Origin of the sequence: Pseudomonas sp. 2835, assembly GCF_050435905.1 — a bacterium.
GTDB lineage: Bacteria > Pseudomonadota > Gammaproteobacteria > Pseudomonadales > Pseudomonadaceae > Aquipseudomonas.
In genome coordinates this window covers 1-55,999 of the sequence record NZ_JBNDLE010000011.1, presented here as the reverse complement: position 1 = coordinate 55,999, position 55,999 = coordinate 1, and the positions used below count along the sequence as shown (strand labels likewise).

Here is a 55,999-nt window from a genome sequence, read left to right as displayed (position 1 = left end):
CCAGGCCCCGGACTTCTGCTGCAACGGCGTCGGCTTCGCTGCGCCCGCTTCGGCAATGCAGGACCAGGTCGAAACCGGCGTGCGCCAGGCGCAGGGCGATGGCCCGGCCAATGCCACGGCTGGAACCGGTGACCAGGATGGTGTCAGTCATGGGGGGACTCCTCTGGGCCCGCTTCGGCCAGGTAGCTGGCCACCTGCGGCGGGCGAAAAACGTTCAAACGGGCCATGGCATGGATGCCCGGGCCGCGCAGGTGACACTCGAACACGCCCATGCCGTTGTCGTCTTCGAGCGAACGCAGGGCATGGATGTGCAAATGGGTACCGGCAGGGAAATGTTCGACATTGCATTCGAATTTACGCGTGCCGAGCAAAAAGCCCAGCTCCACCGGCTGGCCTTGCTGGCGCGCGCGGCAACCGGCATAGGCAGCCACGCTCTGGGCCATCAGCTCGATGCCGACCCAGGCCGGCAGGCTGCCGTCGGCGCGGTTGAACAGGCCGCCGGGGCGCACGGTCAGGTGGGTATGGATCTGCTCTTCATCGAACGACTCGACCTGATCGATAAGGATCATGTCGCCGGCGTGCGGCAGCAGTTCGGCCAGTGGCCAGGTGATCATGGGGTGTCTCCGAGAATAAGGCTGACGTTGTTGCCACCGAAGGCGAACGAATTGCTCATCAGGCGTCGCGGGCCGCTGGCCGGCAGGCGCTGGCTGGCATCGGCCAGGTTAAGGGCTGGCAACTGCGGGTCATCGACGCCATCCCAGACGTGCGGCGGCAGGCGCCCTTCGGTATTGCCGGCGGCCAGGCTAAGCCAGCAGAACGCTGCTTCAAGTGCGCCGGCCGCACCCAGGGTATGGCCGGTCATCGGCTTGCTCGACGAGCAGGCCAGCTGGCTGCCGAACAGTTCATGCACGGCCAGGCTTTCCATGGCGTCGTTGTGCCGGGTGGCGGTGCCGTGCAGGTTCAGGTAGTCGATGTCTTGCGGTTGCAGGCGGGCATTGTCCAGTGCCTTGCGCATGGCCTGCAAGGCGCCCTTGCCGCCGGGCTCAGGCGCCGAGATATGGTGCGCATCGGAGCTGGCGCCGGCACCGAGCAGGGCAATGCCGGGGCCTTCGTGGTTGGCATCACGGGTCATCAGGAACAGCACTGCGGCTTCGCCGATGTTGATGCCGTTGCGGTTGACCGAGAACGGGTTGCAGCGCTCGGCGCTCACCGCCTCGAGGGCGCTGAAGCCGTTGAGGGTGAGCTTGCACAGGCTGTCGACACCGCCGCAGATCACCGCATCGCATAGCCCCAGGTCGAGCAGGCGCCGCGCGCTCATCAAGGCCCTGGCACTGGAGGTGCAGGCGGTGGAAATCACATAGGCCGGGCCGCTCAGTTGCAGCCAGTCGGCCAGGAAGTTGGCCGGGGCGCTGAGCTCCTGCTGGGCATAGTCGTAGCTGGCTGGAAACTGTTGCTCACGCAGGTAGTGGGCGATGCCGTCGCTGGCTTCCTTGATCCCTGAGGTGCTGGTGCCCAGGACGATGCCGATACGCTGGCGGCCAAAGCGGGCAATGGCCGCTTCGATCGCTGCATTGATCTGCAGGCAAGCCTCCAGCAGCAGCTGGTTATTGCGGCTGTGGTGGGCCTGCATGCCGACGGGCAGCTCGGGCAGCTCGCCGTGTACGCTCGCCACCGGCAGGCTGCGCTCCGGCACCCAGCCCTCCTCCGCGCGCATGCCAGAGCAGTCGCCGGCAAACAGCTTGCGGGCGACTTCGGCCTGGCCGCGCCCCAGGGCACAGACCAGGCCCAGGGCATTGAGGTAAGCGGTCATGGCGTGTTCTCGCTGGGCAGTGGGCTGACTAGATAACGCAGGCCCTGGCCCAGGTTCAAGGTGAAGTCGTCGGCTTGTCGGTAGTCGACTCGCCAGCGCTCACCCAGCCAGCGCTGCTGGCCTTGCTGGCGGGCGCCGGGGTAGAGCGTTTGCACCTGCTCGGCCGGGGTCATGGCGAACAGCAGGGCGGCAAACAGTTCACGGGCGCCCGGGTTGGGTGGCAGCAGGCCATCGGCGTGCCACTGGCCGTCGTTGAGCAACTGCCGTGCTTGCGGAATACCCAGCAAGTCCAGTAACGACCAGCGCAGGCTGGCGTCCTCGCGCTGGATCACCAGCAGCCAGTCCTGGCTTTGCCCTGCCTGTTGGCGCTGAATATGCAGCTGCATCGGCAGCGTCAGCGCCGGCATTTGCGCGGGCAGCGGCGCCCGACTGGCGCAGGCGCTCAGCAGGGCGAAGGCGAGGATCAGCAACAGGCGTTTCATGCACTCGGCTCGGCTGGTTTCAAGGGTTTGCGGGCAACCACGTTGACCAGGGTTTCTTCGCGCTGGCCGACCGGTGGCGGCTTGCGCAGGCCAAAGCGTTCGAGCAGGCCGAAGTCGCTGGAACGGCTCCACCACAGGTACGGGTACGAGACATTCTGCGCGCCGAATTCGAAGCCCTGGTCGCGGAGCATCTGCAGGTACTCTTCGGCGCTTTTCTGCACATGCATGGGATGACGGAACAGCCAGCGGATCACCCAGGTGTCGATGTAGGCTTCGGTGGACTCGGCAAACAGCAGGTAGCCACCGGGCTTGAGCACCCGGTAGAACTCGGCCAGGGCCTTTTCCTGTTCGACCAGGTGGTGGAAGGTCTGGTGGCAAAACAGGATGTCGACGCTGTTGTCGGCAAACTGCAAGGCCGCGCAGTCACTGCCACGCAGCTCGACCTTCAGGCCCAGGCGCCGGGCCTCGGCCTGGCTCAGCTCGAGGCTGTGCGGGTCGGCGTCGGTGCCCAGCAACTGGCCGGGGGCGAACACCTGCTGCAGGTACTGGAACGACTTGCCCTGGCCGCAGCCGGCATCAAGCAGCACCGGTGCCTGCGGTAGCGGCGCGTCGAACAGCCGGCGCAGGTCGTTGATCGCCACCCGCAGCACATGGTGCTGCCAGGTGTGGCTGCGCAGGAACCAGAAGCCGAAGCGGGTTTCCTCGACGTAGCTGTCGCTGAGGAAGGGTTGCTGGCTCATGCCGCCGTCCTTGCACAGACTTCGGCGAGCATGCGCAGGCGCCGCTTGGGTTCGCTGACGAACGGGTTGCGCAGGTCCCAGGCGTAGCCGGCAAGAATCGAGCTGATCATCGCGCGGATTTCCGGCGAGCTGGCCGGGTGGTAGATGACGTCCTGGAAGCTGCCGTTGTACCAGCCTTCGACATAGGCGCGGAAGGTATCGACGCCGCGCTTGAGCGGCTCGGCGAACTCGCTCTGCCAGTCGACGCTTTCACCTTGCAGCTGGCGGTGCAGCACGCCGGCTGCCATGCTCGCCGAGCGCATGGCGATGGTCACCCCGGAGGAGAACACCGGGTCGAGGAATTCGGCGGCGTTGCCGAGCAGGGCAAAGCCCGGGCCGTGCAGGGTCTTGACGTTGGCCGAGTAGCCGCCGATGGTCCGCGCCGGAGTGTCCCACACGGCGTTGGCCAGCACCTTGGCCAGGCTTGGGGTCTGGGCGACGAAGTCCTTCAGGCAGGCATCCAGGTCGGCCGGCGCGGCAGCAAAGTGCTCGGCGCCGGCGACCACGCCCAGGGAGCATCGGCCATTGCTGAACGGAATGGTCCAGAACCAGATATCGCGGTGCTGCGGGTGGGTGGTGATGAGGATCTTTTCGCGGTCGAACGCCGGGTGGTCGATACGGTCTTCGATGTGGGTGAACACCGCCTGGCGCACCGGGAAGTTCGACGGTGCTTCGAGGTCCAGCAGGCGCGGCAGCACGCGGCCATAACCGCTGGCATCGAGGACGAACTCAGCTTCGACGCGGTACTCGCTGCCATCCTGGCGGCGCACGCGCACTTGCGGGTGCGCTCGCTCGAAGTCGGCGGCGATGATCTCTTCTTCGTAGCGGATTTCCACGCCCTGGGCCGCAGCCTGGTCGGCCAGCAACTGGTCGAACTGGGCGCGCTGGACCTGGAAGGTGCTCGGCTTGCCGTTGCTGAAGGTGTCGCCAAAATCAAACGCGCTGTACTCATCACCCCAGGCGAAGGCCGCGCCGTTCTTGCGCTGGAAGCCCGCTGCTTCGAGGGCCGGGAGCATGCCGGCTTCCTCGACGAAGTCGATGCAGTGCGACAGCAGGCTCTCGCCAATGGAAAAGCGCGGGAAGCGCTGGCGCTCGATGACCAGCACGTCGTGGCCGTTGCGCTTGAGCAGGGCACCGGCGATGGCGCCGGACGGTCCGGCGCCGATGATCAGCACCTGCCGTTGTTGCAGTTCAGTGTTCGGCATAAGGCCTCCTTGCCGGGTGGGCAGTCTTCAATGGAATCCGGTGCAGGCCGGCCAGCGCGGGCATCAGCGTGGCGACCAGGCTCATCAGCATCAGCGCGAAGTACAGCGCCGGGCTGATCAGCTGTTGTTGCAGCAGCAGGTTGAGAAAGACGATCTCGCTCAAACCGCGAATATTGAGCAGCAGGCTCTCCCGCCATTTGCTCGCGCCGGCGAACGACGGCGTTGCCCAGCACAGGCCCAGCCAGTTGCCGAGCAGCTTGCTGACGATCGGTAACAGCAGCAAGGCACTCAACTGGATGGCATCGAAGCCCTGCAGCACGTTGTGAATATCGATCTGGATGATGCCGAAGGTCAGGATCAGCGGGATGGCGATGCCGTTCTGTAGGCGTTTTATCCACCGCGCCGACAGCGGCATGTGCAGTGGCAGCTTGAGCCAGGCCAGGCAGCACAGGTAGCCGATACCGAAGATCAAGGCGTTGAGGCGGTAGTGCTCGGCAACGAACAGCAGGGCGAAAAAGCCCAGGCTGTAGACCCACGGCCGGCGCAGGCCAAGGGCGTAGAGCGGCAATGGCAGGCAGGCGCCCAGCACGGGCAGCAGCAGGCTCATGGGGTCGAGGCTGCCCTTGCCCAGGCCGAACAGCAACCAGCAGGTCAGGTCGATGAGGATCGCCGACTGCATCAGGCGCCGGGTTGCCGCAGGCGGATAGTCGATGTTGCGCAGGTACAGGTAGAGCACCGGAATGGCGGTGATGGCGAACACCAGCCCGAGCGCCAGGGTGGTCAGCCAGGGCTGCTGCGGCAGCAACAAGGCGCCGCAGGCCAGGCCACAGGCAAAGGGCACAAAGAAGCTTGGCAGGGCGATCTTCAGGCTCTGGCGGTCGAACTTCAGCTCCACAACGTCAGCCAGAATATGCCCCAGCAGCAGGGCGAAACTCAGGCCATACAGGGTTTTCAGCCAGGACGGCGCCACCAGCGCAGCGCCACTGAGCTGCCAGTGCGGCTCGACCCAGAACAGCATCAGCAGCGGCAGGCCGAGGGTCGCCAGCAGCAACTGGCTGACAATCGGGATCAGCCCCAGGCGCCGGCCCAGCTCGCTGGCGATCCAGAACAGCGCCAGGGCCAGGGCCCAGAACAGCAGGATACTCATGCCGACACTTCCTTGTGGCCGCCGGCAGCCCAGGGCGCCAGGACGAAGCTGAAGGCCAGGCCGAGGCTTACTGCCAGGCCAAAGTTGCTCACCGCCGGGGTGCTCGACACTGCCAGCAGGCCGAACGACAGCCAGGTGGTGGTCGCCGCCAGCAGGGTACCGAGCAAGCTGACGGCGGCGCCGCCGATCTGCTCATGCATGAGGATCGCGTAATCGACGCTGATGGCGGTGACCAACAGCAGGCCGAACAGGCTGAACAGGGTCAGCGGCTGGCCCAGCCAGCCCAGGCAAGCCAGGCTGCACAACGCCGCGAGCAGCGGCAGGGCGACGATGCGCAGGGCACCACCGAGGCCGAACGGCAGGATCAGCAACACCACGATAAGCGCGCACGACAACAGCTTGAGCTCGGCGGCGCTGACCTGGGTCGCGGCGAACACCCGGTTGAGGTCGCCGAGGCGATCGACCAGTTGCACGCCGTCGAGGTCGTCGGCTTGCAAGCGCAGCAACGCCGGATCGTTCAACCCTTGCAGGCTGACGATGGCGGCGACGCCCTGATCGTCGGCACCCAGCCACAGGGTGCGCCAGGGCTCGCCCAGCGGCCCGCTGAGGGCGTGATCGATGCCGAGGGTAGGCAGTGCCTGCACGTGCGCCAGTTCCGCCTGTAGCGCGCTTGGCGGCACGCCCAGGGCCAGCAGCGGTTGCAGCGGCAGGGTACTCAGTGCATCGCGTACCTGTTGCTGCTCGGCAGGGCTGGCGACCAGTTGGCTGAGAGCCATGTAGCCCTTGAGCTTGTCGGTTTCGACCAGCGCATCAAGGCGCGTGCTCAGCGTTTGCAGACGCGCCAGCAACTGGCTCTGGTCGGCGCCGCGTACCAGATAGAACTGGCTGGTGGGCTGGTAACCGGTAATGCGCGCCACGGCCTGGGCTTCTTCGAGCAGTTGCGGCGGGCTGCCGACCCACTGGCGGATGTCATTGCGGCTGTCCAGCTGCCACAGGCCCGCCGCGCAAAACAGGATCAGCAGGCCGAGCAGGACCTGGCTGGGAACCTTGTTCAGCAGCTTTTCACGCAGGTCCACCAGCCATTGGGCAATGCGCAGCGGCCATTGCGCCGGCTGCAGGTCGATGCCCTTGAGCAGTGCCGGCAGCAGGCACACGGCGCTGAGGTAGGCGCCGATCAGGCCGGCTGCGGAGAACACCGCAATCTGCGTCAGGGCCGGGAACGGGGTGAAGGCCAGGGCCAGGTAGCCGATGCAACTGGTGGCCAGGCTCAGGCTCAGCCCCGGCAAGGTCAGCCGCAAGGCCGGCCAGGCCTGCCAGGGGCGCAGGCTCCAGCTCTTGGACAGGTAGTGCAGGGGGTAGTCGACGGCGACACCGATCAGGCTCGAGCCGAGCACCAGGGTCATCACGTGCATCTGGCCGAACAGCGCCACGCAGGCCACCGCGCCAAACAGCATGCCGACCAGCACCGGCACGAACGCCAGCAACACCCGCAGGCGCCGGAACGCCAGCAGCAACAGCAAGAGGATGCCGACCGTGGCGCCGCCGCCGACCCAGGTGATTTCCTGGCTGGCCTGGCGCTGGCCGTTGGCGGCATACAGCAAACCGCTGGCAGCCAGCAGGCGGGCGCCGCTCTGCCCGGCTTCAGCCCGGCTGACGGCGAGCAGGTCGGCGACTTGCAGGGGCAGTTGCATGTCGAACGCGTTGCCCAAGGTACGCGCGCGCAGCAGCACCCAGTGCTGCCCGTCGGCTTCGGCTACCAGCGCGCCGCTGGCGGTATCCAGTTGCACCGCAGCAGGGCGTGGCTGGCTGTTCTGGATGCGCCCGGTCAGGCCCAGCCAGTCGTCCTGGCTGGGCACCAGGCTGAAGCCGGCAAAGGGGTCGTAGAGGCTTTGCACGCGCTGCTCGATAAAGCCTTGCGGGTTGTCGACCAGGCTGCTGCGGTCGGCACGCGAGAGCATCGCCACGCGCCCTTGCAGCAACTGTTCGCGCAGTGCCTGCAGATCGGTCTGCAGGCTCCACTGGACCTTCTCGAACAGGCCGCTGGCCTGCCATTGCTCGCCCAGGCGCTGGGCCAAGGCGATGGCCTGGTCACGCTGGGGGTGGCCGACCAGTACCAGCATCTCGCGGTTCAGTGGCTCCTGCATGCGCTGCTCGGCGCGCTGCACCAGCGGGTCCTGGGTGGCGCCGGGCACCAGCGTCATCAGATCGGCAGACAACGGCGCAGCGCGGTGCCACTGCCAGCCGGCCAGGGCCAGCACAGCGATCAGCAGCAGCAAGAACAGCCGTGGCAACAGGCGCTCACTCGGCAAAATCGCGGCGCTCCGTGTCGGTCAGGCTGGCGCTGCTGCTCGATGGCATGCGCAGCACGGTGCTGTCGCCCTGGGTTTCCAGCAACTGGATGCGTTCGACGTATTGCCCGCCATCAATATCGATCTGGCTGAACACCTGCTGGAGCAGCAGCGAACGTGGGGTCAGGCGCAATTGCCAGTGCTTGGCATCGCCTTGCAGGCTTAGTTCGAAGTCACGCTGCAGGCCGCTGCTGTCGCCTTGCAGTACGGCGAAGAACAGGCGGTTCTGCTCGGCGCCGGCGCTCTTGCCCGGCAGCATCTGCCAACCGGACGGGTCGCGGCGGGCGATGCCCTGGGCGTTGAGTCGGTAGTCCTGCTTGAGGGGCGTTTGCAGCAGCCAGAGCAGGCCATGGTCACGGGCGAGCACGAACTGGCCTTTGCTGACCAGTGGCTGCGGCAGGGCGCGCAGGTGTTTTTCCTGGATGAACGAACCCTTGATGACCGCAGGTTCGCCCAGTTGCTTGCTCAGGTCATCAAGGCCAAAGGCCTGGGCCAGCGTGCAACTGGCCAGCAGGCCAAGGCACAGCAGGCCACGCAGCAACGTCTTCATGGCAGCACCTTGTTCACGGCGTCGATCATCACCTGCGGCGAGGCCAGTTGCATTTCGCCGCTGGCGATCTCGACCGCGACCTGCACGGAGCTGGCGCGGGTCATGCGCTCGCCGGTGGCGGCATCGCTGATCAGGTAGTTGATCTTCAAGCGGTTCTCCCACTCCACCAGGCTGGCGCGCACGTTCAGGCGCTGACCGAAGGTGGCGCCACGCACATAGCGCAGTTGCAGGTCGATCACCGGCCAGGCAAAGCCCGAGGCCTGCATCTGCAGGTAGTTGTGTTCGAGGCGGTCGAGCAACGCACAGCGCGCCACCTCGAGGTATTTCACGTAGTGGCCGTGCCAGACCACCAGCATGCTGTCGACATCGAAGAACGGCACCAGCACTTCGGTATCGACGTGCAGCACTCCCTGACTACGCATGCAGCCTCCAGTGTTGTTCGGCAATTCGGCTCAGGCACAGGCGCAGGTCGCCTTCCAGGGCACGGTCTTCGATGACCGGGGCGAAGTCTTCGAGCAGCGCGGCGTGCATCTCGGCCAACGCCGGCGGCAGGTCGCGGGCGTCGGCTTCGCGGCCGCGCAGCCAGACACCCTGGTTGGCCGCCAGCAAGGTCGCGGCGGCAACTTGCTCGGTGAGCTCCAGGGTGCGCAGGGCATCGCGGGCGGCGATGGTGCCCATGCTCACCTTGTCCTGGTTGTGGCACTCGGTGGAGCGCGAGAACACGCTGGCCGGCATGGTGTTTTTCAACGCTTCGGCAGTCCAGGCGCTGGCGCCGATCTGCACCGCCTTGAAACCGTGGTTGAGCATTGCCCGCTCGGCGCTGGCGCCCGACAGGTTGCTGGGCAGGCCATGGTTGTAGCGGGTGTCGACCAGCAGCGCGAGCTGGCGGTCGAGCAGATCGGCGACGTTGGCCACCAGGTTCTTCAGGCTGTCCATGGCGAAGGCGATATGGCCGCCGTAGAAATGCCCGCCGTGCAGCACGCGTTCGGCTTCGGCGTCGATGATCGGGTTGTCGTTGGCGCTGTTCAGTTCGGTTTCGATAAAGCCGCGCAGCCAGCCCAGGCTGTCGGCCAGCACACCGAGCACATGCGGCGCGCAGCGTAGCGAGTAGCGGTCCTGCAGGCGGTGCAGCGGCGCGGTCGGCGCATCGATGGCCAGATCCTGGCGCAACCAGGCCGCCACCTGCATTTGCCCCGGGTGCGGCTTGGCGGCGAACAGGCGCTCGTCGAAGTGCTCCGGGTTGCCTTGCAGGGCGACCACGTTCAGCGCGGTGATGCGCGTGGCCAGCTTGAGCAGGTAATCGGCGCGGGCGAAGGCCAGGCAGGCCAGACCGGTCATCACTGCGGTACCGTTCATCAGCGCCAGGGCTTCCTTGGGCCGCAGCACCAGCGGCTGCCAGCCCAGTTGACGATGGACCTCGGCGGCGCTGCGGCGCTCGCCGCGGTACAGGACTTCGCGCTCGCCCGACAGGGTGGCGGCTACGTAGGACAGCGGCGTCAGGTCGCCGCTGGCGCCCACCGAGCCTTCCTGGGGAATCAGCGGCAGGATGTCGTGGGCAAGAAACGCCTGCAGGCGTTCCAGCAACTCGACGCGTACCCCGGACACACCGTGGCACAGCGACTGCAAGCGCGCGGCCAGCACCGCGCGGGTGGCCGGTGCATCGAGCAATTGGCCGAGGCCACAGCCGTGGAAGGTGTACAGGTGCTTGGGCAGCGCTTCGACATGCTCCAGCGGCACCGCCACCACGCACGAGTCGCCGTAGCCGGTGGTCACGCCGTAGATCACCCCTTCCTTGTCCAGCAGCGAGTCGAGGAACTGCGCGCCACGGGCAATCCGCGCGCGGTACTCGGCGTCGTCCTGCAGGCGGGTTTCGGCCTGGCGATTGGCCAGGGCGAGGACGTCTTCGATTGCCAGCGGCAACGCGCCGAAGGTCACGGGCTTATGCGGATGCATCGTCATCGGTCTTCCAGAAAGGGTAGAAATTGAACCATTGCTGCGGCGCTTGCAGGCAATAGTGGCCCAGGCGCTCGGCATAGCGCCCGGCCCAGTCGGCGATCACCTGATCGCGCTGGCCACGGCGCCATTCGATGGTCTCGGCGAAGGGTTCGAGGATCACCTGGTAGCGGCCATGCTGCTTGAGGCAGAAGAACAGGTTGAGCCGGCACTTGAGCAGCCCGGCCAGTAGCCACGGGCCTTGCGGGAAGGCAGCGCGGTGGCCGAGGAAATCCGCCTCGACCGTGCGCGCACCATGCAACGGCACGCGGTCGCCGGCAATCGCCAGCCATTCGCCACGATCCAGGCGCTGGCTCAGTTGCAGCATGATTGCCGGGTCCAGCTCGCTGACCTGGATCAGGCGCAGGTTGCTCGCCCCCGATTCACCAAGCAGGCGATTGAAACGTTCTGCGTGCTTGGTGTGCACCAGCACGTTCATGGTCACTTGCTCACCGAGCTCGGCCAGGGCACGGCAGACCTCGAGGTTGCCCAGGTGCGCGCCCACCAGCATCTGCCCGCGCTCGGCGCGCAATTGAGTGCGCAGTTGCGCCGGGTCGACGATTTCGATCTGCTCCAGGCGCAGCTTGCCGTTCCACACGTCGAGTTTGTCCAGCAGGGCATCGGCGAAGGCCATGAACTGGCCGAACACCCTGCGCTGGCTGGGGCGCAGGCTGGCTTGCCCGCTCCAGTCGGCCAGGTGCTGCTGGTATTGCCAGATGCTCTGCCGGGCGCGGCGGCCAAACACGAAGAAGTACAGGACGATGCCATACAGCACCGGGCTGAGCAGGCGTCGGCCGAGCAGCTTGATGCCGAAGGCGGTCAGCTTCATCAGCCAGAAGCTGCCACGCTCCTGGTGTTCGGCCCAGTGTTGTTCGCCGTTGCTCATGCCTGCCACCGTCGCCAGAGGATCGCCGGGGCACGCAGCAACATGCCGAAGAACAGCTTGGTGTGCATCTTCGAGATCAGTGCGTTGTCGTGGAACAGGCGAAAGTGCGAGAGGCCATCGGCCGGGTAGTGCACCTTGGTCGGCAGCCAGCGCATCGGCTGGTTGCGCCAGGCCAGGCGCACGAGGATCTCCGGGTCGAAGTCCATGCGCTTGCCGAGCTTCACCGCATCGATCAGCGCCAGGGTCGGCGGCAGCGGGTAGACGCGAAAGCCGCACATCGAATCGGGAATCTGCAGCGACAGGCTGTTGATCCACACCCACACGTGAGTCAGGTAACGCGCATACAGGCGGCCCTTGGGCACACTGGCGTCGTACTGTGGGTAACCGCAAATCAGCGCCTGTGGATAAGTCTGCGACTGTTCGAGAAAGCGGCTGACATCGGCCAGGTCGTGCTGGCCGTCGGCATCCACCTGCAGGGCATGGCTGAAGCCAAGGCGCGCAGCTTCGCGCAGGCCGGCCATGACCGCGCCGCCCTTGCCCTGGTTGACTTGCAATGTCACCAGATGCACCTGCTGCTGTTCGGCCAGCTGGCCCAGCACGGCGGCACAGGCCGGGCTGCTGGCGTCATCGACCAGTACGCAAGGCAGGCCGGCAGTTAGCAGGTCGGCAACCACCGCCGGCACCGCCAGTTCGTGGTTGTACACCGGGATCACCGCACAGGGCTTATTCACCGATGGCCTCCAGCACGATACGGCCGCTGGAGCAGGCTGCCCCGGCATTGCTGTAGGCAAAGTAGAGCTTGCCGCGCTCGGCATCGAAGCGCAGGGTCAGTTGCAACGGGTCGCCGGGGCGCACCAGTTGCTGGAACTTCAGCACTTCCATGCCGGCGAACTGGCGTGGCCGGTCGAGCAGTTGTTGCCCGAGGGCCAGTGCCCAATCGACCTGGACCACACCCGGCAGTACCGGGGTTTGTGGGAAGTGGCCGTTGAAATAGGCAAGGTCTGCCGACACCGCCAGTTGCAACTGCAGTTCGCCGTCGACCTCGGCCTGGCTCAGCACTTCCGGGCCTTTGGGCCGTGGTGCCAGCAGCAGGGCTTCGAGCTCGGCCTGGGGCAGTTTGCCCTGGGCATTGAACGGCAGTTGCCGCAGCAGGCGCCAGCGCCGAGGCAGGGCCAGGGCTTCGCAGTGCTGGCTGAGGTGTTGGCGCAGGCCTTCGGTGAGCGCGCGGCGGCCCTGGTTGCGCAGGGCGTGCAGGCCAGCGGCGCTGAGCACCAGCAGGGCGCCGAGGCTGGCGCGGTTTTCCTGGACCACCGCCAGGCGCGCTTCCTCGACCCAGCCATGGGCGACCAGGGCCTGTTCGAGCATTGGCAGGGAGATGCGTTTTTCTTCCAGCTTGACGATCCGGTCCAGGCGCCCGAGCAGGCGAAAGCGCCCGTCAGCGCTGAACTCCACGGCATCGGCGCTTTGCTCGATATGGCCGGGCGGCAAATAGGTCGATTCGATGCGCAGCGCGCCCTGTTCATTCTGGCTCAGGTGCACCTGGGCAAAGGGTTGCCACAGGCTGTCGCCCTGGCGCCAGGCAATGCCGCCGGTTTCCGAGCTGCCGAGAATTTCGGTCGGCCATTGCTGCAGGCGCTGGTGCAAGGCCTGGGCGGCGCTGGCCGGCAGCTCGCCACCGGAGGAAAACACCCGGCGTACCGCGCTCAACGCTGGCCAGTCGAGGTTGTCGCCCATGCGTTTGAGCAGCGCCGGGCTGGCCACCCAGGCAAAGGCCGGATGCTCGCGGCTGGCGCGCTGCAGGTCTTCGGGGAAAGGCAACTGGCGGCGCACGAACGGGCGCCCGGCGCACAATGGCCAGAGCACGCGAAACAGCAGGCCGTAGATGTGCTGGGTGGCGACGCTGCCAATGATGCACGCAGCGCCCAGCTCTGTGCCCCATAGCTGTTCCAGGGCCTGCACTTCGTTGGCCAGCTGGCGCAGGCGCTTGTCGATACGCTTGGGTTCGCCGCTGGAGCCGGAGGTGCACAGGCTTAGCTGGCAGTTGTCCAGGTCCAGGTCGGCGGCGGCCAGGGGGGCTTCGAACAGGGCGTCCAGCGGCGTGTCTTGCGCTTGGTCGCTAAGCCACAACTCGACCTCGCCTTGCCAGCGCTGGCGGGTCTGGGCTTGCAGGTCGGCCGGCAGCAGCACCTGTACACCGGCGCGCCAGGCGCCGAGCAGGGCCACGGCCAGCTCGGCGGCGTCTTCCAGGTGCACGGCAATGCGCTTCACGCCTCGCTGCTCAAGGCCTGCGGCAAGTTGCAGGGCTTGCTGGCGCAGGGCTTCGTGGTCCAGCGCCGGGGCGATGCTCACCGGACGCGACGCGTCGCTTGGGTGCAGCAGTTGCTCAAGGGCAATCCATTTCATGAGCGTCCTCGCACGCGTTGTCTTATCAGCCATTCAATGGCAAACAGCAGGCCCATCAGCCCGTAGGCAATCAGGCCGTTGTACAGGGTCCACCAGCTCAGCGGCGCCCACAGGGTCAGGGCGGCGGCGACCAGGCCGTTGGCCAGGAAGAACAGGCTCCAGACCTTGGTCACCTGGCGCGTGTAGTGGATCGCCACCTCGGGCAGCTCCGGCTCACGCAGGCGTGCCAGGCGCTCGGCCACCGGCGGGCCGAACTTCAGGCTCAGGCCGAACAGGCCGAGCATGAAGGCGCTGATCAGCACTGGATACCAACGCAGCAATTGCGGACTGTTGAACAGCGCCAGCAACGCGCAGAAGGCTATCGCCGCCACGGCCATCCAGTGCCCGCCGGGCCGCCTCGGTTCGCTCAAGGCGCGCGCCAGCCACAGGCCGCCGAGCAGCAGGCCGAATTGCCAGGGGGCAAAGTGGGCCATGCCAAAATGCACCGCAAAGGGGTACAGCAGACCGGCCAGCAGCAGCCCGAGGCCGATCAGGCGCTTCATGCCGCGGTGTTGACCAGGCGGTAGACCGCCTCGACCACGTCATTGACCGTACGCACGGCCTTGAACTCCTCGGCGGCGATTTTCTTGCCGGTCTGGCGCTTGATGTGATCGATCAGGTCGACGGCGTCGATGCTGTCGATTTCCAGGTCCTGATACAGGTTCGAGTCCAGGCTGATGCTGGCCGGCTCAAGTTCGAACAGTTCGACCAGGGCGTCGCGCAGGGTGTTGAAGATGTCTTCGCGGGTTTGCATGGTGCTGTCTCAGGCTGCCTGTTTGGCGGTGACGAAAGCCGCAAGGCTGGCCACGCTGGTGAAATGGTTACGGGTGTCCTTGGCGTCGGCGTCGATCTTGATGCCGTACTTTTTCTGGATCGCCAGGCCGAGCTCGAGGGCGTCTACCGAATCCAGGCCCAGGCCTTCGCCGAACAGGGTCTGCTCGTCACCGATGTCCTGGGCACTGATGTCTTCAAGGCCCAGGGCGTCGATGATCAACAGCTTGATGTCGTGGTTAAGAGTGTTCTGTGGATCGCTCATCTTCGGCGAGCTCCTTGGTGAAGTGCTGATGCAGGTGATCGTTGAGTTTGCGCGAGGCTTGCGGGGCAGGGCCTTGTGCGGCGAAGGCCTGCGGATCGATGTCGGCACCGACCTGCAGGCTGAAGTGCACCCGGCGCTGGGGAATGCGGTACCAGGGCTCGGCCTTGGTCAGGGTGCTGGGGGAGACCTTGATGGTCACCGGGGTAATGATCTTTGCGCCGCGCAGGGCGATAGCTGCGGCGCCGCGATGAAAGGCAGGCGGTTGGCCCGGCTGGGTGCGGGTGCCTTCGGGGAAGATGATCAGGGTCTGGCCGCCTTGTAGGGCGCCGACGGCGCTGTCGAGCATGTCCATGCTGCCGTCGTTGCTGATGTATTCGGCCGAACGCACCGGGCCGCGGGTACAGGGGTTGTGCCAGAGGCTCTGCTTGACCACGCAGTTGGCCTGGCGCACCAGGCCGATGAGAAATACCACGTCGATCAGCGACGGGTGGTTGGCGATAACCATTTGTCCCGGGCGGCCGAGCTTTTCAGCGCCCTTGACCTCGTAGGTGAGCACGCCGCTGGCGGCCATGAAGCGGATGAAACGCCAGAATAGCCAGCTGATGGTGTGCCGGGCGCGCTGACGATGGCGGGCGCTGTCGCCGGGCAGGCAGGCCAGCAGCGGGAAGACCAGCAGACGCAGGCACAGGCCGCCGACCCCGAACAGCAGAAAGCTGACGGCGGTGGCGAGCAGGCGCCAGTAATAGGCGTCGCGCGGTCTGCTTATGGCTTGCGTTGCCAGTTCCATGTGCGGCTCTTCCAGGTGTGGGTACAAGTGCTGTTGCCTTTGAGCAGGCAACGCAACCAGCTCAGGGCATGGGGTTCGCTTGCAACTGCAGCGGTGCTGATGTCGCCCAGGGTCAGTTGCCAGTCATCGCCAGGTGTCAGCAGCAGGCCCAGGGCATAGGCAAAAGGCACGTCAGCAATCCATGGGCCGTAGGCCGCGGGCGGCTGCTCTTCTGTAACGATCAGCAGCACCGCTGCGGCGCCTTCACGCAGCAGGCAGGCGGCTTCCATCACGCCTTGCTCGAAACCGTCACCGGCAGCAGCCAGGGCGGTCATTTCGCTGGTTTCGCCACGCATGATCGACCACAGGCCGATCACCGCGTTGTGTACCGACAGGCTGAACTGGGTTGGCGACAGCGGCTGCTCGTTGGCCAGGTCGCTGAGAATCTCGAAGGTGCGCGGGGTTTCGCCGTGTCGGGAGACGAACACCAGCGGCAAATCCTGCAAACCTTCGGCCAGTGGCCAGCCCACGGCAAAGGCCATGCGCGCCAGGCGGCTCAGGCGGCGGCGCTGCATGGCCGGCAAAAACGACACATCCGGTGCCTGTTCAGCCACTGCCGGCGTGTGCTTTGCCTGGCTCCAGGCCTGCCAATCGGCAGCCGTCTGCAGGCCTGGTGCCCACGCGCGCCATTGGCTGATATTGAATGTGATCACGTTGCTGTACTTCCCGCCCTGAGGGACTTCCTTGCCGAGGGAGTGACTCGGAACAACGACCTGACAGGGGTGTGGCGCAATCGCCGAGTGGCGCGCATTATCCCGGTGGAGTTGGTGTGTAGCAAATAATGGTTGTACGGATTGTCGTGTGCAACAGACAGCGGTCCTTAAGATTCGTCGGACCGATCCGAGGTTTCCCGACCAATGGCGGTGTTGTTTATTCGGTCGGATCGCCAAAAACTTGAGCCATTGGCGGCTGGTCAAGCCGGCATTGGCCGCACATACTCGCTCATCCCCAGACACACGGAGGTCATTCCATGCGGCGCGTGGTGTTCAATCAGAAAGGTGGCGTTGGCAAGTCGAGCATTGCCTGCAACCTGGCGGCGGTGAGTGCCAATGAAGGCTATCGGACCCTGCTGATCGACCTGGATGCCCAGGCCAACTCGACCCAGTACCTCACCGGGCTGACCGGCGAGGATATTCCCATGGGCATTGCCGACTTCTTCAAGCAGACCCTGTCGTCCGGGCCGTTTGCCAAGAAGAACAAGGTCGATATCTACGAAACGCCCTTCGACAACCTGCATGTGGTGACCGCCACCGCCGAGCTTGCCGACCTGCAACCCAAACTTGAGGCCAAGCACAAGATCAACAAGCTGCGCAAACTGCTGGATGAGCTGGACGAAGACTACGACCGGATCTATCTGGACACCCCGCCAGCGCTGAATTTCTATGCGGTTTCAGCGCTGATAGCCGCTGATCGTGTGTTGATCCCCTTCGATTGCGACAGTTTCTCGCGCCAGGCCCTGTACGGCCTGCTAGCTGAAATCGAAGAGCTCAAGGATGATCACAACGAAGACCTGCAGGTCGAAGGCATCGTCGTCAACCAGTTCCAGGCTCGCGCCAGCCTGCCCCAGCAGATGCTTGATGAACTGCTCGCCGAGGGCTTGCCGGTGCTGCCGGTGTACCTCAACAGTTCGGTGAAGATGCGTGAATCACACCAGGCCAGCCTGCCGCTGATTCACCTGGAACCGCGACACAAGCTAACCCAGCAGTTCGTCGAACTGCACGCCTTGCTCGAAGAAGGCGCTTAAACGCCCTGGCTGCGCAGCCACTCCAGCAGTTGCTGGAGTGGGAATGCACCGCTCTGACGCGCCACCTCCCGGCCGTTTTTGAACAGAATCAGGCTTGGGATCGAACGAACCGCCAATTGCCCGGCTAGTTGCTGGTTGGCCTCGCTGTCCAGCTTGGCCAGGCGGCAGCGCCCGCTGAGCTGGCTGGCCGCCTGGGCGAAGATCGGCGCGAACGACTTGCACGGCCCGCACCATTCGGCCCAGACATCGATCAGCAGCGGCAGGTCGCCCTTGATCTGGCTGGCGTAGTCGCCCTGTTTTAAATCGAACGGCGTGCTCAGCAGGACCGGTTTTTTGCAGCGGCCGCATTTAGGGCTGTCGCCAAGACGCTCGCCGGGAATGCGGTTGAGGCCGTTGCAGTGGGGGCAGGGGATAAGTAGTGGGTCGCTCATTTGAGTACCTGAGAAGGGTGAGAATGCTGAAACACTAAGAACATTCTCGGGCAAAGACAAATACCGCCGCCGCTTGCTTGCCGATTATCCGGAATGTTTTGATAAATATCGCAGATTGCGATATTTGCTAAGGCCTCATATGACAAAGGCAAGTGGAAGGAGTGAAGGCAATGAGCCCACTGATCAAGCAAGCAGCAGCGCATTGGCAGTATGTGTCGCCGTTGTTGCGCAAACCAGCCAGCGAAGCGGACTACGATGCACTGGCCGAATCGCTGGATGAACTGCTGGTTTTGGTCGGCGAGGATGAGAACCATCCCCTGGCAAGTCTCGCCGTACATCTGGGGGATATGCTGCAGGCCTATGACCATGCGCATCGACCTTTGCCCCGGGCCAGTGGCGTCGACACGTTGCGCTACCTGATGCAGGAACATGGTCTCAAGCAAAGTGATCTGCCGGAGATTGGTTCGCAATCGGTAGTGTCAGAGGTGCTGGCGGGCAAGCGTCAGCTCAATCTGCGTCAGGTGCGTGAACTGGCCAAGCGCTTTTCGGTGCCCGCGGACGTGTTCTTCTGAAGATCAGAGGCGCAGGCCTCACGACGAGCAACTGATCTCCAAGTGCTTACCCCATTCCGGCGGCCGCTGGGCGTAGGCCTGCATGCCCGGCTGCTCGTCGAACGGTTTGCTCAGCACCTGGTGCAGGCGGCGTACTTCCTCGTAGTCACCCCCCTCGGCGGCCTCGATGGCGCGCTGGGCCAGGTAGTTGCGCAGGATGTACAGCGGGTTGACCGCATGCATGCGCTCGCGCCGGCCTTCGGCGTTGCCGGGCTCGCGCTGCAGGCGCGCCAGGTAATCGGCTGACCACAGGTCAAAGCCGGCCAGGTCGATGAAGTCGTCGCGCACCACCTGCAGCGCCTGCTCGGCGGGCTGGTCGCCAAGATGGCGGAAGAACAGGGTGTAATCCACCGCCCCGGGCTGCATCAGTTGCAGCAGGCGTTCGATCAGCAGCTTGTCGGCGTCTTCGGCCTGGGTCAGGCCCAGGCGCCGGCGCATCAGGTCCAGGTAATGGGCCTCGTATAGCGGCAGGAACAGCTCCAGGGTTTGCTTCAGCGCTTCGACGCTGATGAACGGCGTCAGTGCCTGGGCCAGGGCGCTGAGGTTCCAGTGGGCAATGGGCACCTGGTTGCTGTAGCTGTAGCGGCCCTGGTCATCGGAGTGGTTGCAGATGAAGTTGGCGTCGAAGTCGTCGAGGAAGGCGTAGGGGCCAAAGTCGAAGGTGATGCCCAGGATCGACATGTTGTCGGTGTTCATCACCCCGTGGCAAAAACCGTAGGCCTGCCAGCGGGCGATCAGCTCGGCATTGCGCTCGACGATGGTGCGGAACATCGCCAGGTACGGTTCAGGGTCGTCCTTGCACTCGGCAAAGTGGTTGTTGAGCACGTGCTCGGCGAGGATGCGCTGCTGCTCGGGCTGGCGGGTGTAGTAGAAGTATTCGAAATGCCCGAAGCGGATGTGGCTCGGCGCCAGGCGCAGCAGCATGGCCGCGCGCTCCTGGGTTTCGCGCCACACCGGCGTGCTCGAGCCGATCACGCACAGCGCGCGGCTGCTGGGGATGCCCAGGGCCGGCAGGGCCTCGCTGGCAAGGAACTCGCGGATCGACGAACGCAGCACGGCGCGGCCGTCGCCCATGCGCGAGTAAGGCGTCTGCCCGGCGCCCTTGAGGTGCAGGTCCCAGGACTGGCCGGCGTCGTTGCGCACCTCGCCCAGCAACAGCCCGCGGCCATCGCCCAGGCGCGGGTTGTAGGAGCCGAACTGGTGCCCGGAATAGACCATCGCCCGCGGTTCGGCCTCGGCCCACAGCTTGTGGCCGCTGAACAGTTCGGCAAATACCGGCGAATGGGCCTCGGTGGGCTCAAGGTTGAGCAGCGCCATGGCCGCTTCGCTGGCAACCACCAGACGCGGCTCGGCAATCGGCTCGGGCAGCACCGAAGTAGAGAAGGCATCGCCCAGGCGGGCGAAACGGTTATCGAAAGTCAGTTCGTCGAGGGCTTTCAACGGCCATCTCCTGGAGAAAACCTGAGTATTCTGCAAGGGTATGGCCGCTGGCGTCCAGTCAGGCCGGTTTGCCGGCGGCCTCGTCACCGGGCTTCTCGCCATTGCTGGCGGTTGGCAGTACGGTCTTGTCGAGGTTTTCCACCGGGACCATCTTGTACTCCTGGCCCTGCATGTTCTTCAGGTAGATCTCCATCTGCCGGAAGGAGATGTTGATGTGCTGCTTCTTGAACTCTTTGTTGATGTAGCGGTTGATCTCGTCGAGCACCGGGTTGCGGTCGCCCAGGTCGCGTACGTGCATGCGCAGTTCGTGGTCCAGGGTGCTCTCGCCGAAGTTCAGGAAGTAGACGATCGGCGCCGGCTCCTTGAGTACCCGCGGGTTGTCGTTGGCTGCCTTGAGCAACAGGGTGCGCACCAGGTCGAGGTCCGAGCCGTAGTCGACGCCGAGCTTGAGGGTCACCCGGGTGATGGTGTCGGTCAGCGACCAGTTGATCAATTGCCCGGTGATGAAGGTCTTGTTCGGGACAATGATGTCCTTGCGGTCGAAGTCGGTGATGGTGGTGGCGCGGATGCGGATCTTGCTCACCGTGCCCGAGAGGTTGCCGATGGTGATGGTGTCGCCGATGCGCACCGGGCGCTCGAACAGGATCATGATCCCGGAGATGAAGTTGGCGAAGATCTCCTGCATGCCAAAGCCCAGGCCCACCGACAGCGCCGCCACCAGCCATTGCAGCTTGTCCCAGCTGACGCCCAGGGCTGACAGGGTGGAAACAAAGCCAACCCCGGCAATCACGTAGGACAGCAGCGTGGTGGTGGCGTAGGCGCTGCCCTGGGCCAGGTTCAGGCGTGACAGCACCAGCACTTCGAGCAGGCCCGGCAGGTTGCCGGCCAGGGCAATGGTGATGCCGATGATCACCAGTGCGCCCAGCAGGTCGCGCAGGCTGATCGGCACCATGCTCATGGCCGCGCCGGTACCGCTTGTGTACTCGTACAGAGTGATGTTGTCGAGGTAGGCGAACACGCTGATCAGGTCCGACCAGACCCAGTACAGGGCGCCGATGAAGCCGCCGAGCAGGGCCAGGCGAATCAGGCGCAGGGATTGCTGGTTGACCTGTTCGATGTCCAGGGTTGGCTCTTCAACCAGCACTTCGCCATCCAGGCCTTCCTTGGCTGCCTGGCGCTTGCTCAGTGCCCGCTGGTAGGCCAGGCGCCGGGCAGCCACGGCCAGGCCACGGACGAAGGCGGCTTCGATCACCAGCCAGAACATCAGCAGGTACAGGGTGTCGATCAGGCGGTCGGTGAGCTTGAGCGCGGTGTAGTAGTAGCCAAAGCACACGGCGATGAACAGCGCCACCGGCAGCGCGGTGAAAGCCACGCCCACGGCCTTGCGGAACAGCGAGGTGTTGCGATGGGTGGGGCTGCTCAGCAGCAGGCGGCTGAGCAGCCAGGCCATCAACGCGTAGCAGGTCAGCACCACGCCGATGCCGAGCACATCTTCTGCCAGTGCCGAGGGTTGATGCTCGGCCACTGCCACCACCCCGACCAGGGCCAGGACCACGGTGCCGAGGCGGCGGATCCAGCCGCGGAGGAATTCGACCTGGGGCTTTTCCCAGCGAAAGTGCAATTCGGCCACCCCGCCCGGGGCGAGTATCCGGTAGGCGGTGTAGAACACCAGCCAGGCCTGGGCTATCTGGAACAGCGCCGAGGCGAGGTTGGCGTTCTGCCCGCGGGCGTCGATCTGCAGGGCGTAGCCGCACAGGGCCAGGCCCAGGCTCAGAGGCATGGCCAGGAGGATGTTGATCAGGATCGCCTGGGGCGTGTGCCACTGGCTGTCACGCTTGAAGTGGCCGACATCCTGGTGAACCTTGGTCAGGCGCGCATACAGGTACTTGCGCCGCCACAGCAGGGCGCCGATCAGCAGCAGCAAGGGCAGGAACAACAACGGGCGCTGGGCCAGGCCGTCGGTCAGCTCCCTCAGGCCTGAACCCCAGGGCAGGCTGACCACCTGTTTCTGCAGGCGCTCGGGCACGCTGCGCAGCCATTCCAGGTCCAGCGGCTTGTTGCTGGGAATCCAGAACATCTGCTCATCAAGGGTTGCACGCAGGTTCTGCGCGGTGCTGAACAGTTGCTTCTGGTTCAGTTGCAGGGTGATCGATTCATTGAGCAGCGCGCTCAGTTCACGGTTCAGGCGTTCGAGCAGGTCGCTGCGAGTGATCGCCACTTCCAGCAGTGCCTTGCGCAGTTGCGGGGTGACGGTCTCGGGTGGCTGCGCGGCGAGCAGCTTGTCGACATAGCTGCTTGGGCTGCTGATCTGCTCGCGCTGCTGGTTGATCTCGAACTGGTACAGACGGATGTCGGCGATCTGGTCGGCCAGGTCGCGGTCGAGCTTCAGGTGTGGCAGCGCCTGCTTCTGTTTGTAGAGGATCTTCGACAGCAACAGGCTGCCCTTGAGCACGCTGATCTGCTCGTCCAGGGCCTGGTCGCTCTGGGTCAGGGTGTCCAGCTGCTGCTTGGTCTTGAGGTTCTGCTGGGTCAGGTCGTTGAGGCTGTCGGTGCTGCGCAGCAGGTAGTCGGAGAGCTTGAGGTTGGCGGCGCTTTCAGTGGCCAGCAGGGTGCTTCCGCCGGCCTTCTGCGCTTCGATCGACTGCTCGGTGACGGTTTGCTGGGACTGGGCCAGGCGCTTCTGGTTGATCAGCGTCTGCAGGTCCTGGATTTCCTGCTCCAGGCGCGCGGCGCGCTCGATCAGCAGGTCATGCTGGCTGTTGCCCAGGTCTTGCAGCAGGCTGTTGCCGGCCAGTTCCTGGCGGCGCAGCAGGGTCAGGGCGTTGAGCGCGGCCAGTTCGGCGTTGAGTTGGTTGCGCTGGTCGGCGCTAAGCGGTTTGCCGCCGTCCTTGCCGATCTTCAGGCTGGTGTTGATCTGCTGGGTGCGGGTCTGGTTGGCGCTGATTTCTGCCTGGGCCCGCTCGGGCCGGGTTTGTGCGGTGATGGTCAAGCTGTTGGCTTCGGACAGCGCTTTTTGCAGTTCGCCCTGCTCGGTCGTGCGCTCGGCCAGTAGTTGCTCCAACTGCGGTACGCTGGAGGTAGCGTAGCGTTGGGCGACCGGAATGACCTTGCTGTCCTTGAGCTTGGCCAGCTCGCGCTGGTTTTCGCTGGTCTGGCGCGGCGCATCGCTGAGCTGGTGCTTGAGCGCGGTGAGCTTCTTCTCGCTGTCCTCTTTGTTGCCGAGGAATGCCAGGGTCTTTTCCAGCACCTGCTGCAGGGCTTTCTGTTCAGCCTCGGGCAGCTTGCGTTCGGCGATTTTGTCGAGGCTTTTCTGGATCGATGCTGTGGTCGGCGGTTCCGCCGCCCACACCGGGGAGAAGGACAGGCACAGCCCGATCAGGGCTGCGCTTAAAAACGTGCGCAGGGACATAGGCAGAAAATTCGTACAGGCAGAGGCGAAGAACGGAGTTTAAAGGAACAACCCTGGGCCGGGTCGAGTACCTTCGGGGAATTTGACGCCCACTTTAAGGATCTTGTTCCCTTCCATTACCGCAACAGTCCACAAGGTACTGTTCCATTCGATCTGGTCGCCGACCACCGGCGCGCCGCCAACCTTCTGCGCGATGAAGCGACTGAGCGGCATATGCGGGTCCTGGCCATCGAGCTGCAAACCGTACAACGCCGCTACAGCCCCCAGTTCTGCGTCACCTTCGAGCACGAAGTCACCAAAGAAGCGCAGGTCCAGGCCACGCTGCGGCGCCTGGCTGAATAGCTTGCCGAGGGCCGGCAGGTTGTGTTCGTGGCCGATCACGCAGAGCAGATCGTCGACTTCCAGGGTGGTACTTCCCGACGGATGGAGCAGTTGCTGGCCACGAAACAGCGCCGCGATTCGGGTGCCTTCGGGCATTTTCAGTTCGCGCAGGGCGGCGCCGATGCACCATTTTTCTGCGCCCAGGCGGTAGACGAACAACTCCCACTCGCTGGTGATGTGCACTTCCAGGGCCGAACGGGAGATGGGCGCAGGGTCTGGCGGTACCGTCACTTTGAGCAGCTTGGCCACCCACGGCAGGCTGGTGCCCTGCACCAGCAGCGAAACCAGGACGATGAAGAACGCCAGGTTGAAGAACAGCTGTGCATCGGGCAACCCGGCCATCAGCGGGAACACGGCGAGAATGATCGGCACCGCACCGCGCAGGCCGACCCAGGAGATAAAAGCTTTTTCGCGGCCATGGAAGGCCTTGAACGGCAGCAGGGCGGCAACCACCGACAGCGGCCGGGCGAAAATGATCATCCACAGTGCCAGGCCCAGTGCCGGCAAGGCGATGGGCAGCAGGTCGTGCGGCGTGACCAGCAGGCCGAGGACCAGGAACATGCCGATCTGCGCCAGCCAGGCCATGCCGTCGAGCATGTGCAGGATGCCGTGGCGGCTGCGGATCGGCCGGTTGCCAAGCACCAGGCCGCACAAGTACACCGCAAGGAAGCCGCTGCCGTGCAGGGCGTTGGTCAGCGAGAACACCACCAGGCCGCCGGCCACAACCAGGATCGGGTAGAGGCCGCCGGCCAGGTTGATGCGGTTGACCAGTTGCAGCAGCAGCCAGCCGCCACCCAGGCCCAGCAGGCCACCGATGCCGAACTCGCGCAGCAGGTGGGTGAGCAGGCTCCAGTGCAGGCCGGTCTGGCCGCTGGCGATCATGTCGATCAGGGTCACGGTGAGGAACACCGCCATCGGGTCGTTGCTGCCCGATTCGATTTCCAGGGTTGCCGTCACCCGTTCGTTCAGGCCCTTGCCACCGAGCAGCGAGAATACCGCCGCAGCGTCAGTGGAACCGACGATGGCGCCGATCAGCAGGCCCTGGATCAGGCTCAGGTCGAACAGCCAGGCGGCGACCATGCCGGTCAGGCCGGTGGTGATCAGCACGCCGACGGTGGCCAGCGACAGCGCCGGCCACAGGGCCACGCGGAAACTCGCCACCCGCGTGCGCAGGCCGCCGTCGAGGAGGATCACCGCCAGCGCCAGGTTGCCCACCAGATAAGCGGTCGGGTAATTGTTGAAGATGATGCCGCCACCGTCGACCCCGGCAATCATGCCGACCGCGAGGATGATGACCAGGATCGGGATGCCCAGGCGCGATGACAGTGAGCTGACCAGAATACTTGCACCTACCAGCAATGCGCCGATCAAGAACAGGCTATTGATGGTGGACGCATCCAAAGGCAGTACTCCGGGGAAAAGCAGAAGGGAGGGGCGGTTTGCTTTGAATATCAAGCAGGTCGCGTGCCAAGGATTCTAACCTGAGGGGTTGGCGGGCTGTAAAGGGTTAATCGCGGGGACAAAAAAAGCACCGGGCAGGTGCTTTTTCTTTATGTCGCTGGCAAGGCCCTCATCGCCGGCAAGGCCGGCTCCCACAGGGAAGGATGATCAACCCTGAATTGTGGGAGCTGGCCTTGCCAGCGATGGGGGCGGCAGGGTTTTACGCCTGCTTGACCTCACGCATCGCCTTGCCTTTGACTGGCGCGCCGTTGGCGACGTAGTACTTGGCGGTGCTGCGTGGCAGCGGCTGGCGGTTGCGGATCTTGTCGGCGATCTTCTCGGCGATCATGATCGTGGTGGCGTTGAGGTTGCCGGTGATGATGATCGGCATGATCGAGGCATCGACCACACGCAGGCCCTGCATGCCATGCACGCGGCCCTCGCCGTCGACCACGGCCATGTCGTCGTCGCCCATCTTGCACGAGCAGGACGGGTGGAACGCGGTTTCGGCGTGCTCGCGGATGAACTTGTCCAGCTCCTCGTCAGTTTGCACGTCGGCGCCCGGGCTGATTTCGCGGCCACGGTAGGCGTCCAGTGCAGGCTGGGCCATGATTTCGCGGGTCAGGCGGATGCCGTCACGAAATTCCTGCCAGTCCTGCTCGGTCGCCATGTAGTTGAACAGGATGCTCGGGTGCTGGCGCGGGTCTTTCGACTTGAGCTGGATACGGCCGCGGCTAGGCGAGCGCATCGAGCCCATGTGGGCCTGGAAGCCGTGTTCCTGTACGCCGTTGCTGCCGTTGTAATTGATCGCCACCGGCAGGAAGTGGTACTGGATGTTCGGCCATTCGAACTCTTCGCGAGTACGGATGAAGCCGCCAGCTTCGAACTGGTTGCTGGCGCCGATACCGGTGCCGTTGAACAGCCACTCGGCACCGATGGCCGGCTGGTTGTACCAGAGCAGCGACGGGTACAGCGAAACTGGCTGGGTGCAGGCGTACTGCAGGTACAGCTCAAGGTGGTCCTGCAGGTTTTCGCCCACGCCCGGCAGGTCGTGAACCACAGGCACATCGAGGCTTTCCAGCAGGGCGCGCGGGCCTACGCCGGAGCGTTGCAGCAGTTGCGGCGAAGCGATGGCGCCGGAGCAGACGATCACTTCCTTGCGCGCACGGGCTTCGACGCGCTCTTCGCTGGCGCCGACCAGGTAGCTCACGCCCACGGCGCGCTTGCCGTCGAACAGTACGCGATCGCTCAGGGCGTGGGTGACGATGGTCAGGGTCGAACGCTTCTTGGCGATGTCCAGGTAGCCGCGAGCGGTGCTGGAGCGACGGCCTTTCGGCGTCACGGTACGGTCCATCGGGCCGAAACCTTCCTGCTGGTAACCGTTCAGGTCTTCGGTACGCGGGTAACCGGCTTGCACGCCGGCTTCGACCATGGCGTGGAACAGCGGGTTGTTGCCGGCTTTAGGCGTGGTCACGCTGACCGGGCCTTCGCCGCCGTGGTAATCGTTGGCGCCGATGTCGCGGGTTTCCGCCTTGCGGAAGTACGGCAGGCAGTCCAGGTAGCTCCAGTCTTCCAGGCCTGGCAGTTTTGCCCAGCCGTCGAAGTCCATGGCGTTGCCGCGGATGTAGCACATGCCGTTGATCAGCGACGAGCCACCCAGGCCCTTGCCGCGACCGCATTCCATCCGGCGGCCGTCCATGTGCGGCTCCGGGTCGGTCTCGTAGGCCCAGTTGTAGCGACGGCCTTGCAGCGGGAAAGCCAGCGCGGCTGGCATCTGGGTGCGAAAGTCCATGCGGTAGTCGGGGCCACCGGCCTCGAGCAGCAGGACGGTAACGCCTTCGTCTTCGGTCAGGCGGGTCGCCAGGGTGTTACCGGCAGAGCCGGCACCGACGATGATGTAGTCATATTCCATGGCTTTCTCCGAAAGCAGCTGCAAGCCTTAAGCTACAAGCCGCAAGAAAAAGCGGTCGTGCAAGGCTCGCGATCTAGTGGGAGCTGCAAGTGCCGGTTGGCATAACGCGCACCGGCTTTTACTTGCAGCTTGCAGCTCGAAGCTTGAGGCTTCAGAGCATCTGGCTACGTGTCACCTCAGAAAACCGAGTTGTACGCACCCAGTTCCACCTGCACCGATTTAATACGAGTGTACTGAGCCAGCGAGCTCACGCCGTTTTCGCGGCCAACACCGGATTGCTTGTAGCCGCCGACCGGCATTTCGGCGGGCGACTCGCCCCAGGCGTTGATCCAGCAGATACCGGCTTCCAGCTGGTGGATGATGCGGTGGGCGCGGCTGATGTCGTTGGTGCAGACGCCAGCGGCCAGGCCGTATTCGGTGTCGTTGGCGCGGCGAATGACTTCTTCCTCGGTCTCGTAGGAGAGGATGCTCATTACTGGGCCGAAGATCTCTTCTTTGACGATGGTCATGTCGTCACGGCAATCGGTGAACACGGTCGGTGCCACGAACGCGCCTTTGGCGAGTTCGCCTTCGGTCAGACGCTGGCCGCCGCACAGGACGCGTGCGCCTTCTTCCTTGCCCTTGGCGATGTAGCCCAGCACGCTTTCCATGTGAGCGAAGCTGACCAGCGGGCCGAAGTTGGTGTTTTCGTCTTCAGGGTTGCCAACGCGGATGCGCGCAACGCGCTCGGCGATCTTGGCTTCGAAAGCCGCTTTCATCGAGGCAGGGACGAACACGCGGGTGCCGTTGGTGCAGACCTGGCCCGAGCTGTAGAAGTTGGCCATCATGGCGATGTCGGCGGCGCGATCCAGATCGGCGTCGTCGCAGATGATCAGTGGCGACTTGCCGCCCAGTTCCATGGTGACTTCCTTGAGCGTCGAGCTCGAGGCGCTGGCCATGACCTTCTTGCCGGTGGTGGTGCCGCCGGTGAACGAGATCTTCTCGATGCGCGGGTGCTCGGTCAGCCAGGTGCCGACTTCGCGGCCGCTGCCGGTCAGGACGTTGAACACACCGTCCGGCAGGCCGGCTTCGGTGTAGATCTCAGCCAGTTTCAGGGTGGTCAGCGAGGTGACTTCGCTCGGCTTGAAGATCATCGCGTTACCGGCCGCCAGGGCAGGTGCGGATTTCCACAGGGCGATCTGGATCGGGTAGTTCCAGGCGCCGATACCGACGGTCACGCCCAGCGGCTCGCGGCGGGTGTAGACGAACGAGCTGTCGCGCAGCGGGATCTGCTCGCCTTCGATGGCCGGTACCAGGCCTGCGTAGTATTCCAGCACGTCGGCGCCGGTGACGATGTCGACGTAGCGGGTTTCGGAGTAGGACTTGCCGGTGTCCAGGGTTTCCAGGGCGGCCAGTTCATCGTTGCGCTCGCGCAGGATGTCGACGGCGCGGCGCAGGATGCGCGAACGCTGCATGGCGGTCATCGCTGCCCAGACTTTCTGGCCACGTTCGGCGCTTTCTACCGCGCGCTCGACGTCGGCTTCGGTAGCGCGTTGCACCTGGGCGAGGACTTCGCCGTTGGCCGGGTTGATGGCGTCGAAGGTAGCGTCGCTGGAAGCGTCGACATAACCACCATCAATGTAGAGTTTTTGCAGTTCGAAACGGGCCATAGTGTCCTCGCAAGTGCATATGTGTGTTTGGCTATCCGTGCAGCGCTCCTGCTTGTTTGGCAATCGCGGCGCGCGGTGGTTCAGAGGCCTGGTTTTGCATGTCCGGGCTCGTCTGTTTCGCCAGTTGTAGATCCATGTATTCGTAAGCGATTTGTTTCGCCTGGTCGGTGTCGAAAGCGTCTCCGGACAGCGCTCCGCGCAGCCACAGACCGTCGATCAAGGCTGCCAGCCCGCGGGCCGCGCTACGTGCTTCTGGCAACGGCAGGGCGCGGCGGAACTGGCAGCACAGGTTGGAATACAAGCGGTGATCGTTGATCCGCTGCAACCTGTGCAAAGACGGCTGGTGCATGCTGGAAGCCCAGAAGGCCAACCAGGTTTTCATTGCCGGGCCGTTGACCTGGCTGGCGTCGAAGTTGCCTTCGATGATCACCTGCAGGTGGGCACGCGGGCTGTTGTCCTTGAGCGCCTGCCGGTTGGCGACGACGTTCTCGTTCAGCACGCTCATCAAGTACCGCATGGTCGCTGCGATCAGGCCGTTCTTGTCCTGAAAGTAGTGACTGATGATGCCATTCGACACACCGGCCAAACGGGCGATCAGCGCAATGCTGGCGTCACCCATGCCGACCTGGTCGATGGCCAGCAACGTGGCTTCGATCAACTGCTGACGGCGGATGGGTTGCATACCGACCTTGGGCATCTTGCAAATCTCCTCAGGCCTGCGAGCAGTCGACGAGCGGCTGCCTCGGCGAAGGCCAGTCTATTTTGTTTTGATTGAACGTTCAATCAACAAAGAATAAGCTCTGCGACAATCTGTGCAATTGACAGGTTTTTCCTACCTGCGGTTTGCACAAATTGGCACCCCAAAAAGACGTGGAACCCCCGGAATACAAGGTGTTGACGGGTGTAAACGGCGCGTTGATCAGATCTGCCGAGCGGTATAGCACCGCGCGGCCAACCCTCGGGACGGGGTTTTCGGCCTGTTTTTTTCAACGCAATCGATTCGGGATCACGGTTTTTTCAAGGTGCTTTTATAACACCTGCAGCTGTGGGGCTATTGCACCATTTGCTCGGGTAACGATTGTTTCGTGTTTCTCTCGCACTGCCCGGAGCATATGTGCAATGAGTTCTGCCTCCCTAATCAAGACCCCTGCCGAGAGGGTCCGGGTCAACAGCGTGGTGTTCTTCACCTCGACGTTGCTGATCCTGTTGTTGACTGCCTTGCTGATCGCAGTTCCCGAAACCGCCGGCCGCGTGCTGAACGAGGCTCAGGCCTGGTTGTCGCGCAGCTTCGGCTGGTACTACATGCTGGTGATTGGCGGCTACCTGCTGTTCGTCATCGTTCTGGCGTTCTCCAACTTCGGCAAGCTCAAGCTTGGCGGCAAGGATGACAAGCCGGACTTCAGCTATGGTGCCTGGGCCGGGATGCTGTTCTCCTCCGGTATCGGTATCTCGCTGCTGTATTTCGGCGCGTCCGAGCCGCTGGATCACTACTTCAACCCGCCTGAAGGCGCACCGGCCAGCCTGCAATCGGCCCGTGAAGGCCTGCAGCTGACCTTCCTGCACTGGGGCCTGCACGGCTGGGCGATCTATGCCCTGGTCGGCCTGTCGGTGGCCTACTTCGCTTACCGCCACAACCAGCCGCTGGCCCTGCGCTCGGCGCTGTACCCGTTGGTCGGCGAGCGTTGGGTCAAGGGTGCCGCAGGCCACACTGTCGATATCTTCGGCATGTTCGTGACCCTGCTGGGCCTGGTGACCAACCTGGGTATCGGTTCGATGCAGGTGTCCTCGGGTCTTGAGTACCTGTTCGGCATGCAGCACAGCGACACCAACCTGCTGATCGTGATCCTGGTGATGAGCACCGTGGCGACCATCGCCGCTGTGTCGGGCGTGGAGAACGGCATCCGCCGCCTGTCTAACCTCAACATCATCCTGTTCAGCGGCCTGCTGCTGTTCGTGCTGCTCAACGGCCCGACCCTGCACCTGCTCAACAGCTTCGTGCAGAACATCGGCGACTACCTCAACGGCGTGGTGCTCAAGACCTTCGACCTGTACGTCTATGAAGGCGACAGTGACAAGTCCGAGCGCTGGCTGGGCCTGTGGACCGTGTTCTACTGGGCCTGGTGGATTTCCTGGGGCCCGTTCGTCGGTATGTTCATTGCCCGTATTTCGCGCGGTCGTACCGTGCGTGAGCTGGTCGCTGGCGTGCTGCTGATCCCGCTGGGCTTCACCCTGGCCTGGCTGTCGATCTTCGGTAACTCGGCGCTGGACCTGGTCATGAACCAGGGCGCGGTGGAACTCGGGCGAACAGCGCTGGAACAGCCGGCGATGTCGATCTACCAGCTGCTCGAACACTATCCGTTCGCCAAGATCGTGGTTGGTGTCGCGATTTTCGTTGGTTTCGTACTGTTCCTGACCCCCGCCGACTCTGGCGCGGTGATGATGGCCAACCTTTCCTGCAAAGGCGGCCATGTCGACGAAGATGCACCGAACTGGCTGCGTATCCTCTGGTCGGCGATCATTACCGTGGTCACCATCGGTTTGCTCCTGGCTGGTAACTTCCAGGCCATGCAGACCATGGTGGTGTTGGCGGGGCTGCCGTTCTCGGTGGTGCTGGTGCTGTTCATGTTCGGCCTGTACAAGGCCATGAAACAGGACAGCCAGGTCGAGCAGGAGCAAGCCGAACTGGCTGCCCGTGGTCGTCGTGGTTTCAGCGAGCGCCTGAGCCAGCTGGACCTGCAGCCAACCCAGGCCATCGTTCAGCGCTTCATGGACAAACGCGTCAGCCCGGCGCTCAAGGAAGCAGCTGCGCAGCTGCAGACCCTGGGCTTCCAGGTGCAGACCCGGGTCGGCCAGTCGCGCTCGGCCATGGGCCTGCGCATCGACATGGAAGAAGGCAATCCGTTCGTTTATGAAGTGAGCCTGGACGGCTACCTGGCCGCGCCGAGCGAGGCACCGGTGGAAGGCGAGACGGAAGTGCGCCAGCGCTTCTACCGCGCCGAGGTGTACTTGCACAACGGCAGCCAGGAATACGATCTGATGGGCTTCACCCCGGAGCAGATCACCCGTGATGTGCTCGATCAGTTCGAAAGCCACCGCCAGCTGCTGGGGCGTGTCTATAGCTGATAACGGCTGATGCACTGGAAGGGCTCTGTTCACAGGAACAGGGCCCTTTTTGTTGTGATACCGGTGCAGACTGGACAGGCGCTCCAGGCCCCGGCACTCTTGGCGTTGCCAAGGAGCCCGGTGCCATCATGTTCAAGCGTCTTGTCCTGTTGTTGTGCAGCTGCCTGTCGTTCAGTCATCTCGCCCGTGCGAGCGAGCCTGTGGTGCTGCTCACCGAAAACTTCCCGCCCTACAACATGGCCATCAACGGCAAGAGCTTTGCCCGCGACGATGGCATCAATGGCATCGCCGCAGACCTGGTGCGCGAGATGTTCAAGCGCGCCGGGGTGCCCTATAGCATGACCTTGCGTTTTCCCTGGCAGCGCATTTACCAGCAGGCCTTGCAAACCCCCGGCTACGGCGTGTTCGTCATGGCTCGCCAGCCCGAGCGGGAAAAGCTGTTCAAGTGGGTCGGGCCGTTGGGGCCGGATGACTGGATTCTGCTGGCCCCCGAGAGCAGCCCGATTGCCGTCAGCAACCTTCAGGAGGCCAAGCGCTACCGCATCGGCGCCTACAAGGGCGATGCGATTGCCGAGTACCTGGCCAGGCAAGGTTTGAACCCGGTGCTGGTGCTGCGTGATCGCGACAACGCGAAAAAACTGCTGAGCGGCGAAATCGACCTGTGGGCCAGCGGCGACCCGGCCGGGCGCTACCTGGCGCGCCAGGTGGGGGTGAGCAAGCTTAAGACGGTGCTGCGTTTTCACGGCGCCGAGCTGTACCTGGCGCTCAACCGCGAAGTGCCGGACGAGGTAGTGAACAAGCTGCAGCAGGCGCTGGAGCAGATGCGCAGCGACGGTTTTGTCGAGGCGACCTTCGCTCGCTACCTGTAGAGTCCGTTGTGCCCGTGGCCGGGCATCGCCCGGTTGCCGCGCTCGGCGATCATCTGCGCAATTTCTATCCATTCGATGCCCTGGGCCTTGAGCTTGGGCAGCTCGTGCTCGAGCACTTCCAGGGTCTGTGGATAAGGATGGCCGATCAGAACCGCCGTGCCCTGCTTGCGCGCCAGGGCGATGCCCTGTTGCAGCTGGCCGGCAATGGCTTCGGTGGTGCGCACGTCATCGAGAAAGACATCCCGCGAGACGCTGGCCAGGCTGATGTTCTGCGCGGATTTGGCGGCTACCGTGGCGGCGCTGGTACGGCTGTCGACGAAGAACAGGCCGCGGCGCTGCAATTCCCCCATCAACCAGGCCATGGCCGCAGGTTCGGCGGTCATGCGGCTGCCCATGTGGTTGTTGATGCCGACGGCATAGGGGACTTTGTCGAGCGCCGCGTTCAGCCGTCGTTCCAGCTCCGGCAACGGTGTGCCGGGGTGCCAGGCATAGGGGCCGGTGGCCGGGTCCATGGGCATGTGCAGGATCACCGTCTTGCCGGCGCGATGAGCCTGGCGGGCGAAGTCGCTGGCATGTGGGGTGTCGGGTATGATCGCCAGGGTCACCGGGCCGGGCAGGGCCAGGGTGCGTGAGTCGCGCGCAGGGTTCTGCCCCAGGTCATCGATGATCAGTGTCAGGTAGGCCTTGCCCGTTTGAGCCGGCGCCGCCAGGGCGACGCCGCTCATCAGGTACAACAGGGCTAGCAGCAGGTAACGCATCAACTGAGCTTACTTACCCTGGGTGATGCTCAGGCCCTTGAGCAGGCTCAATGCCTGGCTGAGCTGGTAATCATCGTCCTGTGGGCGTGGTTTGGCACTGCCGGCCTTGCCCGACGGACGGTCGGCGCCGCCGTTGCCGTTGCCCAGGTGACCCTGCAGGTCGGCTTCCTTGAAGTTCTCGCTGTCCTGTTCGGCGGTGATCTTGGCGCGGCGTACCTCGATGTCCGGGACGATGCCCTGGGCCTGGATCGAGCGGCCGTTAGGGGTGAAGTACAGCGCCGTGGTGATCTTCAGGGCGCGGTCGTTGTTCAGCGGCAACACGGTTTGCACCGAGCCTTTGCCGAAACTGTCGGTGCCCATCAGCACGCCGCGTTTCTGGTCTTGCAGGGCGCCGGCGACAATTTCCGAGGCCGAGGCGCTGCCGCCGTTGATCAGCACCACCAATGGCACGCCTTCGCTGGCATCGGCCGGGTCGGCGGAGAAGCGCAGTTCGGAGTTGGCGATACGGCCCTTGGTGTAGACGATCAGGCCCTTGGTGAGGAAGTGGTCGGCCACTTCCACGGCCGATTGCAGCACGCCACCCGGGTTGTTGCGCAGGTCCAGGACCAGGCCGCGCAGCTTCTTGCCGTTGTCTTTGCGCAGCTTGGCCAGGGCCTTGCCGACTTCTTCGCCGGTCTTGACCTGGAACTGGGTGATGCGGATGTAGCCGTAGCCGTCTTCGAGCATCTGGCTCTTGACACTCTTGACCTGGATGACCGCGCGGGCAAGGGTGACATCGAACGGGTTGCCGCCGTCGCGCACCAGGGTCAGGGTGATTTTCTCGCCGACCTTGCCGCGCATCTTGTCGACCGCTTCGGTCATGGTCTGGCCGCGGGTCGGCTGGCCGTTGATCTTGACGATCAGGTCGCCGGCTTCGATGCCGGCGCGCGAGGCCGGGGTCTCGTCGATTGGAGAGACCACCTTGATGAAGCCGTCCTCCATGCCCACTTCGATGCCCAGGCCGCCGAATTCGCCGCTGGTGCTCTCCTGCAGTTCGAGGAAGTCTTCCGGGCCGAGGTAGGCCGAGTGCGGATCAAGGTTGCTGAGCATGCCCTTGATGGCGTTTTCCAGCAGGGTCTTGTCGTCGACCGGTTCGACATAGGCGGCCTTGATGCGGTCCATGACCTCGGCGAAGGTGCGCAGCTCTTCCAGGGGCAGCGGTGCCTTGGCCGAGGGTGCCGAGACCGTTGTCGCTGGAATCGCGGCGGGCTTGGCCGGCTCGGCCGCACGGGCCAGGGGCGCGCCGAGGACCATGGCGATGGTCAGGGCCAGCGAGGTGAGGCGGGGCGATTGCAGCATGTCGAACGAACTCCTGATCCTGGTAGCGCTCCGTAGAGCATCGGCGCAGCCCGAAGTTGCGCTACGCCGTCAAATAAGGGGTGTTGCCTATCCCTGGGCACGACACCATTGTGCGGGGTCACTGGGGCGGCCCTGCTGGCGGATGGCGAAATACAGCCCCGAGCTGTCCTGGCCGCCGCTGTCGCCGACGGTGGAGATGGCCTCACCGGCCTTGACCACATCACCGGCGCTCTTGAGCAGGCTCTGGTTATGGCCGTACAGGCTCAGGTAACCATTACCATGGTCGAGAATGACCAGAAGTCCAGCGCCGCGCAACCAGTCGGCAAACACTACCCGGCCGCCATGCACGGCGCGCACCTGGCTGCCTTGGGAGGCGCTGATCATCACCCCGTCCCACTTGGCCCGTGAGTCGCCGCCGCGGGTTTCGCCAAAGCGTGCCAGCAATCGACCATTGACGGGCCATGGAAGTTTTCCCCGTGCGGCGGAAAAAGCGCCGCCGAAGGTTTCGCCGCTGCTGGAAACCAGCGGGCCGGGAAGCGCCTTGGGCTTCTTCGGCGCGTCGCTGCTGTTGGCGGCCAGCGCTTCGCGCTGGCGTTGTTTTTCCGCCTCTTGAGCGGCGAGCAGGGCTTTCTGCCGCGCTTCTTCAGCCTCGCGGGCCTGACGGGCGAGGGTTTCTTCGATCGTCTTGAGCACCTTGCTCAGGTCGGCTTGGTCCTGCTCGCGGGCCTGCAGCTTCTGGTCGCGGGCCTTGACGTCGTTGTTGAGCTTGGCCAGCACCTCCTTACGCTCGGCGCGGACTTTTTCAAGCTCCTGGCGCTGACTGTCGAGGGTGCCTTGCTGGGCCAGCAGTTGGGCCTGCTGCAGGTTGATGTCTTTTTCAACGTTGGCCAATTGGCGCAACGTCTCGTTGAAATTGCGCAACTGGGTCAGGCGCGCCTGGCTCAGGTAATCGTAATAGGTCAGGGTGCGGGCGAATTTTTCCGGATTCTGCTGATTGAGCAGCAGCTTCAGGTATTCCTCGCGGCCATTCTGGTAGGCCGAACGGGCCTGGATGGCGATCAGTCGTTGCTGTTCAATGCGGGCGCTCTGGAGTTTTTTTTTCTCGGTATCAAGGCGCTCCAGTTCGCCTTCGGTCTTTTTTAGTTCGAGTTGCAGGGCCTCCACCTGCTTTTCCAGCTTGCCGATGTCGGTTTCGGTTGAGCGCAGGTCTTTCTGCACGCCGGATTTTTCTTCCTGCAGCTTGCCAAGCATCTTTTTCAGCTCGGCAATGTCCTGGCGCGTGGCGTCCAGTTGCTGCTGGGTTTGCGCGCGCTCATCGGCAAAAGCCGGGCTGAGCAGGCAAGACAGGGCGAGTACGATCAGGGCGCGAAACATGGGGTGGGCGGCACCAGGCATGGAGACTGGCCTAGTATGCCCGCCATAGGCGGCAAAAAAAACGGCTTTAGCTACAAGCGGCAAGCCACAAGCGGCAAGAAAAGCGGGTCAATGGGCTCTTTCTTGCGGCTTGTAGCTTGTCGCTAACGGCTTTAGCCGTCGATCAGAATCGAGGTGCCGGTCATTTCTGCCGGTTTTTCCAGGCCCAGCAACTTGAGCATGGTCGGCGCCACGTCGGCCAGCACGCCGCCTTCGCGGACCTGCACCTTGCGCTTGCCGACATAGATGAACGGCACCGGCTCGGTGGTGTGCGCAGTGTGCGCCTGGCCGGTGCATTCATCTTCCATCTGCTCGACGTTGCCGTGGTCGGCGGTGATCAGCGCTTCGCCGCCGACCTTGTCCAGCGCCTCGACGATGCGCCCGACGCACAGGTCCAGGGCTTCAACGGCCTTGACCGCAGCATCGAACACGCCGCTGTGGCCGACCATGTCGCCGTTGGCGTAGTTGACCACAATCACGTCGTAACGCTGCTGCTCGATGGCTTCAACAATGCGATCGGTAACTTCCGGTGCGCTCATTTCCGGCTGCAGGTCATAGGTGGCGACCTTCGGCGACGGGATGAGGATGCGCTCTTCGCCTTCGAACGGCTCTTCGCGGCCACCGGAGAAGAAGAAGGTGACGTGGGCGTACTTCTCGGTTTCGGCGATGCGCAGTTGGGTCTTGCCGTTTTTCGCCAGGTATTCGCCGAGCACGTTGTCCAGGCTGCCCGGGGCGAATGCGGCCGGCGCCGGGATTTTTGCCGAGTACTGGGTCAGGCCGATGTAGGCGGCCAGTTTTGGCAGGCGTGCCCGTGGGAACTCGTTGAAGTCCGGCTCGACGAACACCCGCGACAGCTCGCGGGCGCGGTCGGCGCGAAAGTTCATGAAGATCACCGCATCGCCGTCTTCGACCTTGACCGCCTCGCCAATGCGCGTGGCCTTGACGAATTCGTCGCTCTCGTCGCGGGCGTAAGCGGCTTCAAGGCCAGCCAGGGCGGTGTCGGCGCTGAATTCGGCGCTGCTGTCGACGATCAGGTTGTAGGCAGCCGATACGCGGTCCCAGCGGTTGTCGCGGTCCATGGCGTAGTAGCGGCCGATCAGGCTGGCGATGCGGCCCTTGCCGAGCTTGGCGAAGGTGGCGTCGAGCAGCTCGATCGAGGATTGCGCACTTTTCGGCGGGGTGTCGCGACCGTCAAGGAAGGCGTGCAGGTAGATTTTCTCGGCGCCGCGCTTGGCGGCAAGCTCGGCCATGGCCACCAGATGGTCCTGATGGCTGTGTACGCCGCCATCGGAGAGCAGGCCAAGGATGTGCACGGCCTTGCCGGCACCGACGGCCTTGTCGACCGCGCCGCACAGTACGGGGTTTTCGAAGAACTCGCCGTCCTTGATGGCCTTGGTCACCCGGGTGAAGTCCTGGTACACCACGCGGCCAGCACCGAGGTTCATGTGACCGACCTCGGAGTTGCCCATCTGCCCGTCCGGCAGGCCGACATCCATGCCGGAGCCGGAGATCAAGCCGTGCGGCTGGGTAGCGCGCAGGCGATCGTAGACCGGCGTGTTGGCCGAATAGATGGCGTTGTATTCGTGGCTTTCGCTGTGACCGAAACCATCGAGGATGATCAGGACCAAGGGTTTTGGCGTGCTCGTCATCAATCCCACACTCACGGTTGTTCAGATGATAAAGACACGCATTTTAGGGCAAATTGGCCACGAATGACGAATTAACCTTGCAGGCCCGACGGCGCGGGCCGACGGGCTGTAGCCCGGCAATGAGAATTACTGGCGATAACCCTGCCCGGCGGGCTTTGGCCGACCTTGGGGGCTGTGTATACTGGCCAACATTTTTAATGGCCTGGAACACCCTCCGATGGTTGCTCACCTGATTGAATTCGCAACAAATCACTATCTGCTGGTCGGTATCTTCGTCGTTCTGCTGGTTTTGCTGATCGTCACCGAAGCACGCAAGGGCGGCCGCAGCCTCAGCACCGGCGAACTGACCGCGCTGGTCAACGCCGACAAGGGCCTGGTGATCGACATCCGTTCGAGCAAGGACTACGCCGCCGGTCACATCGTGGGCGCCGTGAACATTCCCCAGGACAAAGTTGCTGCGCGCATCGGCGAGCTGGAAAAGCACAAGGCCAACAAGACCCTGATCATCGTCGACGCCATGGGCCAGCACGCCGGCACCACCGCGCGCGACCTGCTCAAGGCCGGCTTCACCGCTGCCAAGCTGTCGGGCGGCGTGTCGAGCTGGAAGGCCGATAACCTGCCGCTGGTGAAGTGACATGAGCAACGTCATCGTCTACTCCAGCGATTACTGCCCTTACTGCTCGCGGGCAAAATACCTGCTTGAAAGCAAAGGCGTGGCCTTCGAAGAGATCAAGGTCGATGGCAAGCCTCAGGTGCGCGCCGAAATGAGCCAGAAGGCCGGCCGCACCTCGGTGCCGCAGATCTGGATCGGCTCCACCCACGTCGGCGGTTGCGACGACCTGTTTGCCCTGGAGCGCGCCGGCAAGCTCGACGCGCTGCTCAAGGCCTGAATCAGAAACCCATTAAAGACTCTGGAAAGAAGGATCTGTCATGACTGATCAACAGAACAACGACGCCGCAGCCGCAGCCGACGACAACGCTCCGCAATTCTCCCTGCAGCGTATCTACGTGCGCGACCTGTCGTTCGAAGCGCCAAAAAGCCCGGCGATCTTCCGTCAGCAGTGGGAACCAAGCGTTGCCCTGGACCTGAACACCAAGCAGAAAGGCCTGGAAGGCGACTTCCACGAAGTCGTGCTGACCCTGTCGGTGACCGTGAAGAACGGCGACGAAGTAGCCTTCATCGCTGAAGTTCAGCAAGCCGGTATCTTCCTGATCAAGAACCTCGACCCGGCGTCGATGAGCCACACCCTGGGCGCGTTCTGCCCGAACATCCTGTTCCCGTACGCCCGTGAAGCGCTGGACAGCCTGGTGACCCGAGGTTCGTTCCCGGCGCTGATGCTCTCTCCGGTGAACTTCGACGCCCTGTACGCTCAGGAAATGCAACGCATGCAGGAAGCTGGCGAAGCCCCTTCGCTGCAGTAAGCCTGTTGCGATGAAGCAAAAAGCGCCCCTCGGGGCGCTTTTTTCTTGGGGATGTCGCGAACACTGTGGGAGCGGGCTTGCCCCGCGATGAGGACAGTACAGCTGGCACATCAGGTGGTGCCTGGATTACGGCCGCTTCGCGACCGATCGCGGGGCAAGGCCCGCTCCCACCGGTTCGGCGCTGTTCTGCGGTTTGATTCCTCAGGCAAAACCTTGCTGGCGCCAAGCTTCGTACACCGTCACCGCCACCGTGTTGGACAGGTTCAGGCTGCGACAGCCCGGGCGCATCGGCAGGCGCAGGCGCTGCTCGGCGGGCAGGCTGTCCAGCACCTCGGCCGGCAGGCCACGGCTTTCCGGACCGAACAGGAAGGCGTCGCCCGGCTGGAACGCGGTTTCATGGTAAGGGTGCGAGGCCTTCGTGGTGAAGGCGAACAGCCGCGGCTGGCCAAGGCTCTCCAGGCAACTGGGCAAGTCGGCGTGGCGCTTGAGCGTGGCATACTCGTGGTAGTCCAGACCGGCCCGGCGCAAGCGCTTGTCGTCCAGCTCGAAGCCGATCGGCTCGATCAGGTGCAAGTGGCAGCCGCTGTTGGCGCACAGTCTGATGATGTTGCCGGTATTCGGCGGAATCTCTGGTTGAAAGAGGATGACGTGAAACATGCACGGCTCCGAACATAAAGATGTCGAGCATTCTACTCCTGAACCGGACCCGCGTTCGCAGCTATGGCCGCGCGTGCTGTTTTCCCTGGCGCTGTTCGGCATGCTGGTGGGGCTGATGATCGGTCGCCTGACTGCGCCCGAGCCGCGGGTGCTGGAGCAGGTCGAGGTGGTCGAGGCGGGCTTGAACCTGTGGTTCAACGAAGAACCCAAGCTGCACGGCGAAGAGGTCGAAGGCACCCTGGCGCTGCTGTTCGAGGCCGAGGGCAAGGCGGTGCGAGGCCAGTTGCAGTTGCAGGGTAAACCTGTGAGCTGGCGGGTGCAGCACAGTGATGCTGGCCTGCTCGTGACCCTGGTCGCGGCCCGCCCTCTGCACGGCGAATGGGCCGGTGCAGAAGAGGGCGGACGCTGGCGGGTGCAGGTGAAGTTGCGCGAATAAAAGAGGGGATTCCCCGGCCTGCCTGTACCAAGGTCCCCAAAACTGGAAGTATTGATACTAATGCAGAGTGTGTGCCAGTTTTGTTGCAGTGCGGGTAATGGCGGGTTTTAAGGGGTTAGGCGGGGTCAGGCGGGGGATTTGTGCTTTGCTGCGGTGCGCAGGGCACAGGTTCGGTGCAAAAGCATCGCGGGGCAAGTCGGATCGCCGCACCGCCGCTCCCACACCAATTGGTAGGAGCGGGCTTGCCCCGCGATCAGGTTAACGCTCAGGCCTCGTCGTCGCCGTCCTCGTCGCCGCCATCGACCTTCATCCCCAACTCCTTGATCTTGCGCGTCAGGGTGTTGCGGCCCCAGCCCAGCAGTACGGCGGCATCGCGGCGGCGACCGGCGGTGTGCTTGAGGGCGGTCTCGATCATGATCCGCTCGAAACTCGGCACCGCGCTGTCGAGCAGGCTCGACTGGCCGCGGGCCAGGGCCTGGTCGGCCCATTGGCGCAGGGCCTGTTCCCAGTTGGTCACCGGCGCTGCGTCTTGCGGCAGGTTAAGCAGTTCGGGCGGCAGGTCGCCGATATGCACTTCGCGGCCTGAGGCCATCACCGTGATCCAGCGGCAGGTGTTCTCCAGTTGGCGCACGTTGCCCGGCCACGGCAGGTTGCGGATGAATTCCTCGGTTTCGGCCTTGAGCAATTTCGGCTCCACCGCCAGTTCTTGGGCGGCGCGGCCGAGAAAGTGGCGGGCCAGGGTCGGGATGTCTTCGCGACGATCGGCCAGGCGCGGGATGTGGATGCGGATCACGTTCAGGCGATGGAACAGGTCTTCGCGAAATTTGCCGGCCTGCACCAGGGTTTCCAGGTTCTGGTGGGTGGCGGCGATGATTCGCACATCAACCTTGACTGGCACATGGCCGCCCACCCGGTAGAACTCGCCATCGGCCAGTACCCGCAGCAGGCGGGTCTGGGTATCGGCCGGCATGTCGCCGATCTCGTCGAGGAACAGCGTGCCGCCATCGGCCTGCTCGAAGCGCCCGCGGCGCAGGTTGGCAGCACCGGTGAAAGCGCCTTTCTCGTGGCCGAACAGCTCCGATTCCATCAGGTCCTTGGGAATCGCCGCCATGTTCAAGGCGATGAACGGCGATGCCGCCCTCGGGCTGTGGCGGTGCAGGGCGTGGGCGACCAGTTCCTTGCCAGTGCCGGACTCGCCGTTGATCAGCACGGTAATGTTGGAATGGCTCAGGCGGCCAATGGCGCGGAACACCTCCTGCATCGCCGGTGCTTCGCCGATAATCTCCGGGGTTCGGGTCAGGCTCGGCGCGACGTCCAGGCCCTGTTGCTCCTGTGCGTGCTGGTTGGCGCGCTTGACCAGCGATACCGCTTCGTCGACGTCAAATGGCTTGGGCAGGTACTCGAAGGCGCCGCCCTGATAGGACGCCACCGCGCTGTCCAGGTCGGAATGGGCGGTCATGATGATCACTGGCAGGCGCGGGTGCTGCTCGCGGATCTGCGCAAGCAAGTCCAGACCACTGGCACCTGGCATACGGATATCGGAAATAATCACGTCCGGCTGTTGCCGGGCCAGGCGGCTCATGACCCCGTCGGCGCTGTCGAAGCTCTGGGTGGTCATGCCTTCCTGTTGCAGGGCCTTTTCCAGCACCCAGCGGATGGAACGATCATCGTCGACGATCCAGACAGTTTCACTTCGGCTCATGAGGCGTTGGCTCCTTGTTCCAGCGGCAGGAAGATCGAGAAGGTGGTGTGGCCAGGGTGGCTGTCACATTCGATCAGGCCCTGGTGCTGGCTGATGATGTTCTGGGTAATGGCCAGGCCCAGCCCTGTACCGTCCGGGCGGCCGCTGACCATGGGGTAGAAGATGGTTTCCTGCAGCTCGGCAGGAATGCCCGGGCCGTTGTCGATGATCTCGATGCGGGCCACCAGGCGGTGACGGGTGTGGCCGATGGTGAACTGGCGCATGGCCCGGGTGCGCAGACTGATGCGGCCCAGGCGCAGCTCGTTCTGGCCGCTGATGGCCTGCATGGCGTTGCGCACGATGTTGAGCACGGCCTGGATCATCTGTTCACGATCGATCAGTACGTCTGGCAGGCTCGGGTCGTAATCGCGCACCAGGGTGATGCCACCCTGGCTTTCGGCCTCGACCAGGCTGCAGACCCGCTCCAGCACCTCATGGATGTTGGTCAAGGCCAGCGACGGCAGCTTGTTTGAGCCGAGCATGCGGTCGACCAGGTTGCGCAGGCGGTCGGCCTCTTCAATGATCACATTGGTGTAATCCTTCAGGCCCTCCTCCGGCAGCTCGCGGGCCAGCAGCTGGGCGGCGCCGCGAATGCCACCAAGCGGGTTCTTGATCTCGTGGGCCAGGCCGCGCACCAGCATCTTGGTGGTTTCCTGCTTGGACAGCTGGGCCTCTTCCTTGGTGATGCGCAGCAGGCGGTCACGCGGGTGCACTTCAAGCAGCAGCAGGGTGGCGCCCTTGCTGAGGATGGGCGTTACCGCGTAGTCGACGGTCTGGGTCTGGCCGGTCAGCGAGGTCAGCTGGGCTTCACGTTTGGTAAAGGGGTGCGCGTGCTCTACCGCCTGGCGCAGGGAGTTCAGCGCCTCGGGCGATTCGGTGAACAGCTCGCTGATGAATTGCCCATGGCTGCGCTGGCCACTGATGGCCAGGAGCATCTCCGCCGCCGGGTTCATGTACTCAAGGCGCAACTCGGCGTCGAGCAGGATGGTGGCGGTGGTCAGGTTGTCCAGTAGCAGTCGGTGCAGTGCATCGCTGATGGTCATGGGGCGTCGTTGACCTCTTTTGGCTCATACAACCTCGGCCTGGGCCCAAGTCGCGGTCGCTGGTAATCCGCTGGTACAAAGAAAATGCAAAAAGCAAACCAAGGCTCCGAAAAGAAGCGGAATTTCCGGATTAAGACCTGTATTTGCGCGAAAAATGCCTACAAAGTCCTGAAGTCGCGCTTTTCGTGAACCAAAATGGGCTGAGTTGCTCAGGTGCAGGCAGATGCGTGCACCAATATAGAGCATAGAGGAAGGATTACTGCGGCGAGCACAAATGCGTGGTGGCGCGAATCAGGGCCAGGGATTGCTGTGGGTCTTTGCCCTGTTGAGCGATGGCTTGGGCGAGGTTCGCCTGGCATTGCGTCGGGCGGTTGCGATCAAACTCGGCCAGTTGGCCTAGCAGGGTGCGTTGCAGGCGATCCAGCTGCGGGCGCAACTGGCTGCTCAGGTCGACCCGCGGGGTTTGCGGTGCGCTGCCGACGGCGTGCCAGCGCGACAGCGCACTGTACTGCAGCAGCTTGTTGGCTTCGATCTGGTCGGCGAAGAACAGCGCTGCCCGTTGTTCATCGACACCAAAACGCACGGCCTGGGCCCGAGCGTTGGCAATCACCTGCTGCTCGCGTTCAGGTGCTTCTACTGGCTGGCCCGAGTCCCATTTGTTCAGGGCGACCGCGTGGGCGATGAGCAGGCGCTGGTCGATGCTATTGAGCAAGGCGGTGAGTGGGGTGGTAGATGCCGCAGGCTGGGAAAGCGGCACACCCTGGCTGCCTGCATAAAAAACGATCAACTCGGCCGGCTGCCTGCCAGTACGCCCACGATGTACGCCATCGACGATCTCGGCGAGGGCGTCTCCGGCCTTGATGCTTACCTGTTTGTTGCTGTCGCGGGTTTCCACCAGCAGTTCACCTGCAAGCAGGTAGCCGGCGTTGGGCTGCGGATGGCTGTGCCAGTCGAGGGTTGTTTCAGGCGGAATGTGGATTTTAACCAGGGTCAGCTCCGCAGGCCCGTCGGGGTAACGCGGGTAGGGGCTGCCATCCCAGGCTTTGCTGGTGCGCAGCAGCACCTGTGAATCGAGCTGTGCTGGCGGGGTGCTGCAACCTGCCAGCAGGGCAAGCAGAAAAAGCGTGATGAAGGTGCGGATCATGATGGGCTCGGGCGTGGTGTGCCGAGCCAGCATGGTCGAGGTCAGTGGGATGCCCTATCAGGAGGGTCTGAAGAACATGTATGAAAAAGGCCTCCCGAAGGAGGCCTTTTTCAAGCTACGCCGCTTGCGCGAGCGTCACTGGCTTAGCAGCTGTAGTACAGCTCGTATTCCAGTGGGTGTACGAAGGTGCGGACCTTGATTTCTTCTTCGCTTTTCAGCGCGATGTAGGCATCGATGAAGTCGTCGGAGAACACGCCGCCCTTGGTCAGGAACGCACGGCCTTTGTCCAGCTCTTCCAGGGCTTCTTTCAGGCTGCCGCAAACCTGTGGGATCTCTTTCGCCTCTTCAGGCGGCAGGTCGTACAGGTTCTTGTCGGCGGCATCGCCTGGGTGGATCTTGTTCTGGATACCGTCCAGGCCGGCCATCATCAGTGCTGCGAAGCACAGGTACGGGTTGGCAGCCGGGTCCGGGAAGCGCGCTTCGATGCGGCGGGCTTTCGGGCTGGAAACGTACGGGATGCGGATCGAGGCGGAACGGTTGCGCGCCGAGTAGGCCAGCATGACCGGTGCTTCGAAGCCTGGTACCAGACGCTTGTAGGAGTTGGTAGCCGGGTTGGTGAAGCCGTTCAGGGCCTTACCGTGCTTGATGATACCGCCGATGAAGTACAGGGCGGTGTCGGACAGGCCGGCATAGCCTTCGCCGGAGAAGGTGTTCTTGCCATCTTTGGAGATGGACATGTGCACGTGCATGCCCGAGCCGTTGTCGCCGTACAGTGGCTTAGGCATGAAGGTTGCGGTGCGGCCGTAGGCGTCGGCAACGTTGTGCACGCAGTATTTGAGGGTCTGAACTTCGTCAGCCTTCTTCACCAGGGTGTTGAACTGCACGCCGATTTCGTTCTGGCCGGCAGTTGCCACTTCGTGGTGGTGGACTTCGATGACCAGGCCCATTTCTTCCATGGCGTTGCACATGGCAGTACGGATTTCGTGGTCGTGGTCGAACGGTGGTACCGGGAAGTAGCCGCCTTTGACGCCTGGACGGTGGCCTTTGTTGCCGCCTTCGACGTCCTGGTCGGACATCCACGAGCCTTGCTCGGAGTAGATCTTGAACATCGAGCCGGAGATGTCGGACTTGAACTTCACTTCGTCGAAGATGAAGAATTCAGGCTCTGGACCGACGAACACGGTGTCACCGATACCGGTGGTCTTCAGGTACTCTTCGGCGCGGCGGGCGATGGCGCGTGGGTCGCGGTCGTAGCCTTGCATGGTCGAAGGTTCGATGATGTCGCAGACCAGGATCAGGGTCGGCTCTTCAGTGAACGGGTCGAGCACGGCGGAGGAGTCGTCCGGCATCAGGATCATGTCGGAGGCTTCGATGCCTTTCCAGCCAGCGATGGAGGAACCGTCGAACATCTTGCCGGCTTCGAAGAAATCTTCATCCAGCGCGTCACGAGCTGGCATGGTCACGTGGTGCTGAGTGCCTTTGGTGTCAGTGAAGCGCAGATCAATCCATTTAACGTCATGATCTTTGATGAGTTGAACCGACTTCGACATAGTGTCCTCCGGGTGGGGTAGAGCTTGCCTGTGCAGCCCTTTAATTTGGGTGATGCCGGGCGCGAATAGTCGGCCAAGGCAACCTGCCTCACAAGGGAGCAAATTGCATGCCAGTGCCCCGAGTTGGGATTTTTGCCCCAAACCCAAGCGTTTTCGGCCGAATTGATAAATCCGCGGCTTTTTTCTGCACTTTAAAGATGCGCTAAACCTGCATGATGCATCATTTTGGTGCGCAGAAAACCTTCTGTACAAAAGTTGCTCAAAGCTTGAGCAATTTCCGCTATAATCCGCGCCCCACTTTTTTAGTCGGCACCTCGCGCGCTGTTTTTCATGAAACTAATCGTAAAAGTCTTCCCAGAGATCACCATCAAGAGCCGGCCGGTTCGCAAGCGCTTCATCCGTCAACTGGCCCGCAACATCCGCAACGTGCTCAAGGACCTCGATCCTGCGCTCGCGGTTAACGGTGTCTGGGATAACCTCGAAGTGATCACTCACATCGAGGACGAGAAAGTCCTGCGCGAGATGACCGAGCGTTTGAGCTGCACGCCGGGCATTGCCCACTTCCTGCAGGTCGACGAATACCCGCTGGGTGATTTCGACGACATCGTCGCCAAGTGCAAGCAGCACTTCGGTCACCTGCTGGCCGGCAAGCGCTTCGCCGTACGCTGCAAGCGTGGTGGCCACCATGACTTCAGCTCGATGGACGTCGACCGTTACGTCGGCAGCCAGCTGCGCCAGCAGTGCGGCGCAGCCGGTATCGACCTGCGTACCCCGGAAGTCGAAGTGCGCATCGAGGTGCGCGACAAGCGCCTGTATATCATCCACAACCAGCACAAAGGCATCGGCGGTTACCCGCTGGGCGCGCTGGAGCAGACCCTGGTGCTGATGTCCGGTGGCTTCGACTCCACCGTCGCCGCCTACCAGATGATGCGCCGTGGCCTGATGACCCATTTCTGCTTCTTCAACCTTGGCGGCCGTGCCCACGAGCTGGGGGTGATGGAAGTCGCCCACTTCCTGTGGAAAAAGTACGGCAGCAGCCAGCGCGTGCTGTTCGTCAGCGTGCCGTTCGAAGAAGTGGTCGGCGAGATCCTCGGCAAGGTCGACAACAGCTACATGGGCGTGACCCTCAAGCGCATGATGCTGCGTGCGGCGACCAACATCGCCGACCGTCTGCAGATCGACGCCCTGGTGACCGGTGAAGCCATCTCCCAGGTCTCGAGCCAGACCCTGCCAAACCTTGCGGTGATCGACTCGGCCACCGAGAAACTGGTGTTGCGCCCCTTGCTCGCCAGCCACAAGCAGGACATCATCGACCAGGCCCAGCAGATCGGCACCGCCGAGTTTGCCAAGCACATGCCTGAATACTGCGGCGTTATTTCGGTGAACCCGACTACCTGCGCCAAGCGTCATCGCGTCGACCATGAAGAGAAGCAGTTCGACATGGCGGTGCTCGAGCGTGCCCTGGAGCGCGCCCGCCTGATCTCCATCGACCACGTGATCGATGAACTCAGCCAGGATATCCAGATCGAAGAAGTAAGCCAGGCGCTGGCCGGGCAGGTGGTGATCGACATTCGCCACCCTGATGCCCAGGAAGACCAGCCCCTGGAACTGGACGGCATCGAGGTCCAGGCCTTGCCGTTCTACGCCCTGAACAGTCGCTTCAAGGAGCTGGATGCCACGCGCCAGTACCTGCTGTATTGCGACAAGGGAGTAATGAGTCGCCTGCATGCCCATCATCTGCTCAGTGAGGGACATGCCAATGTGCGCGTTTATCGTCCGACATAAGACGCCGGGGTTGTATGGCGGGAGCATCCGCCATCGCCCTCCCGACCACCGGGCCGTTTGAGCGCCATTCATTCATATTCGCCGCCTAGACTGGGCGGCAACCCGAATCCTCTGATCGAGATACACACGTGATCGAAAATCTGCGTAACATCGCCATCATCGCCCACGTTGACCATGGTAAAACCACCCTGGTCGACAAACTCCTGCGTCAGTCCGGCACCCTGGAGCGTAACGAGCTCAACGACGAGCGCGTCATGGACTCCAACGACCAGGAAAAAGAGCGCGGTATTACCATTCTGGCGAAAAACACCGCCATCAACTGGAACGGCTACCACATCAACATCGTCGACACCCCCGGCCACGCCGACTTCGGTGGCGAGGTTGAGCGTGTAATGTCGATGGTTGACTCCGTACTGCTGCTGGTCGACGCCCAAGACGGCCCTATGCCGCAAACCCGTTTCGTGACCAAGAAGGCTTTCGAAGCCGGCCTGCGTCCAATCGTGGTGATCAACAAGGTCGACCGTCCGGGCGCGCGTCCTGACTGGGTTCTGGACCAGATCTTCGACCTGTTCGACAACCTCGGTGCCACCGAAGAGCAGCTGGACTTCAAAGTCGTCTACGCCTCGGCCCTGAACGGCATTGCCGGTCTGGACCACACCGAAATGGCCGAAGACATGACCCCGCTGTACCAGTCGATCGTCGACAACGTACCAGCGCCTGCTGTTGACCGTGACGGTCCGTTCCAGATGCAGATCTCGGCGCTGGACTACAACAGCTTCCTCGGTGTTATCGGCGTTGGCCGTATCGCCCGTGGCCGCGTCAAGCCAAACACCCCGGTTGTCGCCATCGACACCGACGGCAAGAAGCGCAACGGTCGTATCCTCAAGCTGATGGGTCACCACGGCCTGCACCGCGTTGACGTTGAAGAAGCCCAGGCTGGCGACATCGTCTGCATCAGCGGTTTCGACGAGCTGTTCATCTCCGACACCCTGTGCTCCCCGGACGCAGTTGAAGCGATGAAGCCGCTGACCGTTGACGAGCCAACCGTTTCGATGACCTTCCAGGTCAACGACTCGCCGTTCTGCGGTAAAGAAGGCAAGTTCGTGACTTCCCGCAACATCAAGGAACGTCTGGACAAAGAGCTGCTGTACAACGTTGCACTGCGCGTTGAAGAAGGTGACTCGGCTGACAAGTTCAAGGTATCCGGCCGTGGTGAGCTGCACCTCTCGGTTCTGATCGAAACCATGCGTCGCGAAGGCTTCGAAATGGGTGTTGGTCGTCCGGAAGTGATCATCCGTGAAGTCGACGGCGCCAAGCACGAGCCGTTCGAGAACGTCACCATCGACATCCCTGAAGATTCCCAGGGCAAGGTCATGGAAGAAATGGGTCTGCGTAAAGGCGATCTGACCAACATGGTTCCGGATGGCAAGGGCCGTGTACGCCTGGAATACAACATTCCAGCCCGTGGTCTGATCGGTTTCCGTAACCAGTTCCTGACCCTGACCAACGGTGCAGGCATCCTGACCTCGATCTTCGACCGTTACGCTCCGATGAAGTCCGGCCACATGTCCGGCCGTCAGAACGGCGTACTGGTTTCGGTTGAAACCGGCAAGGCCCTGACCTACTCCCTGGAAACCCTGCAGGCGCGCGGCAAGCTGTTCGTCGAGCACGGCCAGGAAATCTACAACGGTCAGATCGTTGGTCTGAACAGCCGCGACAACGACCTGGGCGTCAACCCTACCAAGGGCAAGAAGCTCGACAACATGCGTGCTTCGGGTAAAGACGAAACCATTGCCCTGGTTCCACCGGTTCGCTTCACCCTGGAACAGGCTCTGGAATTCATCCAGGACGACGAGCTGTGCGAAGTGACCCCTAAGTCGATCCGTCTGCGCAAGAAGATCCTCGACGAAGGCGAGCGTACCCGCGCTGCCAAGAAAGCCAAGAACTGAGTCTTAGTTTCGGCTGAATGAAAACGCCCCCGGTCGCAAGACCGGGGGCGTTTTTTTTGTGCGCGGAAAGTTTGAATCAGCCGAAGGACTGTTCGAACGGCTCGGCGCTGGCACGGATGGCAGCTGCGATTTGCGGTGCTTGCTCCGTCAGTTCCTGATGATGCAGCAGTGTGCCCTCGACGGCTTGCAGGATTGCCTGGATGCGGCTTTTGGGGTCACTGACATGGCAACGCTTGGCGAAGTCGAGAATGGCCAGGCGTGAGGCAAAAAGCGACTTCTGCCCATTGAGGTCCAGCGCCAGTGTGTCCCGCGGAAGGTAGGCGGTGGTATTGACGATGTCATAGGCCGGCGCGAGCACGGCATCATTGGCGTAGGGCGTGCTGTACAGCAGGCCGAAGTTCTTCAGGTGTGCATCGCCGTTGCCGACGATGCAACTCAAGGCGACCATGTCGAACAGTGCCTGAAGGTTCTCCAACTGTTTCATCGGTGCGGTAAATACCTCGATGGCTTTGGCGATGTGCTCGTAGCTTTTACTGTATTTGCCAGCAGTACCCAGGCCCATCAATACCGCCATGTCTTCGAAGCCAAGCGGATTCAGCTGTGCATCACGGTCGAAGCGGCGCATGACGAACATGCGCTTGTCCTTGGACAAGTAGAACTCTGGTGTGCTGATCCCGGCTGCACTGGCAATCGACATGCACAGGTACTCGTTGATCGCCAGGTGGGGGAATTCACCCTTGCCGCTTTTTACAATCAGGTCAGCGGTGGTGGCGGTCGCCTTGTAAGGGGCTTCGGCCAGTTCCGGCACCAGCACTTTGGGCTGCACACCAGAAATACCGGAGCGCAAGATGTAGCGCTGGACCAGTTCATTGAAAATATCCTCGGTACCGTCCCAGGCAAGAATCTCGCTTAGACGTTCTCCCTTGCCCGGGCTGTCTTGCTGCTCGATCAGGCGCTGTACTTCTGGTGCGGTGACGAATACGCGGCCGATAGGCGAGTTGCTGCCGGAGATAGCCAGCAGCAGCATCGGGTTGACGGTTGCTACCTTGGCCAGGCGATTGCGCAGTTGCTCCAGTACATAGCCTTCGGGCAGGTTCATCTGGAAGATCGGATGAAGGTCCCTGGATACGAAGTCGTTGCGGCGAGGGGGCATGGTCATGCTCACCGCAATTGAGGCCGAGGATGAGTCGCTATAGCGAAAGACGTAGTCGCCGTTTGGCTGCTGGAAAATCTTGCCGCTGACGCCTTGAGGCGTTGTCACCAGCAGCTCGTCTGCCGCGCTCACCGAAACACGTCCTCAAGCTCATCCAGGGTCGGCAGAGACTTTGCCACGACCTCGACGTCGCAGCCGAGGGCATTCAATGCTCTGCTGTAAAACGAGATGGCGACGGTGCTTGAACCCTGCTCGATCTCACTGAGCTTTTGCCGAGTGATGCCGATACGTTCCGCCAGTTGTACTTTGGTCAGGCCGCGGCGCTTTCTCATCTGCTCGATGCTGTGCCCGATGCGCTGGGAAATTAGTGTGGTCTGCATGTTACGTATCCATAACATTAGCTAATTAATGTCAGGTAAACATAACATTGCGTCATCGTCAAACGCCCAGCTCGCTTCGGTCGGGCGTTCCGATCAGTGGTCGTCGCTTAGCGCGAGCGCACCGCAGGCTTGGGGATATACGCGCAATACCCCGGCCGCGGGCCGATCCGCGGATGGTTGCGGCAGGTGTCCGGGCGCTTGTCATAAATGGTGCACATGCGACTTTTACGATCCAGGTACAGGCAATCGTCGTTGCTCATCTGCGCCAGGGTGAAAATCCCCGACTTCTGGTTGAAGCGCTGGATGATCCCGTCCTTCTGCAAGCGCTTGGCAATGTTCTTCGGCGGCTCGCCCACCTCGAACTCGTCCACCACGCCCATGCGGATCAGGTCTTTGATCTTCACTTCCGTCGGCAAGGTGCAGCAGGTGGAGTTGCAGCCTCCGCACATATGGCTTTGGTACTTCTGCCAGGTTTCCAGTCGGTCGACTTCGGCGGCGGCAATCAGGGTCGGTTTCATCGGGCTCAGGCTAGAAGAGTCTTGTGGGCGCGCGATGATACCGGAGTTGATCAAATTGTGAACAACCATTTGCCGCTTTATTCCGGGTTTGTTTGCTGCTGGCCGCAAGAAAGTCGCGAACCAGAGCTTCCCCTCTGTGTCGAACGGTCTAGGCTGAGAAATCTCCATCCGCATTCGTCAACTTGCCCGAGGACGTCGCATGTCTCAGGAACCGCTCGCACGTGACGCAGAGGTGGCCGCTTTTCGCACCGCTGTACTGGATAAATTGACCTACGCGGTCGGCAAGGACCCGGAGCATGCCTTCGATCACGACTGGTTCGAAGCCATTGCCCTGGCTGCCCGCGATCACATGGTCGACCACTGGATGGACCACACCCGGCAGATTTACCGCAAGAGCCAGAAGCGGGTGTATTACCTATCGCTGGAGTTTCTGATCGGCCGCCTTTTGTACGACAGCCTGAGCAACCTGGGCCTGCTGGATGTCGCCCGTGAGGCGCTGGAGGGGCTCAACGTCGACCTTGAGCGCATCCGCCTGCTCGAGCCTGACGCGGCCCTGGGTAACGGCGGCCTGGGGCGTCTGGCGGCGTGTTTCATGGAGAGTATGTCGACCCTTGGCATCGCCGCCCACGGTTACGGCATACGCTACGAGCACGGCCTGTTCCGCCAGGCGGTGGTCGATGGCTGGCAGCAGGAGCAGACCGAAAACTGGCTGGATTTCGGCAACCCCTGGGAGTTCGAGCGGGCCGAGGTGATCTACCCGATCAGCTTTGGTGGCAGCGTCGAAACCGTGCACGACGCCAGTGGCCAGCAGCGCCAGGTGTGGTGGCCGGCCGAGACGGTGCGTGCGGTGGCCTATGACACGCCGGTGGTCGGCTGGCGCGGTGCCAGCGTCAACACCTTGCGCCTGTGGCGGGCGCGGGCATTGGAAGAACTACACCTGGAGCGCTTCAATGCCGGCGACCACCTTGGCGCCGTTGCCGAAGTGGCGCGGGCCGAGAGCATCTCGCGGGTGCTGTACCCGGCCGACAGCACCGAGGCCGGCCAGGAGCTGCGACTGCGCCAGGAATACTTCTTTGTTTCAGCCTCGCTGCAGGATCTGCTGCGCCGGCACCTGAACATGCACGACAGCCTGCTCAACCTGCCGCAGCAGGCGGCAATCCAGCTCAACGACACTCACCCCTCGATCGCGGTCGCCGAGCTGATGCGCTTGCTGGTCGACCAGCACGAAGTGCCGTGGGAGACGGCCTGGCAACTGACCGTCGAGACCCTGGCCTACACCAACCACACCTTGCTGCCCGAAGCCCTGGAAACCTGGCCGGTGGGCCTGATGGAGCGCATGCTGCCGCGGCACATGCAGATCATCTACCTGATCAACGCCTTTCATATCGACGCCCTGCGCGCCAAGGGCATCCACGACTTCGACGTGCTGCGCGCAGTGTCGCTGATCGAGGAAGACAACGGCCGCCGGGTGCGCATGGGCAACCTGGCGTTCCTCGGTTCGCACAGCGTCAACGGTGTGTCGGCGCTGCATAGCAAGCTGATGCGCAGCACGGTGTTCGCCGAGCTGCACAAGCTCTACCCGGAGCGAATCAACAACAAGACCAACGGCATCACCTTCCGTCGCTGGCTGTTCCAGGCCAACCCGCAGCTCACCGGCATGCTCGTCGAAGCACTGGGCGCCGACGTGCTCGACGATCCGCAAGGGCGCCTGCGCGACCTTGACCCGTTTGCCGACAAGGCGTCGTTCTGCAAGCAGTTCGCCGCCCAGCGCCTGCACAGCAAGAAGGCCCTGGCCGGGCTGATCCAGGAGCGCCTGGGTATCACCCTCAACCCCGAAGCGATGTTCGATGTGCAGGTCAAACGCATCCACGAGTACAAGCGCCAGTTGCTCAACCTGTTGCATACCGTGGCCCTGTACCAGGCCATCCGCGCTGAGCCGGGGACCGGTTGGGCGCCGCGGGTGAAGATCTTCGCCGGCAAGGCCGCCGCCAGCTATCACCAGGCCAAGTTGATCATCAAGCTGACCAACGATATCGCCAAGGTGGTCAACAACGACCCGACCGTGCGCGGCCTGCTCAAGGTGGTTTTTTTACCCAACTACAACGTCAGCCTGGCTGAGAGCATCATTCCGGCGGCCGACCTTTCCGAGCAGATCTCCACCGCCGGCTACGAGGCCTCCGGAACCAGCAACATGAAGTTCGGCCTCAATGGCGCGCTGACCATCGGCACCCTGGACGGCGCCAACGTCGAGATGTGCGAGCAGGTCGGTATCGAGAACATGTTCATCTTCGGCCTGACCTCCCAGCAGGTGGAAGCGCGCAAGCGCAGCGGCGACTTTGGCGCCAGTGCCGCAATTGGTGCCTCCCATCGGCTCAACGACGTGCTCCAGGCGATTCGCGGCGGGGTGTTTTCACCGGATGACCCGGCCCGCTATGTCGGCCTGGTTGATTCGCTGGTGGCCTATGACCGCTTTTTGGTGTGCGCTGATTTCGACGCCTATTGGGAAGCGCAACTGCGTGTCGAAGAACTCTGGCACGAGCCCAGGCAGTGGTGGCGCATGGCGGTGCTCAACACCGCGCGCATGGGCTGGTTCTCTTCGGACCGGACCATCCGCGAGTACGCCACGGATATCTGGAAAGCCCTCGACTAAGCTGCAAAGGCCGGCCCGGGAGCGCTGAACTCTCGGGCCGATGTGCCGTCTGATCGGCCAAGCGTGTCTGATTGCTCGCTAGCGCTTCACTCTCCCTGTAAACTGCGTGGGTTTTTATTACCCCCTTCCTTCGGAGCCTTACATGTCCCGCGTTACCCTGAGTCGCTATTTGATTGAGCAGACCCGCAGCAACAGTACCCCTGCCGATCTGCGCTTCCTGATCGAAGTGGTGGCGCGTGCGTGCAAGGAAATCAGCCACAACGTCTCCAAGGGCGCACTGGGCGGTGTTCTGGGCAGCATGGGCACTGAAAACGTGCAGGGCGAAGTCCAGAAGAAGCTCGACGTGATCTCTAACGACATCCTCCTTGAAGCCAACGAATGGGGCGGTCACCTGGCCGGCATGGCTTCCGAAGAAATGGACAACGCCTACCAGATCCCGGGCAAATACCCGAAAGGCGCCTACCTGCTGGTATTCGACCCGCTGGACGGTTCGTCGAACATCGACGTCAACGTCTCGGTCGGCACTATCTTCTCGGTACTGCGCTGCCCGAACGAATACCTGAGCCAGAACGAAAGCCTCAACGAACAGGCCTTCCTGCAGCCAGGCACCAAGCAGGTTGCCGCCGGTTACGCGATCTACGGCCCGCAGACCATGCTGATCCTGACCCTGGGCAACGGCGTCAAGGGCTTTACCCTGGACCGCGAGCTGGGCAGCTTCGTGCTGACCCACGAGAACATTCAGGTGCCGGAAACCACCGCCGAGTTCGCCATCAACATGTCCAACCAGCGCCACTGGGAAGAGCCGGTGACCCGCTACGTGGGCGAGCTGCTGGCCGGTGAAACCGGTCCGCTGAAAAAGAACTACAACATGCGCTGGATCGCCTCGATGGTTGCCGATGTGCACCGCATCCTGACCCGTGGCGGCCTGTTCATGTACCCGCGCGACGCCCGTGAGCCATCCAAGCCGGGCAAGCTGCGTCTGATGTACGAAGCCAACCCGATGTCCTTCATCATCGAACAGGCCGGCGGTGCGTCCACCGACGGTCGCCAGCGCATCCTCGACATCCAGCCAGAGAGCCTGCACCAGCGCGTGGCAGTGTTCCTCGGCTCCAAGCAGGAAGTCGAGCGCGTTACCGGTTATCACAAGGAGTAAATCATGCTCGCACCTTGGCAGCCGTTGCTGGAGTGGTGGTTTGGCTGGGGCACCAGCCCCCAGAATGTGGCTGACGAGAAGAGCACCTTGTGGTTCGGCAAGCACCACGACGACGAAGCGCGCGAGCGCTTCGGCGAGCTGGTCGAGCAAGCGCTGGCCGGCGGCCTCGATGAGTGGCTGCAAAGCCCGCAGGGCTGGCTTGGCCTGGTGTTGCTGCTCGACCAGTTGCCGCGCATGATCCACCGTGACACGCCGCGCGCCTTCGATGGCGACCGACGTGCCCAGGTGCTGGTGATGCAGGGGCTGGACAAGGCCTGGGATTACCAGCTGCTGCCGATCCAGCGGGTGTTCATCCTGCTGGTGCTGGAGCATGCCGAGGTACTGGATTGGCAGAACATCAGCGTCGAGCGTTACCAGTGGCTGCTCGAGGCCCAACCGGATGCCGATCGGCGTTTGTTCGAGGGGTTCCTCGACTACGCCGAGCAGCACCAGCGGGTGATCGCCCGCTTTGGCCGCTTCCCGCATCGCAATCTGTTGCTGAATCGGCCGAGTACCGATGAAGAGATGGATTTTCTGCTGGAGCCGGGCTCAAGGTTTTGAGTTGAGCTCAATCGCGGGGCAAGTCGAGTCGTGGGGGCGCCCCCCCCCCCCCCGCAGTGGGGGGGGGGGGGGGGGGCGGCCCGGGCGCCCCCCCCCCCGGACCCAAACATCCCGGAAAGCAACCCCCCCCACGGGAACACCAATGGGG

The 55,999-nt window shown here is 63.1% G+C and carries 51 protein-coding genes (1 of these 51 cut by a window edge); 13 read left to right on the top strand and 38 right to left on the bottom strand.

Going from position 1 to position 55,999, the window contains the following annotated elements:
- The 19 genes in view from fabG to ABIE20_RS17005 are tightly spaced (at most 9 nt apart) and all read right to left on the bottom strand, a layout consistent with a single transcriptional unit that may run on beyond the window.
- A protein-coding gene (gene fabG, locus ABIE20_RS17095) for a 3-oxoacyl-ACP reductase FabG (protein ID WP_429506125.1) crosses the window boundary here: on the bottom strand, positions 1-151 show its 5' portion. It extends 578 nt beyond the left edge of the window; the window shows 151 of its 729 coding nt (coding positions 1-151); the start codon lies at positions 149-151; the stop codon falls past the left edge of the window.
- The gene (locus tag ABIE20_RS17090; RefSeq protein ID WP_429506123.1) at positions 144-614 is read right to left on the bottom strand and encodes a hotdog family protein; all 471 of its coding nucleotides are present in this window, start codon (positions 612-614) and stop codon (positions 144-146) included. Before ABIE20_RS17090 ends, fabG begins: the two co-directional genes overlap by 8 nt.
- Positions 611-1,810 (bottom strand): beta-ketoacyl-[acyl-carrier-protein] synthase family protein, encoded by a 1,200-nt coding sequence (locus ABIE20_RS17085; protein WP_429506121.1) that lies wholly within the window; start codon positions 1,808-1,810, stop codon positions 611-613. The genes ABIE20_RS17090 and ABIE20_RS17085 overlap by 4 nt, the downstream gene beginning before the upstream one ends.
- A complete protein-coding gene (locus tag ABIE20_RS17080; protein ID WP_429506120.1) occupies positions 1,807-2,292 on the bottom strand; it encodes a hypothetical protein in 486 nt (161 codons plus the stop codon). Before ABIE20_RS17080 ends, ABIE20_RS17085 begins: the two co-directional genes overlap by 4 nt.
- Positions 2,289-3,032: a class I SAM-dependent methyltransferase gene (locus tag ABIE20_RS17075; protein ID WP_429506119.1), complete on the bottom strand. Its 744-nt coding sequence runs from the start codon at positions 3,030-3,032 to the stop codon at positions 2,289-2,291. The genes ABIE20_RS17080 and ABIE20_RS17075 overlap by 4 nt, the downstream gene beginning before the upstream one ends.
- A complete protein-coding gene (locus ABIE20_RS17070; protein ID WP_429506117.1) occupies positions 3,029-4,276 on the bottom strand; it encodes an NAD(P)/FAD-dependent oxidoreductase in 1,248 nt (415 codons plus the stop codon). Before ABIE20_RS17070 ends, ABIE20_RS17075 begins: the two co-directional genes overlap by 4 nt.
- On the bottom strand, positions 4,263-5,423 hold the full coding sequence (locus ABIE20_RS17065; protein WP_429506115.1) for a sodium:proton antiporter: 1,161 nt from the start codon (positions 5,421-5,423) through the stop codon (positions 4,263-4,265). The genes ABIE20_RS17070 and ABIE20_RS17065 overlap by 14 nt, the downstream gene beginning before the upstream one ends.
- A complete protein-coding gene (locus tag ABIE20_RS17060; protein ID WP_429506113.1) occupies positions 5,420-7,732 on the bottom strand; it encodes an MMPL family transporter in 2,313 nt (770 codons plus the stop codon). The genes ABIE20_RS17065 and ABIE20_RS17060 overlap by 4 nt, the downstream gene beginning before the upstream one ends.
- Positions 7,722-8,321, bottom strand: coding sequence for an outer membrane lipoprotein carrier protein LolA (locus tag ABIE20_RS17055; RefSeq protein ID WP_429506111.1), 600 nt, complete (start codon positions 8,319-8,321; stop codon positions 7,722-7,724). Before ABIE20_RS17055 ends, ABIE20_RS17060 begins: the two co-directional genes overlap by 11 nt.
- Positions 8,318-8,743, bottom strand: a complete 426-nt coding sequence (locus ABIE20_RS17050; RefSeq protein WP_429506109.1) for an acyl-CoA thioesterase — start codon at positions 8,741-8,743, stop codon at positions 8,318-8,320. The genes ABIE20_RS17055 and ABIE20_RS17050 overlap by 4 nt, the downstream gene beginning before the upstream one ends.
- Positions 8,736-10,280 carry an HAL/PAL/TAL family ammonia-lyase gene (locus ABIE20_RS17045; RefSeq protein WP_429506107.1) on the bottom strand — a complete coding sequence of 515 codons (1,545 nt, stop codon included), beginning with the start codon at positions 10,278-10,280 and terminating at the stop codon, positions 8,736-8,738. The genes ABIE20_RS17050 and ABIE20_RS17045 overlap by 8 nt, the downstream gene beginning before the upstream one ends.
- Positions 10,261-11,199: a glycosyl transferase gene (locus ABIE20_RS17040; RefSeq protein WP_429506105.1), complete on the bottom strand. Its 939-nt coding sequence runs from the start codon at positions 11,197-11,199 to the stop codon at positions 10,261-10,263. Before ABIE20_RS17040 ends, ABIE20_RS17045 begins: the two co-directional genes overlap by 20 nt.
- Positions 11,196-11,930, bottom strand: a complete 735-nt coding sequence (locus ABIE20_RS17035; protein WP_429506103.1) for a glycosyltransferase family 2 protein — start codon at positions 11,928-11,930, stop codon at positions 11,196-11,198. Before ABIE20_RS17035 ends, ABIE20_RS17040 begins: the two co-directional genes overlap by 4 nt.
- Positions 11,923-13,602: an AMP-binding protein gene (locus tag ABIE20_RS17030; RefSeq protein WP_429506101.1), complete on the bottom strand. Its 1,680-nt coding sequence runs from the start codon at positions 13,600-13,602 to the stop codon at positions 11,923-11,925. Before ABIE20_RS17030 ends, ABIE20_RS17035 begins: the two co-directional genes overlap by 8 nt.
- A complete protein-coding gene (locus tag ABIE20_RS17025; RefSeq protein ID WP_429506099.1) occupies positions 13,599-14,144 on the bottom strand; it encodes a hypothetical protein in 546 nt (181 codons plus the stop codon). Before ABIE20_RS17025 ends, ABIE20_RS17030 begins: the two co-directional genes overlap by 4 nt.
- Positions 14,141-14,395, bottom strand: a complete 255-nt coding sequence (locus ABIE20_RS17020; protein WP_429506097.1) for an acyl carrier protein — start codon at positions 14,393-14,395, stop codon at positions 14,141-14,143. The genes ABIE20_RS17025 and ABIE20_RS17020 overlap by 4 nt, the downstream gene beginning before the upstream one ends.
- 9 nt (positions 14,396-14,404) lie before the next feature.
- Positions 14,405-14,677, bottom strand: coding sequence for a phosphopantetheine-binding protein (locus ABIE20_RS17015; protein ID WP_010222262.1), 273 nt, complete (start codon positions 14,675-14,677; stop codon positions 14,405-14,407).
- Complete coding sequence (locus ABIE20_RS17010) at positions 14,652-15,464, bottom strand: lysophospholipid acyltransferase family protein (protein WP_429506095.1); 813 nt, start codon at positions 15,462-15,464, stop codon at positions 14,652-14,654. Before ABIE20_RS17010 ends, ABIE20_RS17015 begins: the two co-directional genes overlap by 26 nt.
- The gene (locus ABIE20_RS17005; RefSeq protein WP_429506093.1) at positions 15,440-16,156 is read right to left on the bottom strand and encodes a beta-ketoacyl synthase chain length factor; all 717 of its coding nucleotides are present in this window, start codon (positions 16,154-16,156) and stop codon (positions 15,440-15,442) included. The genes ABIE20_RS17010 and ABIE20_RS17005 overlap by 25 nt, the downstream gene beginning before the upstream one ends.
- A gap of 317 nt (positions 16,157-16,473) precedes the next feature.
- On the opposite strand from ABIE20_RS17005, the gene ABIE20_RS17000 reads away from it, so the two are divergent.
- Entirely contained in the window at positions 16,474-17,247 is a 774-nt protein-coding gene (locus tag ABIE20_RS17000) for a ParA family protein (RefSeq protein WP_429506092.1), read from the top strand.
- On the opposite strand, the gene trxC is transcribed toward ABIE20_RS17000, so the two are convergent.
- A complete protein-coding gene (trxC, locus tag ABIE20_RS16995; protein WP_429506090.1) occupies positions 17,244-17,678 on the bottom strand; it encodes a thioredoxin TrxC in 435 nt (144 codons plus the stop codon). The genes ABIE20_RS17000 and trxC overlap by 4 nt on opposite strands.
- A gap of 170 nt (positions 17,679-17,848) precedes the next feature.
- On the opposite strand from trxC, the gene ABIE20_RS16990 reads away from it, so the two are divergent.
- Positions 17,849-18,250: a helix-turn-helix domain-containing protein gene (locus ABIE20_RS16990; protein WP_429506089.1), complete on the top strand. Its 402-nt coding sequence runs from the start codon at positions 17,849-17,851 to the stop codon at positions 18,248-18,250.
- A gap of 18 nt (positions 18,251-18,268) precedes the next feature.
- Here the strand turns inward: ABIE20_RS16990 and selO are convergent, their stop codons facing one another.
- The 6 genes from selO to betI form a co-directional block, all read right to left on the bottom strand.
- Positions 18,269-19,729 carry a protein adenylyltransferase SelO gene (gene selO, locus ABIE20_RS16985; protein WP_429506088.1) on the bottom strand — a complete coding sequence of 487 codons (1,461 nt, stop codon included), beginning with the start codon at positions 19,727-19,729 and terminating at the stop codon, positions 18,269-18,271.
- A gap of 58 nt (positions 19,730-19,787) precedes the next feature.
- Complete coding sequence (mscK, locus tag ABIE20_RS16980; RefSeq protein ID WP_429506087.1) at positions 19,788-23,138, bottom strand: mechanosensitive channel MscK; 3,351 nt, start codon at positions 23,136-23,138, stop codon at positions 19,788-19,790.
- Between the two features lie 39 nt (positions 23,139-23,177).
- Positions 23,178-24,920, bottom strand: coding sequence for a potassium/proton antiporter (locus tag ABIE20_RS16975; RefSeq protein ID WP_429506086.1), 1,743 nt, complete (start codon positions 24,918-24,920; stop codon positions 23,178-23,180).
- 259 nt (positions 24,921-25,179) lie between these two features.
- Positions 25,180-26,871 carry a choline dehydrogenase gene (gene betA / locus ABIE20_RS16970; RefSeq protein ID WP_429506084.1) on the bottom strand — a complete coding sequence of 564 codons (1,692 nt, stop codon included), beginning with the start codon at positions 26,869-26,871 and terminating at the stop codon, positions 25,180-25,182.
- A 176-nt stretch (positions 26,872-27,047) separates the two neighbouring features.
- Positions 27,048-28,520, bottom strand: coding sequence for a betaine-aldehyde dehydrogenase (gene betB / locus ABIE20_RS16965; RefSeq protein WP_429506082.1), 1,473 nt, complete (start codon positions 28,518-28,520; stop codon positions 27,048-27,050).
- Between the two features lie 31 nt (positions 28,521-28,551).
- Entirely contained in the window at positions 28,552-29,217 is a 666-nt protein-coding gene (gene betI / locus ABIE20_RS16960) for a transcriptional regulator BetI (RefSeq protein WP_429506081.1), read from the bottom strand.
- A gap of 422 nt (positions 29,218-29,639) precedes the next feature.
- Between betI and betT the strand changes: the two genes are divergently transcribed.
- Together betT and ABIE20_RS16950 are read left to right on the top strand one after the other, a co-directional pair.
- Complete coding sequence (gene betT / locus ABIE20_RS16955) at positions 29,640-31,643, top strand: choline BCCT transporter BetT (RefSeq protein ID WP_045193915.1); 2,004 nt, start codon at positions 29,640-29,642, stop codon at positions 31,641-31,643.
- Between the two features lie 128 nt (positions 31,644-31,771).
- The gene (locus ABIE20_RS16950) at positions 31,772-32,512 is read left to right on the top strand and encodes a substrate-binding periplasmic protein (protein WP_429506080.1); all 741 of its coding nucleotides are present in this window, start codon (positions 31,772-31,774) and stop codon (positions 32,510-32,512) included.
- Here ABIE20_RS16950 and ABIE20_RS16945 read toward each other — a convergent pair.
- From ABIE20_RS16945 to gpmI, 4 genes are all read right to left on the bottom strand, one after another.
- Entirely contained in the window at positions 32,503-33,270 is a 768-nt protein-coding gene (locus ABIE20_RS16945) for a divergent polysaccharide deacetylase family protein (RefSeq protein ID WP_429506078.1), read from the bottom strand. The genes ABIE20_RS16950 and ABIE20_RS16945 overlap by 10 nt on opposite strands.
- 9 nt (positions 33,271-33,279) lie before the next feature.
- On the bottom strand, positions 33,280-34,608 hold the full coding sequence (locus tag ABIE20_RS16940) for a S41 family peptidase (protein ID WP_045193911.1): 1,329 nt from the start codon (positions 34,606-34,608) through the stop codon (positions 33,280-33,282).
- A gap of 87 nt (positions 34,609-34,695) precedes the next feature.
- Positions 34,696-35,982 (bottom strand): murein hydrolase activator EnvC family protein, encoded by a 1,287-nt coding sequence (locus tag ABIE20_RS16935; protein WP_429506077.1) that lies wholly within the window; start codon positions 35,980-35,982, stop codon positions 34,696-34,698.
- Between the two features lie 152 nt (positions 35,983-36,134).
- Positions 36,135-37,670, bottom strand: coding sequence for a 2,3-bisphosphoglycerate-independent phosphoglycerate mutase (gene gpmI / locus ABIE20_RS16930; protein ID WP_429506075.1), 1,536 nt, complete (start codon positions 37,668-37,670; stop codon positions 36,135-36,137).
- A 217-nt stretch (positions 37,671-37,887) separates the two neighbouring features.
- On the opposite strand from gpmI, the gene ABIE20_RS16925 reads away from it, so the two are divergent.
- The 3 genes from ABIE20_RS16925 to secB are packed head-to-tail and all read left to right on the top strand — an operon-like array spanning position 37,888 to position 39,092.
- Positions 37,888-38,304 (top strand): rhodanese-like domain-containing protein, encoded by a 417-nt coding sequence (locus tag ABIE20_RS16925; protein ID WP_429506074.1) that lies wholly within the window; start codon positions 37,888-37,890, stop codon positions 38,302-38,304.
- A gap of 1 nt (position 38,305) precedes the next feature.
- Positions 38,306-38,560 carry a glutaredoxin 3 gene (gene grxC, locus ABIE20_RS16920; protein ID WP_429506072.1) on the top strand — a complete coding sequence of 85 codons (255 nt, stop codon included), beginning with the start codon at positions 38,306-38,308 and terminating at the stop codon, positions 38,558-38,560.
- A 40-nt stretch (positions 38,561-38,600) separates the two neighbouring features.
- Positions 38,601-39,092: a protein-export chaperone SecB gene (gene secB, locus ABIE20_RS16915; RefSeq protein WP_045193907.1), complete on the top strand. Its 492-nt coding sequence runs from the start codon at positions 38,601-38,603 to the stop codon at positions 39,090-39,092.
- Positions 39,093-39,293: 201 nt separating this feature from the next.
- Here secB and ABIE20_RS16910 read toward each other — a convergent pair whose 3' ends face one another.
- Entirely contained in the window at positions 39,294-39,749 is a 456-nt protein-coding gene (locus tag ABIE20_RS16910) for a tRNA (cytidine(34)-2'-O)-methyltransferase (RefSeq protein ID WP_010222290.1), read from the bottom strand.
- Here ABIE20_RS16910 and ABIE20_RS16905 point away from each other — a divergent pair.
- Positions 39,748-40,185: a hypothetical protein gene (locus ABIE20_RS16905; RefSeq protein ID WP_429506071.1), complete on the top strand. Its 438-nt coding sequence runs from the start codon at positions 39,748-39,750 to the stop codon at positions 40,183-40,185. The genes ABIE20_RS16910 and ABIE20_RS16905 overlap by 2 nt on opposite strands.
- A 265-nt stretch (positions 40,186-40,450) precedes the next feature.
- On the opposite strand, the gene ntrC is transcribed toward ABIE20_RS16905, so the two are convergent.
- The 4 genes from ntrC to glnA form a co-directional block, all read right to left on the bottom strand.
- Positions 40,451-41,887 carry a nitrogen regulation protein NR(I) gene (gene ntrC / locus ABIE20_RS16900; RefSeq protein WP_115089310.1) on the bottom strand — a complete coding sequence of 479 codons (1,437 nt, stop codon included), beginning with the start codon at positions 41,885-41,887 and terminating at the stop codon, positions 40,451-40,453.
- Positions 41,884-42,969: a nitrogen regulation protein NR(II) gene (gene glnL / locus ABIE20_RS16895; RefSeq protein ID WP_429506069.1), complete on the bottom strand. Its 1,086-nt coding sequence runs from the start codon at positions 42,967-42,969 to the stop codon at positions 41,884-41,886. Before glnL ends, ntrC begins: the two co-directional genes overlap by 4 nt.
- A gap of 256 nt (positions 42,970-43,225) precedes the next feature.
- On the bottom strand, positions 43,226-44,113 hold the full coding sequence (locus tag ABIE20_RS16890; protein ID WP_429506067.1) for a chorismate mutase: 888 nt from the start codon (positions 44,111-44,113) through the stop codon (positions 43,226-43,228).
- 143 nt (positions 44,114-44,256) lie between these two features.
- Positions 44,257-45,663 (bottom strand): glutamate--ammonia ligase, encoded by a 1,407-nt coding sequence (gene glnA / locus ABIE20_RS16885; protein WP_038997584.1) that lies wholly within the window; start codon positions 45,661-45,663, stop codon positions 44,257-44,259.
- A gap of 330 nt (positions 45,664-45,993) precedes the next feature.
- Between glnA and thiI the strand changes: the two genes are divergently transcribed.
- Both thiI and typA read left to right on the top strand, forming a co-directional pair.
- Positions 45,994-47,448 carry a tRNA uracil 4-sulfurtransferase ThiI gene (gene thiI / locus ABIE20_RS16880; RefSeq protein WP_429506066.1) on the top strand — a complete coding sequence of 485 codons (1,455 nt, stop codon included), beginning with the start codon at positions 45,994-45,996 and terminating at the stop codon, positions 47,446-47,448.
- Between the two features lie 128 nt (positions 47,449-47,576).
- Positions 47,577-49,397 carry a translational GTPase TypA gene (gene typA, locus ABIE20_RS16875; protein ID WP_429506064.1) on the top strand — a complete coding sequence of 607 codons (1,821 nt, stop codon included), beginning with the start codon at positions 47,577-47,579 and terminating at the stop codon, positions 49,395-49,397.
- Between the two features lie 76 nt (positions 49,398-49,473).
- Here typA and ABIE20_RS16870 read toward each other — a convergent pair whose 3' ends face one another.
- The 3 genes from ABIE20_RS16870 to ABIE20_RS16860 all read right to left on the bottom strand — a co-directional run bounded on the left by ABIE20_RS16870 (position 49,474) and on the right by ABIE20_RS16860 (position 51,448).
- Positions 49,474-50,682: a type II toxin-antitoxin system HipA family toxin gene (locus ABIE20_RS16870; RefSeq protein WP_429506063.1), complete on the bottom strand. Its 1,209-nt coding sequence runs from the start codon at positions 50,680-50,682 to the stop codon at positions 49,474-49,476.
- Positions 50,679-50,930: a helix-turn-helix transcriptional regulator gene (locus ABIE20_RS16865; protein WP_123564854.1), complete on the bottom strand. Its 252-nt coding sequence runs from the start codon at positions 50,928-50,930 to the stop codon at positions 50,679-50,681. The genes ABIE20_RS16870 and ABIE20_RS16865 overlap by 4 nt, the downstream gene beginning before the upstream one ends.
- Before the next feature lie 107 nt (positions 50,931-51,037).
- Positions 51,038-51,448, bottom strand: coding sequence for a YkgJ family cysteine cluster protein (locus ABIE20_RS16860; RefSeq protein WP_230090916.1), 411 nt, complete (start codon positions 51,446-51,448; stop codon positions 51,038-51,040).
- Positions 51,449-51,647: 199 nt separating this feature from the next.
- On the opposite strand from ABIE20_RS16860, the gene ABIE20_RS16855 reads away from it, so the two are divergent.
- The 3 genes from ABIE20_RS16855 (at position 51,648) to ABIE20_RS16845 (ending at position 55,851) form a co-directional block, all read left to right on the top strand.
- Positions 51,648-54,098, top strand: coding sequence for a glycogen/starch/alpha-glucan phosphorylase (locus ABIE20_RS16855; protein ID WP_429506061.1), 2,451 nt, complete (start codon positions 51,648-51,650; stop codon positions 54,096-54,098).
- A 142-nt stretch (positions 54,099-54,240) separates the two neighbouring features.
- The gene (locus tag ABIE20_RS16850; RefSeq protein WP_045193898.1) at positions 54,241-55,251 is read left to right on the top strand and encodes a class 1 fructose-bisphosphatase; all 1,011 of its coding nucleotides are present in this window, start codon (positions 54,241-54,243) and stop codon (positions 55,249-55,251) included.
- 3 nt (positions 55,252-55,254) lie between these two features.
- On the top strand, positions 55,255-55,851 hold the full coding sequence (locus ABIE20_RS16845) for a DUF924 family protein (protein WP_429506059.1): 597 nt from the start codon (positions 55,255-55,257) through the stop codon (positions 55,849-55,851).
- Positions 55,852-55,999 lie beyond the last annotated feature (148 nt).

What these genes read in the sequence shown, in the direction of transcription:
- ABIE20_RS17010 (WP_429506095.1), bottom strand. Translation starts at nt 15,464, where the DNA reads ATGGAACTGGCAACGCAAGCCATAAGCAGACCGCGCGACGCCTATTAC.
- ABIE20_RS17070 (WP_429506117.1), bottom strand. Translation starts at nt 4,276, where the DNA reads ATGCCGAACACTGAACTGCAACAACGGCAGGTGCTGATCATCGGCGCC.
- glnA (WP_038997584.1), bottom strand. Translation starts at nt 45,663, where the DNA reads ATGTCGAAGTCGGTTCAACTCATCAAAGATCATGACGTTAAATGGATT.
- ABIE20_RS16855 (WP_429506061.1), top strand. Translation starts at nt 51,648, where the DNA reads ATGTCTCAGGAACCGCTCGCACGTGACGCAGAGGTGGCCGCTTTTCGC.
- ABIE20_RS17085 (WP_429506121.1), bottom strand. Translation starts at nt 1,810, where the DNA reads ATGACCGCTTACCTCAATGCCCTGGGCCTGGTCTGTGCCCTGGGGCGC.
- ABIE20_RS17045 (WP_429506107.1), bottom strand. Translation starts at nt 10,280, where the DNA reads ATGACGATGCATCCGCATAAGCCCGTGACCTTCGGCGCGTTGCCGCTG.
- betB (WP_429506082.1), bottom strand. Translation starts at nt 28,520, where the DNA reads ATGGCCCGTTTCGAACTGCAAAAACTCTACATTGATGGTGGTTATGTC.
- ABIE20_RS17025 (WP_429506099.1), bottom strand. Translation starts at nt 14,144, where the DNA reads ATGAAGCGCCTGATCGGCCTCGGGCTGCTGCTGGCCGGTCTGCTGTAC.
- ABIE20_RS17055 (WP_429506111.1), bottom strand. Translation starts at nt 8,321, where the DNA reads ATGAAGACGTTGCTGCGTGGCCTGCTGTGCCTTGGCCTGCTGGCCAGT.
- ABIE20_RS16905 (WP_429506071.1), top strand. Translation starts at nt 39,748, where the DNA reads ATGCACGGCTCCGAACATAAAGATGTCGAGCATTCTACTCCTGAACCG.
- betI (WP_429506081.1), bottom strand. Translation starts at nt 29,217, where the DNA reads ATGCCCAAGGTCGGTATGCAACCCATCCGCCGTCAGCAGTTGATCGAA.
- ABIE20_RS16950 (WP_429506080.1), top strand. Translation starts at nt 31,772, where the DNA reads ATGTTCAAGCGTCTTGTCCTGTTGTTGTGCAGCTGCCTGTCGTTCAGT.
- ABIE20_RS17050 (WP_429506109.1), bottom strand. Translation starts at nt 8,743, where the DNA reads ATGCGTAGTCAGGGAGTGCTGCACGTCGATACCGAAGTGCTGGTGCCG.
- ABIE20_RS16865 (WP_123564854.1), bottom strand. Translation starts at nt 50,930, where the DNA reads ATGCAGACCACACTAATTTCCCAGCGCATCGGGCACAGCATCGAGCAG.
- ABIE20_RS16890 (WP_429506067.1), bottom strand. Translation starts at nt 44,113, where the DNA reads ATGATCCGCACCTTCATCACGCTTTTTCTGCTTGCCCTGCTGGCAGGT.
- ABIE20_RS16860 (WP_230090916.1), bottom strand. Translation starts at nt 51,448, where the DNA reads ATGAAACCGACCCTGATTGCCGCCGCCGAAGTCGACCGACTGGAAACC.
- thiI (WP_429506066.1), top strand. Translation starts at nt 45,994, where the DNA reads ATGAAACTAATCGTAAAAGTCTTCCCAGAGATCACCATCAAGAGCCGG.
- ntrC (WP_115089310.1), bottom strand. Translation starts at nt 41,887, where the DNA reads ATGAGCCGAAGTGAAACTGTCTGGATCGTCGACGATGATCGTTCCATC.
- ABIE20_RS17065 (WP_429506115.1), bottom strand. Translation starts at nt 5,423, where the DNA reads ATGAGTATCCTGCTGTTCTGGGCCCTGGCCCTGGCGCTGTTCTGGATC.
- ABIE20_RS16850 (WP_045193898.1), top strand. Translation starts at nt 54,241, where the DNA reads ATGTCCCGCGTTACCCTGAGTCGCTATTTGATTGAGCAGACCCGCAGC.
- ABIE20_RS16940 (WP_045193911.1), bottom strand. Translation starts at nt 34,608, where the DNA reads ATGCTGCAATCGCCCCGCCTCACCTCGCTGGCCCTGACCATCGCCATG.
- ABIE20_RS16990 (WP_429506089.1), top strand. Translation starts at nt 17,849, where the DNA reads ATGAGCCCACTGATCAAGCAAGCAGCAGCGCATTGGCAGTATGTGTCG.
- ABIE20_RS16935 (WP_429506077.1), bottom strand. Translation starts at nt 35,982, where the DNA reads ATGTTTCGCGCCCTGATCGTACTCGCCCTGTCTTGCCTGCTCAGCCCG.
- ABIE20_RS17090 (WP_429506123.1), bottom strand. Translation starts at nt 614, where the DNA reads ATGATCACCTGGCCACTGGCCGAACTGCTGCCGCACGCCGGCGACATG.
- gpmI (WP_429506075.1), bottom strand. Translation starts at nt 37,670, where the DNA reads ATGACGAGCACGCCAAAACCCTTGGTCCTGATCATCCTCGATGGTTTC.
- ABIE20_RS17075 (WP_429506119.1), bottom strand. Translation starts at nt 3,032, where the DNA reads ATGAGCCAGCAACCCTTCCTCAGCGACAGCTACGTCGAGGAAACCCGC.
- ABIE20_RS17080 (WP_429506120.1), bottom strand. Translation starts at nt 2,292, where the DNA reads ATGAAACGCCTGTTGCTGATCCTCGCCTTCGCCCTGCTGAGCGCCTGC.
- mscK (WP_429506087.1), bottom strand. Translation starts at nt 23,138, where the DNA reads ATGTCCCTGCGCACGTTTTTAAGCGCAGCCCTGATCGGGCTGTGCCTG.
- grxC (WP_429506072.1), top strand. Translation starts at nt 38,306, where the DNA reads ATGAGCAACGTCATCGTCTACTCCAGCGATTACTGCCCTTACTGCTCG.
- betT (WP_045193915.1), top strand. Translation starts at nt 29,640, where the DNA reads ATGAGTTCTGCCTCCCTAATCAAGACCCCTGCCGAGAGGGTCCGGGTC.
- ABIE20_RS17030 (WP_429506101.1), bottom strand. Translation starts at nt 13,602, where the DNA reads ATGAAATGGATTGCCCTTGAGCAACTGCTGCACCCAAGCGACGCGTCG.
- ABIE20_RS17020 (WP_429506097.1), bottom strand. Translation starts at nt 14,395, where the DNA reads ATGCAAACCCGCGAAGACATCTTCAACACCCTGCGCGACGCCCTGGTC.
- ABIE20_RS17000 (WP_429506092.1), top strand. Translation starts at nt 16,474, where the DNA reads ATGCGGCGCGTGGTGTTCAATCAGAAAGGTGGCGTTGGCAAGTCGAGC.
- ABIE20_RS17015 (WP_010222262.1), bottom strand. Translation starts at nt 14,677, where the DNA reads ATGAGCGATCCACAGAACACTCTTAACCACGACATCAAGCTGTTGATC.
- ABIE20_RS16945 (WP_429506078.1), bottom strand. Translation starts at nt 33,270, where the DNA reads ATGCGTTACCTGCTGCTAGCCCTGTTGTACCTGATGAGCGGCGTCGCC.
- glnL (WP_429506069.1), bottom strand. Translation starts at nt 42,969, where the DNA reads ATGACCATCAGCGATGCACTGCACCGACTGCTACTGGACAACCTGACC.
- ABIE20_RS16925 (WP_429506074.1), top strand. Translation starts at nt 37,888, where the DNA reads ATGGTTGCTCACCTGATTGAATTCGCAACAAATCACTATCTGCTGGTC.
- ABIE20_RS16910 (WP_010222290.1), bottom strand. Translation starts at nt 39,749, where the DNA reads ATGTTTCACGTCATCCTCTTTCAACCAGAGATTCCGCCGAATACCGGC.
- ABIE20_RS17040 (WP_429506105.1), bottom strand. Translation starts at nt 11,199, where the DNA reads ATGAGCAACGGCGAACAACACTGGGCCGAACACCAGGAGCGTGGCAGC.
- ABIE20_RS16845 (WP_429506059.1), top strand. Translation starts at nt 55,255, where the DNA reads ATGCTCGCACCTTGGCAGCCGTTGCTGGAGTGGTGGTTTGGCTGGGGC.
- trxC (WP_429506090.1), bottom strand. Translation starts at nt 17,678, where the DNA reads ATGAGCGACCCACTACTTATCCCCTGCCCCCACTGCAACGGCCTCAAC.
- secB (WP_045193907.1), top strand. Translation starts at nt 38,601, where the DNA reads ATGACTGATCAACAGAACAACGACGCCGCAGCCGCAGCCGACGACAAC.
- betA (WP_429506084.1), bottom strand. Translation starts at nt 26,871, where the DNA reads ATGGAATATGACTACATCATCGTCGGTGCCGGCTCTGCCGGTAACACC.